We start from the raw sequence: 55,411 nt of genomic DNA, 5'->3' as shown, positions 1-55,411 counted from the left end.
TCGGCCGAGCGGTGGTTCGCGCCGGGCTCGATCGCCCGCGTGCCGGTGCTCAGCGGGCGGCTGCTCCACGCGCTGAGCGACGCCGACGACGAGAGCTACGCGCTGTGCTGCGAGGCCCTCGCGCAGTACGACGTCGCCGATCGCCTCGGCGAGATCGCGGTGCCCGTGCTCGCGGTCGCAGGCGCGCACGATCCCGTGTCGCCGCCCGCCCACGCCGAGGCGATCGCACAGGGGGTGCAGGACGGCCGCTCCGCCGTGATCCCCGACGCGAGCCACCTCGCGCCCGCCGAGCAGCCGGCGGCGGTCGCCGAGCAGCTCATCCGCCACTTCGAGGGGATCGCACGATGACCCGACCCGACGGCCAGGGGCTCACCGACGAGGAGCGCTACGACCAGGGGATGGCCGTGCGCCGCGCGGTGCTCTCCGACGCGCACGTCGATCGCGCGACGGCGAATCAGACGCCGTTGAGCGCGGACTTCCAGGACCTCATCACCCGCTACGCGTGGGGGGACATCTGGTCGCGCCCCGGCCTCGATCGCCGGTCGCGCTCGGTCGCCGTGCTCAGCTCGCTCATCGCGCACGGGCATCACGAGGAGCTCGCGATGCACCTGCGCGCGGCCCTCCGCAACGGCCTCACGGTCGACGAGATCCGCGAGGTCATCCTGCAGTCCGCGATCTACTCGGGCGTGCCCGCCGCGAACACGGCGTTCCGGATCGCGAACGAGGTCCTCTCCGACGACGCGTAGGCTCGCGGCGTGACCGGATCGCCGTACGCGCGGGCGCTCGGGGCGCGGATCGACGAGCTCCATCCGACCCTGCGGCGGTACTTCTCGACGATCCCCGAGGGGAGCGTCGGCGTCGGGGAGGGCGTGTTCGACACGGTGGGCACGCCGCGCCGCTGGCTGCATCCCCTGCTGCGCGTGCTCGAGGCGCGCGGCGTCGTGTGGGCCGGCTGGGCGCGCGACGTGCCGTTCCGGATCGTCAACCGGACGGCGGATGGCCGCGCGCTCGCCCGCAGGGAGCTGCGGCTCCCGGGCGGCGACTGGACGATGGTCGACGCCGTCGCGCTGGCCGAGACAGGACGCGTCGTCGATCGGCTCGGGGAGCCCCCGACGCTCGCGGCCGTGTTCGACGTGCGTGTGGACGACGGGGCGCTCGTGCTCGTGAGCCGGTCGGTCGGGCTGCGGTGGGGGCGCCTGCGGGTGCGCCTCCCGCGTCGCGTGGCGCCCGTCGTCCGCCTCCGGGAGAGCTGGGACGACGCGGTCGGCCGCCAGCGCGTCGAGCTGACGGTCGACGTGCCCGTCGTGGGCCGCGTGTACGCGTACCGGGGGACGTTCCGGTACCGGATCGAACCCGACGCCGGCGGGTAGTCTGGCGACACGATGAGGATCACGCGCCGCACCCTGCTCGTCGGCGCCGGCACGGGCGCCGTCGCGATGCTTCTCGCGTCGTGCACGGGCGATCCGCAGCCGGGGCCGTCGACGCCTGCGCCGTCGACGCCGGCCCCGATCCCGACGCCGTCGAACGGCGTGCCGGTGCCCTCCGCCTGGCTGCGCAGCACGTGGTCGGCCGACCCGTACGCCCGCGGAGCGCGCAGCTTCATCGCGGTCGGCGCGACGCCGCAGCACCGGGAGGCCCTCGCGCAGCCGGTCGGCGACCGGGTGTTCTTCGCGGGCGAGGCGACCGACGCCGAGCAGCCGGCGACGGTCATGGGCGCGCACCGCTCGGGCTCCCGGGTGGCCGACGAGGTGCTCGCGGTCGCGGGCCCGGGGGAGCGCCTCGCGGTCGTGGGAGCGGGCATCGCCGGCGCGGTCGCGGCGCGCGCGCTCGCCGACGCCGGTCACGACGTCACGGTGTTCGAGGCCCGCGACCGCGTGGGCGGGCGCCTCCACTCGGTACCCGACGACCCGTGGCCGATCCCGGCCCAGCTCGGCGCGTGGACCTTCGGCGACGACGACGAGGCGTTCCTCGGGCGCCTGCGGCTGCTCGGGATCCCCGACATCGACCTCGACACGGCCACCGGATGGTCGGAGCAGGGCGAGACGGCGACGCTCGCGTTCGACGCGGTGCGCGAGGCGGTCGAACGCGGCAGCGCGGGCGCCGCGGACGTGCCGCTCGAGGCCGCACTGCTCGCGACGGGCGCCGACCTCGACGATCCTGCGCTCGCCGCGTCGCTCGCCTGGCTCGCGGCGACGACGGGCGCGAGTGCGGCCGATGCGTCGTGCTGGTTCCCGCCGCCGCTGCCCGCCGACACGCTGCGCGCGGCGGCGGGCGATCTCGCCGGCCTCGTCGAGGGGCCGCTCGACGACATCCAGGTGACGCTCTCGTCGCCCGTCGTCCGCATCGCGCACGACGACCGCGGCGTGAGCCTGCGCCTCGCGACGGGCGAGGCCCTGTCGTACGACCGGGTCGTCGTCACGGTGCCGCTCGGCGTGCTCAAGCACCAGGGGATCGAGTTCTCGCCCGAGCTGCCGGCCGCTCAGCGGGGAGCCGTGGCGGCGCTCGGGATGGGCGCGATCGAGACCGTGTGGCTCCGCTTCGAGGAGCGGTTCTGGGAGACGGACGCCGCGATCTGGCACCTCGTCGGCGGGACGGGCGCCATCCGCACCTGGTTCAATCTCGCGCCCGCGACGGGCGAGCCCGTGCTCGTCGGCCTCGTGGGCGGCGACGAGGCCGAGGCGTTCGCGGCACTCGACGACGGCGACGCGCAGGCCGCGGCTCTCGAGTCGCTCGGGTTCTTCGCGCCGGCGTCGCCCACGCCCGAGCCGTCCCCGCCCGAGCCGACCCCGTCCGAGCCGACCCCGTCCGCGGGGTAGCGCGGTCTCAGAGCTCGGTGTGGCCGAGGTCGGGCTGCGCGACGAACCGCGCGACCGCCTCGCCCGCGTGCAGCTCGAGCACGGCGATCCGGTTGCCCGTCTCGCGCACGACCGGGCCGGGCACGTACATCGTGCGCTGCGGGCCCCTCGACCAGAACCGGCCGAGGCAGAACCCGTTCACCCACACGACGCCCTTGCCCCATCCGGATGTGTCGAGCAGCAGGTCGCGGCCCGCGGGCGCGTCGAACATCCCGAACGCGACGCCGGGGCCCGCGTGCGCGGCGGATCCGTGTGCGCTCGCGCGGTCGGCCAGCTCGTCGAGGCGCTCCCACGTGAGCGGTGCCGCCTCCCACGCGTCGATCGGCGCGCCGTCGAGCGTCGCGGGACCGATGAGCCCCGTGGGCTCGCCGAGGCGCGGGCCGTAGTTCACCCGCCCCTGGTCCTCGACGAGCAGCTCGAGCACGCCGCCGTGGGGCAGCGCGATGCGCCGCTCGCCGTGATCGCGGCTGAGGACCCCGACCGGCTTCCGGTCGAGGAAGACCTGGGCGCGATCGCGGACCTGGTCGAAAGCGAGCACGCCCGGCGCCTCGATCGGGCGCGTGGCGCGGTACAGCGTGAACCCGCCGAATTGGTCGAGCTCGTCGATCGTCGGCAGGTGGTCGACCGAGGTCTCCGCGCCGAGCAGCTCGAGACCATCCCACAGCGAGAGCGCGCGGTCGAGCGCGACGTCGAAGACGGGCGCGTCGGGCCGGACGGCCGCTGGCTCCTCGTCGGGGACCGGCGCGTACTTCGCGATGACGTCGCGGAACGCGCGGTACTTCGCGGTCGGGTGGCCCGTCTCGTCGAGCGGCGCGTCGTAGTCGTAGCTCGTGACGATGGGGATGTACCGCCCCTTGTCGTTCGCTCCGTTCGTGAATCCGAAGTTCGTGCCGCCGTGGAACATGTAGATGTTCACCGAGGCGCCCGCCGCGAGCAGGTCGTCGAGCTCGCGGGCCGAGTCCTCCGCCGAGGTCGTGTGGTGGTGCTCGCCCCAGCTGTCGAACCATCCGCACCAGAACTCCGAGCACATGAGCGGCCCCGTGGGCTGGTGACGGCGCAGCGTGGCGAGCCGCTCGGTCGCCCGCGAGCCGAACGAGCCGGTGCGGTGCAGGTCGGGCAGGCCGCCCGCGGCGAGCATCTCGTCGGTGGGCTGGTCGACGGTCGTGAGCGGCACGGTGATCCCGATCGCGCGCGTGAGGTCGGCGACCTCGCGCAGATAGGCCGCATCGTCGCCGAACGCGCCGTACTCGTTCTCGACCTGCATGAGGATGATCGGCCCGCCCGCGTCGATCTGCCGCGGCACGAGCACGGGCGCGATCTGCGCGTAGTACTCGCGCACGGCGTCGAGGTACCGGGGCTCGGAGCGGCGCACCCCGGCGCCGTCGCGGAAGAGCCAGGCCGGCAGGCCGCCGTTGTCCCACTCGGCGCAGATGTACGGCCCCGGCCGCACGATCGCGTGCATGCCCTCGGCCGCGACGTCGTCGAGGAAGCGGCCGAGGTCGAGGCCCCCGTCGAGGCGGAACTCACCGCGACGCGGCGCGTGCGCGTTCCACGCGATGTACGTCTCGATCGTGTTCAGCCCCATGGCCCGCGCCTTGCGGATGCGGTCGCGCCACTGATCGGGGTGCACGCGGAAGTAGTGCAGCGCGCCCGCGAGCACGCGGAACGGCTCTCCGTCGAGCAGGAAGTCGTGCTCCCCGATCGCGAACCGGCTCATCGGGGGTCCTCCTCGTCGATCGCGCCGCCGACATCCGTCATCGGGGGCGAACTCCGAGCGTATCGAGCGGATGGCCCTGCGCGCGTCAGGGGCGCCCGTCCGCGTCGCGGATGGTCGGCCGGATGCGGCTCAGCAGCACGAGCCCCGATGCCACGCCCGCGAAGATCGCGAGTGCGATCGCGCACGTGACCGCGAACTCCGCGAAGCCCGACACCTGCCGCAGGTCGAGGAAGTAGTACGGGAACCATCCGACGATCGCGCCGCGCCACATCGTGAAGCCGCCCCACACGAGCGGGTACACGAGCACGAACGGCACGACGCGCCAGGACGCCGCACGGCGGCCGGGCCCGAACAGCCACGCGAGGATGGTCCAGATCGGGAGCACGAAGTGCAGCACGACGTCCGACCAGGGCACGTCGATCCGGATGCCGCGCAGCCCCGCCTGCCAGACGATGAGCGCGAAGGCGAGACCGGCCGTGATCGTCCAGCTGAGGATGAGGGCGCGCGCCGTGGTCAGCCAGGGCGGGTCCTCGTCGTGTCGGAGGGCGATCACCCCGGCGATCGTCGCGAGCACCGTGAAGGCGATGTTCGACTGGATCGTGAGGTACGCGAGGAAGTTCTCACCGGCGATCGTCTGCGAGCTGAGGCCCCAGGCGAGCCGGTGGACGAGCGCGACCAGGCACAGGGCCGCCGCCGCCAGGCGAGACCAGCCGAAAGCCGTCCGTGCCGTCACCCTCGCGTCGTCCTCCCGCTGCGGCGCGGCGTGCGCGCGCCACGGCCCGAGTCTACGGAAGCCGCTTCGGGTCGGCGCGCGCGCCGAGCTCGTCGGCGGCGTCGACGAAGAGCTCGCGCATCCACTGGTGCTCGGGATCGCGGTCGTGCACGGGATGCCACCACATGGCGTTCAGCACGGGCGTCGCGTCGAACGGGAGCGCGAACGTGCGCACCGCCGCCGAGCGCTCCACGATCGGCGCGAGCGCCGACTGCACGATGCCGAGCCGGTCGGTGCCCTCGACGAAGTGGCCGAGGGCGAGGAAGCTCTCGACGACCGCCTCGACGCGGGGCTCGATGCCGAGCTGCTGCAGCTGGCGGCTCGCCGACGTGAACGCCTCGCGCGACTGGTAGGTGAACACCCACGGGCGCTCGGCGAGGTCCTTCATCGTGGCCTGCGAGCCGATGCGCGCGTCGTCGGCGCTCGCGATGCCGACCCAGTCGTCCTGCCACAGATCGGCGTACGGCAGGTCGGTGAGGAAGCCGTGCGGGATGAGCATGGCGTCGGCGGCGCGCAGGCGCGTGGCGGCGTCCTCGACGATGGTCTGGTTGTGGAGCATGAACCGGAAGCGCACGCCCGGCGCCCGCTCGCGGGCGATGCGGCTCACCGTCCGCCCGACCGTCGCGAAGCCGTAGTCCGAACCGAAGATCGCGAACTCGCGCGTGGACTGCTCGGGGTTCCACGCGGCCTGGCTCTCGAAGACCCGACGCGCGGCCTCGAGCGCCGTCGTCGTGTGCTCGGTCAGGCGCATCGCGAGCGGCGTGAGCTCGTACGCGTTGCCGCGCCGCGCCAGGATGGGGTCGTCGAAGTGCGCGCGGAGCCGCGAGAGCGACGCGCTCAGCGCGGGCTGGCTCAGGTGGAGGCGCTCGGCGGCGCGCGTCACGCTGCGCTCGGTGAGCAGCGCGTCGAGCGAGACGAGCAGGTTCAGGTCGAGTCGTGAGAGCAGCGGCTGATCGGGCACGGCGGCGTGGTCCTCGGGTCGGGTCCGCTCGGCGATGAGCGTACCCGGATCGTATCACCGCCGTCGATCACCGGCGCCATCACCATAGCGCCGGTCGATAACGCCTCGATCACGCCGTGAGCACGAGGGCGTCGCCCTGGCCTCCTCCACCGCACAGTGCGACCACGGCGGTCCCTCCGCCGCGGCGCGCGAGCTCGTGGGCGGCGTGCACGACGAGGCGGTTGCCGGAGGCGCCGATCGGGTGCCCGATCGCGATCCCGCCGCCGTGGATGTTCACGATGTCGGACGACAGGCCGAGCTCGCGTGCCGAGTGCGCGACGACGGCGCCGAACGCCTCGTTGATCTCCACGAGATCGAGGTCGGCGACGTCGATGCCCTGCTTCTCGAGGGCACGGCGGATGGCCGCGGCCGGCTGCGCCTGGAGGGAGTTGTCGGGGCCCGCGGTCTGACCCGATGCTCCGATCGTCGCGAGCGCGCGCCATCCCTCGCGCTCGGCCCGCTCGCGCGTCGTCACGACCACGGCCGACGCGCCGTCGGAGATCTGCGACGAGTTGCCGGCCGTGATGCTCCCGCCCTCGGCGAACGCGGGGCGCAGCCGCGCGAGGGTCTCGACCGTCGTGTCGGGGCGGATCCCCTCGTCCCGCGTCACGACGACGGGCTCGCCCCGACGCTGCGGGATCTCGACGGGCACGATCTCGTCGTCGAAGACCCCTGCCTCGGTCGCCGCGGCGGCACGCTGATGCGACAGCGCGGCGACCTCGTCCTGCGCCGCGCGCTCGACCCCGTAGCGCGGGTTGTGGTTCTCGGTCGAGAGCCCCATGCTCACGCCGTCGTACGCGTCGGTGAGTCCGTCGTGCGCCATGTGGTCGAGCACCTCGACCGAGCCGTAGGTCCAGCCCGTGCGCGACCCCATGAGCAGATGCGGGGCGCGCGACATCGACTCCATGCCGGCCGCGACGACGACCTCGGCGTCGCCGACGGCGATCATCCGCGCGGCGTCGATCACGGCCGTCAGCCCCGAGAGGCAGACCTTGTTCACGGAGTGCGACGGGACGTCCCAGCCGATGCCCGCGCCGACCGCGGCCTGGCGGGCGGCGTTCTGGCCCGATCCGGCCGCGAGCACCTGGCCCACGATGACGGCGTCGACCGCGCCGGGCGCGATGCCCCCGCGCTCGAGTGCGCCGCGGATGGCCGCGCTGCCGAGCTGCGGAGCGGTCAGCGACGAGAGCTGCCCGCTCAGCCGCCCCTGCGGGGTCCGGGCTGCGGCGACGATGACGATGTCCTGCGGGTTCATGCTGCCTCCTCCTCGAGGGCGACGATCAGGGCCGGCTGGGTGGCCGCGACGACCTCGTCGAGGGTCACGTCCGGCGCGAGCTCGCGGAGGACGAGCCCGTCCGCGGTCACGTCGATGACGGCGAGGTCGGTGATGATCCGGTCGACGACGCCCCGCCCCGTGAGCGGGAGCGAGCACGCGTCGACGATCTTGGGCGACCCGTCCTTGGCGACGTGCTCCATGAGGACGATGACGCGGCCGGCGCCGTGCACGAGATCCATCGCGCCGCCGGGGCCCTTGACCATCTTGCCGGGGATCATCCAGTTCGCGAGGTCGCCCGACGCCGACACCTGCATGGCGCCGAGGATGGCCGCGTCGATCTTGCCGCCGCGGATCATCCCGAAGCTCAGGCTCGAGTCGAAGAAGGCCGCGCCCGGGAGCGTCGTGACGGTCTCCTTGCCCGCGTTGATGAGATCGGGATCGACGGCGTCCTCGGCCGGGTAGGGCCCGACCCCCAGGATGCCGTTCTCGGACTGGAGCACGAGCGTCACGCCGTCGGGCACGAAGTTCGGGACGAGCGTGGGAAGACCGATGCCGAGGTTCACGTACTCGCCGTCGTGGAGCTCGCGTGCGGCGCGCGCGGCCATCTGGAAGCGGGTGAGTGCCATGTCAGTTCCCCTCGGTCGCGACGGTGCGCTTCTCGATGCGCTTCTCGATGTCGGTGCCCACCTCGACGACCCGGTGCACGAACACGCCGGGCAGGTGCACGGCGTCGGGGTCGAGGGCGCCGGGCTCGACGAGCTCCTCGACCTGCGCGATGCACACGCGGCCCGCCATCGCGGCGAGCGGGTTGAAGTTCCGGGCCGCCTTGCGGAAGACGAGGTTGCCGTGTCGGTCGCCCTTCCAGGCGTGGACGAGCGCGAAGTCGGTCGTGATGGCCTCCTCGAGCACGTACTCGCGCTCGCCGAAGGTGCGGACGTCCTTCGAGGGCGAGGCGACAGCGACCGAGCCGTCGGCGGCGTACCGGCGCGGCAGGCCGCCGTCGGCCACCTGCGTGCCCACGCCCGTCTGCGTGTAGAACGCCGCGATCCCCGCGCCGCCCGCCCGCAGCTTCTCCGCGAGCGTGCCCTGCGGAGTGAGCTCGAGCTCGAGCTCGCCGGAGAGGAACTGCCGCTCGAACTCCCTGTTCTCGCCGACGTACGACGACGTCATCTTGCGGATGCGGCGAGCGCCGAGGAGCACGCCGAGCCCCCAGTCGTCGACGCCGCAGTTGTTCGAGACGATCGAGAGGTCGGTGGTCCCCTGCGCGAGCAGGGCCTCGATGAGGGCGATGGGGTTGCCCGAGAGCCCGAAGCCGCCGACCGCGATGCTCGCGCCATCCGGGATGTCGGCGACCGCCTCGGCCGCCGTCGGGATCTGCTTGTCGATCACGTCGTGTCACTCCCTCGTCCACCGTCGCGCGCGGCGCCTTCGCCGCTGTCGTCCCTTCGAATCTAGCGCGCGGCGGGGGAGCGGGAGGGGGCGATATCAGCGATCCGAATGCCGGTCATCGGCCGCGCTGAAGAGCGCGCACGCGGCCCGTCGAGTCATAAATCAGAGTGATGCCGAGGATCGAAGAATTCGGGTTCCCTGATAGTCCCGATGGCCGGAGAGTGGATGCAGACCTACCCGAGAAGGGATCGAAGATGATCAAACTGCTTTCGCATCTGTCCTACGTCGCCATCACGACGCCCGACGTCGAGGCGTCGGTGAAGTTCTACGAGGAGCAGGTCGGCCTGCAGGTCGTCGACCGCATCGACGGCGCCGTCTACCTGCGCTGCTGGGGCGACTACTACCGCTACAGCGTCGTCGTCGTCCCGGGCGACGAGCCCGCGCTCGAGACCGCCGCATGGCGCACGACGAGCCCCGAGGCGCTCGAGGAGGCCGTCCGCCGGCTCGAGGCCGAGGGCGTCGAGGGCGAGTGGTTCGAGGGGCACGCGATCGGCCGCGCCTACCGCTTCGTCGGCCCGCAGGGGCACCGCATGACGCTGCACTGGGACGTCGAGCACTACGTCTCGGGCGCAGACCAGGCGTCGATCTACCCCGACCGCCCGGCGCGCCGCTCGTCTCACGCGGGCGCCCCGCGCCAGCTCGACCACGTCACGATCGCGGCGCGCGACGTCGACGCGTTCGTCGAGTGGTACGTCCGCGTCCTCGGCTTCCGCTTCATGGCGCGCACCGTGCTCGACGAGGCGCCCATCTCGGTGTTCAGCGTGCTGACGACCAACGAGAAGTCGCACGACCTCGGCGTCGTGCTCGACGGCTCCGACCGCGACGGCCGCATCAACCACTACGCCTTCTGGGTCGACACCCGCGAGGAGCTGCTCATCGCCGCCGACGTGCTCATGGAGAACGGCACGCCGATCGAGTACGGCCCCAACATCCACGGCATCGGCGAGCAGACGTTCCTCTACTACCGCGAGCCCTCGAGCCTGCGCATCGAGCTCAACACGGGCGGCTACCGCAACTACGTGCCGGACTGGGAGGCGAACACGTGGCGCCCCTCGCAGGGCTCGAACAACTTCTACCGCAACGGCGCGATGCCGATGTCGATGACGGAGTCGTTCCCGCCCGCGAACGGCCCGTCCGCCACCGAGGAGGGCGTGCCCGACGAGATCAAGGAAGCCGTGCTCAACCCCTACGCCGTCCAGGGCCGGGGCTGACGCCGACGGAACGCGGGTCGCGCACGCGACCCGCGTTCCCGCGTCCCCAGGGCCGGACTCCGGCCATCCGCTTCATGATGAGGAGATGACGATGACGTCGCACCCGCGGCTCGACAACCGCTTCGCGCTCGCGCGCTACCGTGACGGCGCGGAGGTGCGCCTCGGTCTCGTGGCCGGAGATCGCATCCGGCCCGTGGGGCCCGATGAGCTCGGCGCCCCCGACCTCAACGCGTTCCTCGCGGACGCCTTCGCCGGCTGGGAGCGGATGGCCGCGCTCGCCGAGACCGACGGCCCATGGCAGCCGCTGGACGAGGTCGTGCTCACGGCGCCGGTCGAGCCGCGCCAGGTGCTGCAGACGGGGGCGAACTACCGTCAGCACGTCATCGAGCTCGTCGCGGCGGGGCTCACGAACAACACCGACCGCACGCCCGCGGAGGCGCGCGCGTTCGCGGCCGACATGATGGACGAGCGCGCCGCGAGCGGCGAGCCGTACTTCTTCATCGGCCTGCCCGCGTGCGTCGTGGGCGACGACGTGCCGCTCGCGCTGCCGCCCTACAGCGAGGTGCACGACTGGGAGCTCGAGCTCGCCGTCGTCATCGGCCGCGAGGCGTTCCGCGTCTTGCGGGAAGACGCGATGGAGCACGTCGCGGGCTACACGATCGTCAACGACATCACGACACGCGACCTCGTGTTCCGCAAGGACATGAAGGAGATCGGCACCGACTGGTACCGGTCGAAGAACGCGCCCGGCTTCCTGCCGACCGGGCCGTTCCTCGTGCCGGCCGGCCTCGTCGACGAGAAGGACGCGCGCGTGCGCCTCGAGCTCAACGGGCAGACGATGCAGGACTCCTCGACGAGCGATCTCCTCTTCGACATCCCCGCGCTCGTCTCGGCGGCGAGCCAGACGATGCCGCTGCTCCCCGGCGACCTGCTCCTCACGGGCAGCCCCGCGGGCAACGGCCAGCACTGGAAGAGATTCCTGCGCGACGGGGACGTCATGACCGGGGCGATCTCGGGCCTGGGCGCCCAGGTCGTGCGCTGCGTCGCCGAGGGGACCGCGCGATGACGCCGACCGACGATCCGCAGGAGCTCGACCGCGCCGACCCCGCCGGCCACATCGCGGCGGCGGCCGAGGCGTACCGGAACTGGGGGCGCTGGGGCGAGGACGACGTCGTCGGCACGCTCAACTTCATCGACGACGCCAAGCGGCGGACGGCCGCCGGCCTCGTGCAGGACGGCCTCGTCGTCTCGCTCGCGCAGTCCTTCGACATGGACGGACCGCAGAAGGGATGGCGGCGCCGCACGAACCCCGTGCACACGATGCTCGACACCGGCACCGACGCCGAGCGCGGCGCCCAGGGCTTCCCGCACGGGATCGGGGGCGCCGACGACGTGATCGCGATGCCGCTGCAGTGCTCGACGCAGTGGGACGGCCTCGGCCACATCTTCGACCGCGGCTTCGCGTGGAACGGGCGCCGCGCGGGCGATGTCGTCACGAGCGACGGCGACCTCGTCACGGGCATCGAGCACACGGCCGACCGGCTCGTGAGCCGCGGGGTGCTGCTCGACCTGGGGGCGTTCCTGCGACCCGAGACGGGCGAGCTCGAGGACGGCTACGCGATCACGGCCGCCGAGCTCGACGCGTGCATCGCCGCGCAGGGCCCGACGAGCGGCGTGGGCCGCGGCGACATCGTGCTCGTGCGCACCGGCCGGCTCGCACGCGCGCGGCGCGAGGGCTGGGGCGACTACGCGGGCGGCCCCTCGGCCGGGCTGTCGTTCACGACGGCCGGATGGCTGCACCGCTCGGAGATCGCGGCGATCGCGACCGACACGTGGGGCTTCGAGGTGCGCCCGAACGAGTTCGACGCGGCCTTCCAGCCCCTGCACCAGGTCGTCATCCCCAACATGGGGCTCACGGTCGGCGAGATGTGGGATCTCGACCGGCTGGCCGACGCGTGCCGGGAACGGGGACGATGGGAGTTCCTGCTCACCGCGGCGACGATCCCGATCACGGGCGCGGTCGGGTCGCCGGTCAACCCGCTCGCGATCCTCTGACCATCCGACATCCGCGGGCCATCCGCATCAGACACATCCGAGAACGAGGAGGTTCTTCCATGACCGCAGTGACGAAGGTCGCGATCGCCGGGTGCGGCGCCGCCAGCATGGCCGCCGCGATCCCGCTCGCCGAGGCCGGCGTCTCCGTCGACGTGTACGAGCTCAAGCCCGAGCTGTCGGCGCTCGGCTCCGGGATCACGCTGCAGGGCAATGCGCTGCGCGCTCTCGGCCGCCTGGGGGTGTGGGAGCAGGCCGCAGCCCAGGGCTACCCGTTCGAGGGGCTCACTCTGCGCGCGCCGGGCCCGGACGCGCCCGTCATCGCCGAGCTTCCCGAGGTGAAGACCGGCGGCCCCGACTTCCCCGCCTGCATGGGCATGTACCGCCCCGACCTCGCGCGCATCCTCGTCGAGCGCGCCGAGTCGCTCGGCGTGCGCGTGCACTACGGCGCGAAGGTCACCGGCGTGCGCGAGACCGAGGGCGGGGTGCTCGTCGACGTCGGCGGCGCGCCCGTCGGCGAGTACGACCTGCTCATCGGGGCCGACGGCATCCACTCGACCGTGCGCGAGCTGATCGGCATCGAGACCCAGCCCGAGCACACGGGCATGGGCATCTGGCGCGCCTTCGTCCCGCGGCCGGCCGAGGTCACGCAGAGCCAGCTGTACTACGGCGGACCCGCGTACATCGCCGGCTACACGCCCACGGGCGAGGACACGATGTACGCGTTCCTCGTCGAGGACGCGCAGGATCGCTTCGGCGTCGCCCCGGCGGAGGCCGTGGAGATCATGAAGGGGCTCTCGGCGGCCTACGGCGGCCCGTGGAACGCCATCCGCGAGAGCCTGTCCGAGTCGAGCCGCATCAACTACACGTGGTTCACGGCGCACATCCTCGACGGCGCGTGGAACCGCGGCCGCACGGTCGTCATCGGCGACGCGGCGCACAGCTGCCCGCCCACGGTCGCCCAGGGCGCCGCGCAGGCGATGGAGGACGGCATCGTGCTCGCGGAGCTCCTCATCGCCGCCGACGCCGTGGACCAGGGCCTCTGGGACGCGTTCCACGCCCGCCGCGTGCCGCGTGCGACCGCGGTCGTCGAGGCGTCGGTGCAGCTCGGACGCTGGCAGCTCGAGCACAACCGCGACGCCGACGCGGCCGGCCTCATCTTCGGCGTCGCGCAGCAGATGGCGCAGCCCGCATGAGCGGCGCGATCGACGTCCACGCGCACCTCCTCCTGCCCGCACTGCAGGAGGAGGTCGCGCGTCGCGACCCCGATGGCTTCGCAACCGCGAACGCGCTCGACGCGCGCCGCAACGGGTCGGAGAGCCTGGCCGCATCCGGGCGCATGATCGGCGCGCGCATCCCTCTGCTCACCGACCCGGCCGCGCGCATCGCCGCCATGGACGAGCAGGGGGTCGCGCAGCAGTGGGTGAGCCCGTCGCCGAACCACTTCCATCCGTGGGCCGACGAGGAGCTCGGCGTGTGGATCGCGAAGGAGGCGAACCGGCAGATCGCGGCGCACATCGCGACTGCCCCCGACCGCCTCCGCGGGCTCGGCACCGTGCCGCTGCAGCACCCATCGCGTCTCGTCGAGTGCCTCGACGACGCGGTTCTCGCGCACGGGCTGCTCGGGGTCGAGATCTCCTCGTTCGCGGGAGACGTCGAGCTGTCGGACGAGCGGCTCGAGCCGTTCTGGGCCCGCGCCGCCGAGCTCGGCGCGATCGTGCTCCTGCACCCGTTCGGATGCTCGCTCGACGAGCGACTCGACCGGTTCTACCTCTCGAACACCGTGGGGCAACCGACCGAGAACGCCGTCGCGCTCTCGCACCTCATCTTCGCGGGCGTGCTCGACCGCCATCCGGAGCTGCGGATCGTGGCCGCGCACGGCGGGGGCTACCTGCCGACGGTGATCGGCCGCTCGGATCGCGCGTGGGCGGTGCGCCCCGAGGCGCGGGGCTGCGCCGAGCCGCCGTCGACGTACCTGCGCCGGCTCTGGTTCGACACGGTCGTGCACGACGAGCGCACGCTGCGCGCGCTCGTCGAGGTCGCGGGGGTCGACCGCGTCGTGCTCGGCAGCGACTTCCCGTTCGACATGGGGCTCGACGACCCCGTCGGCTTCGTGCAGGGGGCGGGGCTCGCGGATGCCGATGCCGTGATCTCCCGCACGGCGGACACGCTCGCCGCGGGCGTGCATAGGGCGGATGCCGCGAGCGCTCCGATCGCGGAGGCGCGGGCATGAGGATCGGGCGGTGGACGCGCGCCGGCCGCGAGGAGGACGGCTTCATCGAGGACGCGGGGGTCATCCCGTTCCCCGACGCGCTCACGGTGGGCGACGTGCTCGCCGCAGGGCTCGGGGCGCTCCCCGCGCTTCGCGAGCGCGCGGGCCATCCGGTCGCGCCCCTTGCCGACGTGACGCTGCGCGCGCCGCTGTCGCCGGCCTCCGTGCGGGACTTCGTCGCGTTCGAGGAGCACGTCGAGGGGGTCAGCGCGTCGGTCGACGGCAAGAGCGAGGTCGTGCCCGAGTGGTACCAGGCGCCGACCTTCTACTTCACGAACCCGCACACGATCGCCGGTCCCGGCGAGACGATCGCCCCGCCCGAGACGCAGCGCCTCGACTTCGAGCTCGAGGTCGCCGCGGTGCTCGGCGGCGCAGGTGCGAACCTCTCGCCGGCCGAGGCGGACGCCGTGATCTTCGGCTACACGATCATGAACGACTGGTCGGCCCGCGACCTGCAGTCGCGGGAGATGAAGGTGCGCCTCGGGCCGTGCAAGGGCAAGGACTTCGCCACGAGCCTCGGCCCGTGGATCGTCACGGCCGACGAGCTCGAGCGCTTCCGCGACGAGGACGGCTTCCTCGCCCTGCGCGCCGAGGTGTCCGTCAACGGCGAGCGGTACGGCGAGGATCTCGTGTCGAACATGGGATGGCCCTTCGCCGAGCTCGTCGCGTACGCCTCGCGCAATGCGCGCGTCGTCCCGGGGGATGTGCTCGGCTCGGGCACCGTCGGCAACGGCGGCTGCCTCGGCGAGCTCTGGGGGCGCGGCAGCACCCTGCCGCCGCTGCGCGAGGGCGACGAGGTGCGGATGACGGTCGAGGGCATCGGCGAGCTCGTGGGGCACGTCGGCGCCCCCGTCCCGGCCCCGCCGATCCCGCCCGCCCGTCCTCGGTCGCGAGCCCGGGCGCGCTGAGGGGCGCGGCCGGGCGCGTGTTCGCCGCGTTTCGCGGCGAACAAGGGCGTGATCGCCGCGAAACGGGGTGAGCCTCCTCGACCCTTGCCGCGTTTCGCGGCGATCCGGGCGCTGATCGCCGCGTTCTCCGGCGACCGAGGGGATCGGCGTCCCGGGTTCCGCCCGCGACCGTCGCCCTGGCGGCCGAGGGGCCGTCAGACCCGCTTCGCAGCGCGGCGCGCGCCCTCGCCGAGCGCCTCGAGCTTGGCCCACGCGATCTGCTCGTGGACGCGGCCGCCCAGGCCGCAGTCGGTCGCGGCGATCACACGGTCGGGGCCGACGATGCGCGCGAAGCGCTCGATGCGCTGCGCGACGAGGTCCGGATGCTCGACGAGGTTCGTCGAGTGACCCACGACGCCCGGCACGAGGACGAGGTCGTCGGGGATGAGATCCCTGTTCTCCTCCCACACCGCCCATTCGTGCTCGTGGCGCACGTTGGCCGCCTCGAACGAGATCTGGCCGACCTTCGCGCCGAGCACGGTGCGGAGGATGTGCTTGAGCTCAATGTCGGTCGTGTGAGGCCCATGCCAAGAACCCCAGCACAGGTGCAGGCGCACCTGCTCCCTGGGCAGTCCGGCGATGGCCTCGTTGATCGCGTCGATGCGGATCTGCGTGAACGCGAGGTAGTCCTCGACGCTCGGCTCGGGGTTGATCTGGTCCCAGTTCTCCGCGAGCGACGGATCGTCGAGCTGCAGGATGAGACCGGCGTCCGTGATTGCCCGGTACTCCTCCTTCAATGCGTCTGTCCACGCGCGGATGTGCTCGAGCTCGGTCGCGTAGTAGTCGTTGCGCACGCGTGCGGCGGAACCCGGCGCGATCGCCGTGAGGAATCCGGTCTCGCCTTCGCCGAGCGCGTCGGCGAGGTGGCGGACATCCGCCGCCGTCGCGGCCTGCCCGCGGTACGAGATCGGGCCGGTCGTCGTGGGGAACGCCGTGGCCGTCCGTCCGGTCTCGACGCCGTTCTCCGGGTCGTGGTACACCTCGGCGAAGGCCTGGCGGTCGCGGCGGTCGAGGAACGACGTGAGCACGATGTTCCCCGGCTCGGAGCGGCGGGGCGGCTCGTTGAACGCGTTCACCTCGGTGAGCGAGAGGCCGTCGACGCGCTGGAACGAATAGCCCCACCACGCTCCGTAGTCGACGGGGCTCGACATCGCCTTGCCGAACTCGCCGTCTCCCGGCTGCGTGATCCCGACCGCGCGCTGGCGCTCGACGACGTCGCGCACGGCCTCAGCGACGAGCGCCTCGTACTCGGGCGTCGACGTGAGCGTGAAGCCGTCCTCCTCGAACGTGCGCGCGGCGTTGGCCTCGATGAGGGCCTTCGTGCGCGGCAGGCTTCCGGCGGTCGTCGTCTCGATGGTCGTCATGCTGCTCCTCGCTCCTTCTGCGGGCGTGCCCGCCGTCGCGACGGTATCGCGAGCACGGTGCGACTTCCGCATCGCATGTCGAAGAGTGACGGATGCTCGGCGCCGGGCCGTGGGCCGCGGGCCGACTCCCAACCGCGACTCCGGGTCCCGCCCCCCGACCCCGTACGCGCAATCGGATGGCTGGGGCTCGTGTGCGCGTGTCGTCCCCGGCAGGCGACATCCGCACCACGGGTCCGACGCGGCGTGCGCCCGGGGCTCGCGCGGCGGACATCCGCTCGCTATACTGGCCGTATAGCGAACATGCGTTCGCAGAGCGAACCGATCGAGGAGGAACCGGTGATCGACAAGACCGTCGCGAGCGTCGAGGACGCCGTCGCGGGGATCGCGGACGGCGCGACCGTCATGATCGGCGGCTTCGGGCGCGCCGGACAGCCCGTCGAGCTCATCGACGCGCTCATCGCGCACGGAGCCCGCGACCTCACGATCGTGAACAACAACGCCGGCAACGGGGACACCGGCCTTGCAGCGCTCCTGGCGGCGGGACGCGTGCGCCGGATCGTCTGCTCCTTCCCTCGTCAGAGCGACTCCTGGGTCTTCGACGGTCTGTACCGTGCGGGCGAGATCGAGCTCGAGCTCGTGCCCCAGGGCAATCTCGCCGAGCGGATCCGCGCCGCCGGCGCGGGGATCGGCGCCTTCTTCTCGCCCACGGGCGTGGGCACGCAGCTGGCGGAGGGCAAGGAGCACCGCGACATCGACGGGCGCACGTACGTCCTGGAGTATCCGATCAGGGCCGACGTCGCGCTCATCAGCGCGCACCGCGCCGACCGCTGGGGCAACCTCGTCTACCGCGAGACCGCGCGCAACTTCGGGCCGATCATGGCGACGGCCGCCACGACGACGATCGTCCAGGTCGACGAGGTCGTCGAGCTCGGAGCGCTCGACCCCGAGATGGTCGTGACCCCGGGTCTCTTCGTGGACCGCGTCGTGGCGGTCGGCGAGCGCGCGTGGCTGCGCGACGGCGTCTTCGTCGGAGGCGTCGACATCGAGGGACGCCCGCTCGCCGAGGAGGCCGCACGATGACCACCCGCATCAGCCGCGACGACCTCGCGGCACGGATCGCCGCCGACATCCCCGAGGGCTCCTACGTGAACCTCGGAATCGGCGCGCCCACCCTCGTGGCGAACTTCCTGCCATCCGATCAGGAGATCATCCTGCACACGGAGAACGGCCTGCTCGGCATGGGCGAGGCCCCTGCCGCCGACCGCGTCGACCCCGACCTCATCAACGCGGGCAAGCAGCCCGTGACCGCACTGCCCGGGGCGGCCTACTTCCACCACGCCGACTCGTTCGCGATGATGCGCGGCGGGCACCTCGACATCTGCGTGCTCGGCGCGTTCCAGGTGTCGGAGCGCGGCGACCTCGCGAACTGGTCGACCGGCGCGCCCGGGGCCATCCCCGCCGTGGGCGGCGCGATGGACCTCGCGATCGGCGCGAAGCAGGTGTTCGTCATGACCGACCTGCTCACGAAGCAGGGCGCGTCGAAGCTCGTGGCCGCCTGCACGTATCCCCTCACGGGCGTCGGCTGCGTCACGCGGGTCTACACCGATCACGCGGTGTTCGATGTGACCGACGAGGGCTTCCGCGTGCGGGAGCTCTTCGGCGACAACACGATCGAGGGCCTCGAGTCCCTCACCGGGCTCTCTCTGCAGGAGGTGGCGGCATGACCGCGAGCTTCGTCTACGACGCCGTCCGCACCCCGTTCGGGCGCGCGGGTGGAGCGCTGTCGGGGGTGCGGCCCGACGACCTCGCCGCCGTCGTCATGAGGGCGACCGTGGACCGCACGGGTCTCGACCCCGCACGGATCGACGACGTCGTGTTCGGCGACGCGAATCAGGCCGGCGAGGACAACCGCAACGTCGCGCGCTTCGGTGCGCTGCTCGCGGGGTTCCCCGTGACGGTGCCCGGCGCGACGGTGAACCGGCTCTGCGGCTCGTCGGTCGAGGCGGTCATCCAGGGCTCGCGCGCGATCGAGGCCGGCGATGACCGGATCGTGCTCGCGGGCGGGGTCGAGTCGATGAGCCGCGCGCCGTTCGTCGTGGAGAAGTCGGCCAAGCCGTTCCCGGCGGTGGGAAACCAGACGATGTGGAACACGTCGATCGGATGGCGGATGGTCAACCCCGCTCTGCCGCGGGAATGGACGATCTCGAACGGCGAGAGCGCCGAGCTGCTGGTCGAGACCTACGGCATCTCGCGTGACGACCAGGATGCCTTCTCCGTGCGCAGCCACGAGCTCGCGGCCCGCGCGTGGGCCGAGGGTCGCTACGACGCGGAGATCGTGCAGGTCGACGGGCATGAGCTCGGCCGCGACGAGGGCATCCGCGACGGCTCGACCGTCGAGAAGCTCGGCGGCCTCAAGGCGCTGTTCAAGCAGGGCGGCACGGTCACCGCGGGCAACTCCTCGTCGATCAACGACGGGGCGTCGGCCGTGCTCCTCGGCGCCGAGGGGGCCATCGACGCCGAGCCGCTCGCGCGCATCGCCGGCCGAGGCGTCTTCGGAAACGAGCCGCACCTCTTCGGCGTCGCGCCGGTCGAGGCGGCGAACATCGCCCTCCGCCGAGCGGGGAAGACGTGGGCCGACGTCGACCTCGTCGAGCTCAACGAGGCGTTCGCCTCGCAGAGCCTCGCGTGTATCCGTCAGTGGGATATCGACCCCGAGCGCGTGAACATCCACGGCGGCGCGATCGCGATCGGGCATCCGCTCGGCGCCTCGGGCGGACGCATCATCGGGCACGCCGCGCATGAGCTCAAGCGCCGGGGCGGGGGAGTGGCGGTCGCCGCTCTCTGCATCGGCGTCGGGCAGGGGCTGGCCGTCGTCCTCGAGCGCTGAGCCGCAGCCGTGCGTGCGCGGGACCGGGGGTCGTGCATGTCTCGGTTGGCGTGGGAATGGAGCCCGGATGGCCGCACCGCGTGAGACACGGAAGCCCCGCCACCACCCCCATGTCTCATTCCACGCGGGTTTCCGGCCCGGATAGCCGCACCAGGTGAGACATGGAAGCCCCGGCACCACACGGAAGCTCCGCACACCACCCCCCTGTCTCATTCCACGAGGGTTTCGGGCCCGGATGGCCGCACCGGGTGAGACACGGGGTGGTCCGGAGGGCGATAGGGTCGCGGGGATGAGCACGAACGACGTCGAAGAGGCCCGCGGCGACTTCGTCCAGTCCTTCGCGCGCGGCCTCGCGGTCATCCGCTCGTTCGACGCGGAGCACCCGAGCCTCACCCTGAGCGAGGTCGCCGCCCGGACGGAGATGACCCGCGCAGCCGCCCGGCGGTTCCTGCTCACCCTCGAGACGCTCGGGTACGTCCGCAGCACGGGGAGGGAGTTCGCGCTCACCCCGCGCGTCCTCGAGCTCGGCTTCAGCTACCTCTCCGCACTGTCCCTGCCCGAGATCGTCCAGCCCCACCTCGAGCGGCTCTCGCGCGAGGTCGACGAGAGCGTCTCGGCGGCCGTCCTCGACGGCGGCGACATCGTCTACGTCGCGCGCGTTCCGACGCGTCGGATCATGAGCGTCGCGATCACGATCGGCACCCGCTTCCCGGCCTACGCCACGAGCTTGGGCCGTGTGCTGCTCGCGCACCTGCCGCAGGATGAGCGCGATGCCCTGCTCGCGGCATCCGCTCTCGAGCCCCTCACCGAGCGCACGATCACCGACCGATCGGCCCTCGCGCGCCGGCTCGACGAGGTTGCGGCCGCGGGATTCGCGATCACGGATGGCGAGCTCGAGTCGGGCGTGCGATCGGTCGCGGCTCCCGTGCGCGGCCGGGATGGCCGGGTCGTCGCCGCGGTGAACGTGTCCGCGAGCGCCGCGCGCGTTCCGATCGAGCGCCTCCGGGACGAGCACCTCCCGCGGCTGATCGCGGCGACGCAGGCGATCGAGGCCGATCTGCGTCTCGTGTGAGCCGTCACCTCATGCGCATGCGGGAGAAGCGAATGGCGCCGATCGCGCGGGAACGCGATGCTGGAGACGCCGCACTGCCGGCATGACTGCGAAGGAGCACCATGAAGCACGAGCGCATCGCCCTCCACGACGGACGCGACGACGTGACCCTCACGACGTACGTCCTCGACGACTCCCCGGAGCTGCTCGACGGGCGCGCCCGTCCCGCCGTGCTGATCCTGCCCGGGGGAGCGTACATGGGCTGCTCCGATCGCGAGGCCGAGCCGGTCGCCCTCGCGTTCGCTGCGCTCGGGTATCACGCGTTCGTGCTGCGCTACTCGGTGTACGGAGCGGGCGGGCCGCTCGACTGGAACGTCGATGCTCGCGCGATGGAGCCCCGCGCGCACAGCGTCTTCCCGAACCCGCTCATCGACGTCGCCCTCGCGATGAAGCACATCCGGTCGCGGGCGGCGGAGTGGCTCGTCGACGCCGACCGCATCGCGGTCGCGGGGTTCTCCGCCGGCGGCCACAACGCAGGCATGTACGGCACGCGGTGGCATGACGCCCTCGTCACCGAGGCGGTCGACGCGACGCCGGACGAGCTGCGGCCTGCCGCGCTCATCATGGGCTACGCGCTCAGCGACTACCGCTTCCAGCACGCCCGTCTGGATGCCATGCCGCCCGCGGAGCGCGCCGTCCGCGAGATGGCCGCCGTCGCGTACTTCGGCGAGATCGACCCGGCGCCCGAGCTGCTCGACGCGGCGAGCCCCGCGCTGCACGTGAGCGCGCAGACCCCGCCGACCTTCCTGTGGCACACGGTCGCCGACGCGCTCGTGCCCGTCGAGCACTCCCTCCGGTTCGCATCGGCATGCGCCGCGCACGGCGTGCCCTTCGAGCTCCACGCCTTCGAGGCGGGCCAGCACGGCCTCTCGCTCGCGACGCGCGCCACCGCGTCTGCCGAGCCGATGATCGACGACGATGCCGCGCACTGGGTGCCGCTCGCGGCCGCGTGGCTGGCCAAGCGCTTCTCCGTCGAGCTCCCCGCGGCGATGCCCTGGGAGTGAGCCGGACAGCCGTCAGCTCGGCAGCGACGGATGGGCTGAGGTCGGGTGGCGCGGGATGAAGAGCGAGAGCGCCACCGCGACCGCGGCCGCGATGATCGCGAGCCAGTAGCAGACGTCGAACGCCTCGCGCGTGGGGATGGTCGCGCCCCCGACCTCGACGCTCATGGCCGCGAGCACGCCGCCCATGACGGCGGAAGCGCTCGACGTCCCCACCGAGCGGAAGAGCGCGTTGAGGCCGTTCGACGCCCCGGTCTCGTCGGCGGGAACGGCGCGCATGATGATCATCGGCATGGCGGCGAACGTGAACCCGATCCCGACGCCGATGAGGAGGTTCGCCACGAAGATGTGCCAGATCTCGCTCGACCACAGCAGCACGAACACGTAGGCCAGGACGATGAACGACGCACCGCCCGTGAACAGCGGCCGCGGCCCGATCGTGCGCTCGAGCCATCCGGACAGCGGCGAGATCACCATCATCACGAGGCCCGCGGGCATGACGATGAGCGCGGCGCCGACCATGTCCATCCCGAAACCGGACCCGGTCTCCGTCGGCAGCTCGAGCATCTGCGGGAACGTCACGTTCGACGAGAAGAGCGCGAAGCCCATCCCGATCGCGGCGATGTTCGTGAACAGCACCGCCGGACGAGCCGCGACGCGCAGGTCGAGGAGCGGGTCGCGCGTGCGCAGCTGGTACGCGCCCCACACGCCGAGCACCACGAGCCCGCCGATGACACTGGTGAGCGCGGCGGGCGACGTCCATCCCCATTCCGCGCCGCGGGAGACGAACAGAAGCAGACCGGTGAGCCCGAGGGCGAGGCCGATCGCGCCCACCACGTCGAGGCGGCCCGGCGCTCGCAGGATGTCCTCCGGCACGTAGACCAGGACGAGCGCGAGCCCGACGACGCCGAGAGCGGCCGCGAGCCAGAACAGGGAGTGCCAGTCGGCGTTGAGCGCGAGGTACGCCGCGACCGGCATGCCGACGGCTCCGCCGACCCCCATCGTCGCGCTCATGAGCGCAACGGAGGTCCCGAGGCGGTCGGGAGGCAGAACATCGCGCATGATCGCGATGCCGAGCGGCACGACGCCGGTCACCGCTCCCTGCAGGGCACGGCCGATGATCACCCCGACGATCGAGCTCGAGAGGGCAGCGACGAGGGAGCCCACGATGAGCAGCGCGAGCAGGACGACGATCACCCGCCGCTTTCCGTACATGTCGCCGAGACGCCCCGAGATGGGCGTCGCGACGGCGGCGACGAGCAGGGTGATCGTGATGACCCACGACGTGTCCTCGCGCGACGCGTCGAGGAGCGTCGGCAGCTCGGCCTGGAGCGGCACGACGAGCGTGAACATGAACGCGGAGCACAGGCCCGCGAACGCGAGCACGGCGACCGTGAGCCAGCGCGGCGGGTGGGCGAGCCTGCTTCGGGGTCTGTCGTCGTCGCGCACCTTCTCCACCCTAGGCTCCGCTCCGGACACGGGCTCCGCCTAGGGTGAGGACATGATCACGCCCGACTGGATCCCGCACCGGCGCGCCTCGGACGGCGAGCTCGTGGGCTGGGTGCGTCCGGATGGCGACGGCTGGGTCGCCGTGTCGCTCTTCGGCGCCGATGTCACGAGCTCGGTCGACTGGCTCGAGGCGGAGGAGGCGCTCGAGCACCAGGGCCTGTCGTGGATGGCGGATGTGTGGATGCTGCGCCGGCCGGATGGCCGCGACGTGCGCGTCCGCCTGGTCGAGTTCTCTCCCGATCGGCTCGAGGGCGGTGTCGTCGCTCCCGGACGCATCGTCGTGAAGACCGACGACTTCGGCGCGATCGACGTGCCCTATGAGCTCATCGAGCTGCCGTGGCCGCCGCCGCGCGACCTCCGCCCGCTCACGACGGGCGAGGGCGGAAGTCCCTGGGGCTGACCTGCGCGGCTCAGCCCGGGAGCGCGTCGAGCAGGGGCCTCGGGTCGGGCGCCTCGTCCGTTCCCTGGAACGCGACGGCGTCGGCCCCGGCGTCGACGAGCTCGCCGATGCGGTCGGCGATGCGGTTCTCGAGCGCATCGGCCCGAGGGTCGATCTCCGTGTAGACGCGCACGCGGGCGCGGCCTCCGCGCCCTGAGGCCTCGCGTCCCTCGTCGATGATCCCCCGTGCGCGGCGGAGGCCTTCGACGTCGATCGAGGCGTCGAGCAGGACCGAGTCGCCGATCTCTCCGGCCAGGCGCAGGGTCTTCGGCCCGCTCCCTCCGATCGTGATCTCGGGCGCGGTGGCGGGCGGCCATCCGAGCGAGACGCCGTTGAGCTTCACGTACCGCCCGGCCACGTCGACGGTCTCCCCGTCGAGGAGCGAGCGCACGGCGCCGACGTACTCGCGCAGCAGCGTCAGGGGCGACGCGACCCTCGCGCCGACCTGGCCCATCCACGGGAGCACGCCGTGGCCGAAGCCGGCGATGAACCGGCCCGGCGCGAGTCGCTCGATCGTGGCGACCTCCATCGCCGCGAGCGCGGGGTTCCGCAGCGGCACGGGAAGCAGGCCGATGCCGACCTTCAGCCGCTCGGTCGCGACGAGCGCCGCCGTCGCGGTCGCGAGGCCGCCTTCGAGGAAGCAGTCCTCCCAGAGCCACAGCTCCGCGACCCCCGCGGCGTCGGCGGCACGCGCGACGGCGACGAGCTCCTCGGGCGGGGACTGGGGACGGAACACGATGCCGATCGGGGGAGAGGACGCCGCAGCCGCTGCCATGCCCCCATCGTGCCATCCGCCCCGGACATCGGCGCCCGCCATCCGCCCTCCATCGGCACCCGCCATCCGCATCCTCGCGTCGGTGTCGGCGCCGCGTGCCATCCTGTTCGCGTGAGCACTTCCCCCGAGCCCGGCACTCCGGGAGGGACCCCCGAGCGGCCCGCCGTGTTCTTCCGCGACGCCGCGGAGTTCCGCGCGTGGCTCGAGCGGAACCACGAGACCGCGACCGAGCTGTGGATGGGCCTGCGGCTCGCGCATGTGCCCGACCGCGGGCTCACGTGGGGCGATGCCGTGATCGAGGCGCTGTGCTTCGGATGGATCGACTCGGTCTCGCAGAGGATCGACGACGACTCGAGGCGGCAGCGCTGGACCCCGCGCAAGCGCGGGAGCACCTGGTCGCGCGTCAACATCGCGCACGTCGAGCGGCTGCTCGCGGAGGGGCGGATGCACCCCGCCGGGATCGCGGCGTTCGAGCGCCGCACCGAGGCGCGCACCGGAACGTACTCGCACGAGAATCCCGAGGCCGAGCTCACGGCCCCGCTACAGGCGATCGTCGACGCCTCGCCGGGCGCGGTCGCCTTCATCGCCGAGGCGACGCCGGGCTACCGCAAGGCCGTCCGCCACTGGATCATGTCGGCGAAGCAGGAGACCACGCGCGAGCGCCGGGCGCGTCAGCTCGTCGAGGACTGCGAGGCGGGGCGGCTCGTGCCGCCGCAGCGGCCCGGCGCGACGCCCGCGTGGCTCGCGCGCGCCGCGGCAGCGGCGCAGGCGGCCCGGTGACGCCTCCCGCCGTCAGCGGATGAGCGCTGCCCGCGGCACGCGACGGCGGGCCGGGGCGCCGAAGCGCGCGAGCACGAACGCGACCCACGCCGTCGCGGCGATGACGATCGCGGCGACGGCTGACCAGAGCACCACGGGGTCCGACACGGCGAGCGTGGGGATGAAGCGGCCGGGGACGAATGCCGCGAACGCGCCGGCGGCGAGCGCACCCAGCCAGGAGCCCACCATGTTGCCGATGTGCGAGCGCACATTTCCGCGGCGGATGGCGATCACGCCGAGGGTCGTGGTGGCGAACGTGAAGATCGCGAGCGCGTGGAAGACGGTGAAGCCGCCGATCGTGTAGATGAACATCCCCGAGACGCAGACGAGGTACATGGCGATGACCCACGTGCGGCCGAGGGCCTTGTGGGCGCGGTCCTTGCGACGACGGAGGATGTTGACCGGCGCGAGGAGGATGACGAGCGATGCCGCGATCGCGTGGATCGGGATGAGGAGCGCGTGCGGGTCCATGCTCACAAGATGGAGTCACTATCCAATGCGGCGCATCCTGGATAGCGCCGCGCCGCCGCGCTATCCGAGGAGGGGCATGAAGCTCCGCGAGCTGGCCGCGCGCACCCGCACATCGACCGCGACGCTCAAGTTCTGGATCCGGGAAGGGATCCTGCCGCCCGGCGAGCTCCGCAACCAGACCACCGCCGTCTACGGCGAGGGGCACGTCGAGCGGATCGCGCTCGTGCGCACGCTGCGGGAGGAGTTCGACCTGCCGATCGCGCGGATCCGGGCGCTCGTCGTGCGCATCGACGACCCCGGCGTCCCGCTCCTGGACATCATGGAGGAGTGCCAGCTCATCGCGACGGGGCTGCGCGCGGGCGACGCCGGGCAGGACGCGCGCGTGCCGAGGCTGATCGCCGATGTCGGATGGCCCGACGCGACGAGCGTCGCGCGCGACGCGCTCTCCGCGGCCCTGCGCGATGCGGAGGCGGTCGGCGTCACGTTCCGGCGGGAGACCCTCACCCGGTACGCGCGGATGCTCGCCGAGTTCGCCCGTGAGGACATCGCGTCCATCCGCACGGACGGCACCCGGGATGCCGTCGCGCGAGCGCTGCTGCAGGGCGCGGCGGCCCAGACGCGCGTCCTCGTCGCCCTGAACCAGCTCGCGCACACGTCTGCTGCGATCTCAGACGCGCTCGCCCGCGCGGAGGCGGGCGGCGCGGCGCCCGGCGCGGGTCCGGCGGAGGCCGACCCCGCCGGACCCGCGGACTAGGATTGAGGGGGTGCCCGGATCCCGTCGCGGAACCGCTCACGGCGCCCTCGCCCCCTTTCCGACCATTGGAGCCACCGTGGCCGAGCAGTCCCGCCTCGACAAAGTCATCGCCCTCGCCCGTCATCGCGGGTTCGTGTTCCAAGCGGGCGAGATCTACGGCGGTTCGAGGTCCGCGTGGGACTACGGCCCCCTCGGCACCGAGCTCAAGGAGAACATCCGCCGTCAGTGGTGGCAGACGTTCGTGCGCGGCCGCGGCGACATGGTCGGCCTCGACTCGTCGATCATCCTGCCGACGAAGGTCTGGCAGGCGTCCGGTCACGTCGCGACCTTCACCGACCCGCTCGTCGAGTGCCTGCAGTGCCACAAGCGCCACCGCGAGGACCACCTCATCGAGGCGTACGAGGCCAAGAAGGGTCGTGCCCCCGAGAACGGGATGGCCGACATCGTGTGCCCCGACTGCGGCACGCGCGGCCAGTGGACCGAGCCGCGCTCCTTCTCGGGCCTCATGAAGACGTACGTCGGCGTCGTCGACGACGAGTCGGGCCTGCACTACCTGCGGCCCGAGACGGCCCAGGGCATCTTCGTGAACTTCGCGAACGTCGTGACGGCCGCGCGCAAGAAGCCCCCGTTCGGCGTCGGCCAGGTCGGCAAGGCGTTCCGCAACGAGATCACGCCCGGCAACTTCATCTTCCGCACCCGCGAGTTCGAGCAGATGGAGATCGAGTTCTTCGTGCCCCCGGCGGAGGCCGGCGAGTGGTTCGAGCACTGGGTCGACGCGTGCTGGAACTGGTTCGTCGACCTCGGCATCGACCCGACGCACATGCGCAAGTTCGACGTCCCGGACGGCGAGCGCGCGCACTACTCCGACCGCACGATCGACGTCGAGTACGAGTTCGGCTTCGCGGGCAAGGGCTGGGGCGAGCTCATGGGCATCGCCAACCGCACCGACTTCGACCTGTCGAACCACATCGAGCACTCCGGCTCGAACCTCTCGTTCTTCGACCAGGCTTCGGGCGAGAAGTACGTGCCGTACGTCATCGAGCCGTCGTTCGGCCTCACCCGCTCGATGATGGCGTTCCTCGTCGACGCGTACCGCGAGGAGGAGGTGCCGAACGCGAAGGGCGGCACCGACACCCGCACCGTGCTGCGCCTCGACCCGCGCCTCGCCCCGGTCAAGGTCGCCGTCCTCCCGCTGTCGCGCAACGAGCGCCTCTCGCCGCTCGCCCGCGAGGTCGCCGATCAGCTGCGGGTCTCGTGGAACGTCGACTTCGACGACGCCGGTGCGATCGGCCGCCGCTACCGCCGTCAGGACGAGATCGGCACGCCGTTCTGCGTCACCGTCGACTTCGACTCGCTCGACGACCGCGCGGTCACGGTCCGCGACCGCGACACGATGGGCCAGGAGCGCATCCCGCTCGAGGGCCTGCACGCCTACCTCGCCGAGCGCCTCCGCGGCGCCTGATCGACGCAGAAGCGCCCCGTCCGGCCGAGCGGGTCATCCGGAGCCGGACGGGGCGCTTCTGCGTGTCCGCCTTCAGGCGCGGGCGCCGGGCCGGGGGATCTGCAGCACGGCGAGCACGGCCAGCACCGCGGCGCCGGCGTAGAGGTAGAACGCCCCGGGGTAGGCGGTTCCGGCCGCGACCATGAGCCCGGTCGCCCAGGGGCCCACGATCGCGCCGAAACGGCCGATGCCCGAGGTGAGCCCGATGCCGGTCGCGACGAGGGCGCGCGGATAGACGTGCCCCGCGAATGCGTACATGAGGGTCTGGGCGCTGAAGACGAAGACCCCCGTGACGAAGATCGCCGTCGTGAGCAGGAGCTGCGAGTCGAACGGGATCGACAGCACGACGAGGAGCACCGCTGCGGCGCCGAACCAGATCATGCCGACGCCCTTGATGCCGCAGGCGTCGGCCGCGAAGGCGCTGATGACGAGCCCGGCGATGGCCCCGAGGTTCAGCACGAACAGCATGATGAGCGAGTCGGCGACCGGGTAGCCCGCTGCGCCCATGATCTTCGGCAGCCACGCGTTCAGGCCGTACACGAGCACGAGGCCCATGAACGTCGCGACCCAGAGTCCGATCGACGAGCGCACGTAGCGCGGCTTCAGGACGTCGGCGATCGACGTGCGCTCGGCCTGCGCGCGCAGCTCGGCGGGGGCCGTCTCGGGCAGCCGCAGCCAGAGCACGGCGAAGAGGACGACGCCGAGCCCGCCGCCGAGGTAGTAGAGGAGCGACCACTCCGCGCCGGCGAACCGCCCCGCGAGTGAGGCGAGCACCGCCCCGAGGTGGTAGCCGATCAGGGGATGTTGTTCGCGAGCGCGCGCCGCCCCGTCGGAGCGACCTCCTGCATCATCGCGAGGGCCACGGGCATACAGCCGCCGAGCCCGAGGCCCGCGATGAGCCGGCTCGCGCCCATCCACAGCGCGTCGGGCATGAGCGGGAACGCGATCGTGAAGACGGAGAAGACGGCGACCGCGATGAGGAGCGGTGTGCGGCGGCCGAAGCGGTCTGCGATGCGCCCCATCATCGCCGCGCCGAGCCCGACTCCGACGAGCGAGACCGTGTTCACGAGGTTCATCTCGCCGACCGAGAAGCCCCCGATGGCGGGATCGGTCAGCACCGGGATCGTGGCGCCCAGGGCGACGATGTCGTACCCCTCGAACACCACGATGAGGAAGCAGAGGATGCCGATCCAGGTGCGGCTGCGGGTGCGCGCGGATGGCGCGGCGGTCTCGGTCATGACGTCGTCGTCTCCTCGGGTCGTCTCGTCGCGCCCCCGTGCGCGACGATGCACCGGGACATGCTGTCAGAGCCCCGCCGCGGAGCAGGGCCGTTCTCCCGGTGAGTGGGATTCAGCGCAGCCCGGTGAGCGCTCGCGCGCCGTCGTCGGGCCCCTCGGCGGTGCAGCCGTGTCGCGCGACGCCGTCCTCAGCTCGTGACTTCCAGGGCCATCCCCTCGCTTCCGCCCGCCGCGGCCCAGGCGAGCGAGCGCTCGAGAATGCCCCGGAGGATATCGAGATCGACGTCAGCCAGGCTCTTCAGATAGAGGCATCCCGCGCCGGTCGTGTGCGGTCCGAGCTGGGCGAGCGCCTCCGTGTGGGCCGCGATGCCGTCGAGCAGGTAGACGGTCGTCGCGGCCCGCCGCGGCGCGAACGCGAGCAGCGCGGTCTCGCCCTCCGTCCCCGTCGCATAGCGGTAGCGGCACGATCCGAATCCGATGATCGTGCCCCAGCGCACGGGCTCGCGGCCGGACACCTCGCGCATGAGGTCGACGAGCGTGTGGGCATCGTCTCGGCGGCGTGCGGGGATGACCGCGGCGAGGAGCTCCTCGACGTCGCCGCCGGTCGGCTGCATCAGGCCTTCGCCTTCGCGGCGGCCTTCATCGCCCGCTTGTGCTCGCGCACCTTGGCGAGCGACTCGGGGCTCGTGATGTCGGCGACCGAGCGGAACGAGCCCTCCTCTCCGTACGCGCCAGCGGCCTCGCGCCATCCGGAGCCGTCGAAGCCGCACTGCTTGCCGAGGAGCGCGAGGAAGATGCGCGCCTTCTGGTCGCCGAATCCGGGCAGGGCCTTCAGCCGCTTCAGGACCTCGGCGCCCGAGGGGTCACCGCGGGTCCAGAGCTGCGCGGCATCGCCATCCCAGTCCTCGACGATCGCGCGGCAGAGCTGCTGCACGCGCTCGGCCATCGAGCCCGGGTAGCGGTGCACGGCCGGCGTCTGGCGGAACGCCTCGACGAGCGCCTCGGGGTCATGCGACGCGATGGTCGCGGCGTCGACCGCGCCGATCCGCTCGCGGATCTTCTCGGGCCCCGCGAACGCCGTCTCCATCGCGACCTGCTGGTCGAGGAGCATGCCGATGAGGAGCGCGAGGGGGTTCTCGCTGAGGAGCGTGTCTGCGGCGTCGTCGCCCGTGATCGTGAGAGCCATGCTCCCTATGGTCTCAGGCCGGGCCGCTCACCGCGGAGACCGAAGCGCGGCGCGGGACAGAGCGCAGGAGAATCGAGCGGATGGCTGCAGCGCGTGCGCGGGATCGTGCGGATGGTCGACGGTGCGGCCCGCGGATCTCCTGCAATGTGTCCCGGGGGAGGGGTCAGGAAGTCTCGGAAGGGGTCAGGAGGCCTGCGCGTCGCCCGTGAACGGGCAGACCGGCGCCTCGGCCGCGGCCGCAGCGGGGCGCGCGTCGATGCCGAAGAGGGTCTCGAGCGCGTCGAAGACCTCGTCGGAGCGTCCCTCGGCCGCGAGCTGACCCGCACGCGCGGTCGGCGTGTGCAGCAGGACGCCCACGAGGTGGCGCAGCGCCTGCTCGACCTGCTCGCCGTCGCCGCGACGTCGGGCACGGTCGACCTCGGCCTGGGTGAGCTCGAACACGTGCTGGCGCAGCGCGACGATCGCGGGCTGCGCGCTCTGCTGGCGGCTCGCGAGGTGGAAGCGCGCCGCGGCGTCCTGCACGATCGCGCGCGCGGCTTCGGTCGCCTGGAGCTCCTCGAGCGGCGCGTGGAGGCGGATGGTCTCGAGGTCGAGCAGCGTGACGCCCGGCACGGTCGCGACATCGGGGGCGACGTTGCGCGGCATGCCGAGGTCGATGATCATCGCGGCGCCGTCGAACCCGGCGCCCTGCAGGAGGGCCGCGTCGATGACCGGCTCCTCGCGCGACGTGCAGGTGATGACGAGGTCGGACGACGCGGCCACCGCGGCGAACTCGTCGCTCGCGACGCTGAGCAGGCCGTGCTTCGCGGCGAAGCGCGCGCCCCGGCCGGAGGGCGAGTGGACCGTGATGTCGGTCACGCCGTGGTCGCGCAGGGCGGCGAGCGTCGCGGCGGCGTAGGAGCCGGTTCCGACGAGCAGCGTGCGCTGGGTGGTCCAGTCGGCGATGCGGCTGCCCGCGAGGTCGAGCGCCAGCCGCACGAGCGAGCGACCTGCTCGGCCGAGCGCCGTGCCGTTCTTGACGCCCTTCTGCGTCTCGGTCGCACGCTGGAAGAGGCGCTCGAGCTCGCTCGAGGTGGTGCCGTGCTCGCGCGCTTCGTCGAGGGCGCGGCGCACCTGGCCGCCGATCTCGCCCTCGCCGACGATGACCGACTCGAGTCCCGAGGCGACGGAGAAGAGGTGCTCGGCGACCTTCGTGCCCGCCGTCACCTCGCAGGCGCCCTCGAGGTCTTCGGGCGTGACGCCCGTGGCCGCGCGGATGGCCTCGTGCGCGGCGGCGAGGCCGGCCTCGCGCGCGGCGCCGGACGGCACGTCGAGGTCGATGTACGCCTCGAAGCGGTTGCACGTCGAGAGCACGACCGTGCCCTTGACGTCCTCGCTGTGGCCCGCGATGAGCGGGGCGACGGCGGTCGTGTGCGTGCTCAGGCGCTCGAGGAGATCGAACGGCGCGGTCTTGTGACTCGCAGACAGGCAGAACAGCACGACAGCCATTCTACCCCGCGTAAAAGTCTCTTCTGAATGATTCATGAAAAGGAAGGGTTGCCTAACCGGCGCTTTCCGCGACTCCGAAGGCGCGGATGGGAGGATGGGGGCATGCCTTCCCCCGATGCGCCGCTGCTGCGCGCCCTGCGCGGCGAGCGCCCCGACACCGCTCCGATCTGGTTCATGCGACAGGCGGGCCGCTCGCTTCCCGAGTACCGCGAGCTCCGCGTCGGCACGCGCATGCTCGACGCGTGCCTCACGCCCGACCTCGCGGCGGAGATCACGCTGCAGCCCGTGCGGCGGCACGGGGTCGACGCGGGCATCTTCTTCAGCGACATCGTCGTGCCGCTCCGGCTCGCCGGCATCGAGGTCGAGATCGTCCCCGGGCGCGGGCCCGTCTTCGCCGATCCCGTGCGCACGCGCGCCGACGTCGACCGCGTGACGGCCATCGACCCCGCAGAGGTCGCGGCGGCCGCCGAGCCCGTGCGCGCCGCGGTGCGCGCCGTCGTCTCGGAGCTCGACGGCGCCGGCACGCCGCTCATCGGCTTCGCGGGGGCGCCCTTCACGCTCGCGGCCTATCTCGTGGAGGGCGGGCCGTCGAAGGAGCACCTGCGCGCCCGCGCCCTGATGCACGCCGACCCCGGCGCGTGGCACGCGCTCGCCGGATGGCTCGCGCAGGTCTCGCGCGCGTTCCTCCAGGCGCAGATCGAGTCGGGCGCCGCGGCCGTGCAGCTGTTCGACTCGTGGGCGGGCTCGCTCGCGCCATCCGATCTGCGCGCATTCGTGCTCCCGCCCTCGACGGCCGCCGTCGAGGGCCTCGACGTGCCGGTCATCCACTTCGGCGTCGGCACGGGCCCCGTGCTCGCCGACATGTGCCTCGGGGGCATCGCGTCCGCGGTCGGCGTCGACTGGCGCGTGCCGCTCGACGAGGCCGCGCGCACCGTCGGCGGCGAGACGACCCTGCAGGGCAACATCGACCCCGCCCTGCTCGCCGCGCCCTGGGAGGTGCTCGAGGAGCACGTCCGCGACGTGCTCGAACGCGGGCGCGCTGCCCGTGCGCACATCGTCAACCTCGGCCACGGCGTCCCGCCGGAGACCGACCCGACGGTGCTGACGCGCATCGTCGAGCTCGTCCACTCGGTCTGATCGTCGGAGGAGGCACACCGTGACGGAGCAGCTCGACGAGCTCTACGCCCACGCTCATGAGAAGCACGTCGTCGTCGTGGGCGGCGGCGTCGCGGGCCTGATCGCCGCGTGGGAGTGCGCCAAGGTGGGCATGCGCGTGACCGTGCTCGAGGCCGGCGAGCGCCCGGGCGGCGTGCTGCGCTCGGCCGAGGTGGGCGGCGTCGTCCTCGATCTCGGAGCGGAGAGCTTCGCGACCCGCGGCGGGCACGTCCGCGCGCTGATCGACGAGCTCGGGCTGTCGGACGACGTCGTGGCGCCGGGCACGGGCGCAGGGGGCGCGTGGGTCGCCGGCGTGCCCGGCGTGGGGGCGGCCCCGCTGCCGAAGGGCGGCGTGCTCGGCATCCCCGCCAACCCCTTCGCGGACGACGTCCGACGGATCCTCGGCTGGGGCGGCGCCTGGCGCGCCTACCTCGACCGGCTGAAGCCCGTGCTCACGATCGGCCACGAGCACAGCCTGGGGCGCCTCGTGCGGTCGCGGCTCGGCGAGAAGGCCCTCGATCGGCTCGTCGCGCCCGTCACGACCGGGGTGTACTCGGCGCATCCCGACGACATCGACCCCGACGTCGCGGCGCCGGGGCTCAACGCGGCGCTCACCCGCACCGGATCGCTCACCGGCGCCGTCGCCGACCTCGCGGGCGCGCGCACGTCCGCTCCGGGAGGCGCCGTGCTCGGTCTGCGCGGCGGGATGGCGCGGCTCGCGGACGCGCTCGTCGAGCGTCTGGAGGTGCTCGGCGCCGAGGTCAGGACCCGCGCCGCCGTCGACGGGCTCGAGCGCGCGGGCGCGACCTGGGCCATCCGCCTCGCGGCGCGCGAGGAGCGCGACGAGGACGTGAGCGACGCCGCTGTCGACGACGGGCCGATCGAGGCGGACGTGGTCGTCGTCGCGATCGGCGAGGCAGGCGCACGTCGCCTCCTCGCGCCGCACGTGACCGGCCTGGCCGCCGAGCCGGCACGCCCCGGCCCGGTCGTCGAGATCGTCACGCTCGTCCTCGACGCCCCCGAGCTCGACGCGAAGCCGCGGGGGACGGGCGTGCTCACCGTCCCCGGATCGCACCGTGCGAAGGCCCTCACCCACGCGACCGCGAAATGGCAGTGGGTCGCGGAGGCCGCCGGCGCGCACCGTCACGTCGTCCGGGTCTCGTTCGGCACCCAGAACGAGGAGCCGGCGACCGCGGGCCTCGACGACGACGAGGCGGCGGCCCTCGCGCTGGAGGAGGCGAGCGCCCTGCTCGGCGTCGCCCTCGCACCGCATCAGCTCGCGGGCGCCCGGCGCGAGCGCTTCCTCCAGGCGCAGCCGGCCGCGACCGTCGGACTCAAGGCCGCGACCGCGCAGGCGCGCGCGGCCATCCAGACCGCTCCCGGCATCGGCGCCGTCGGCGCCTGGCTCGCCGGGACGGGACTCGCTCAGGTCGTGCCCGACGCGATCGCGGAGGCGGAGCGCGTGCGACGCCGCGCGCTCTTCTCGTGACCTGACCCGGGTACACCCGCGGGCGCTCTCGCGCAAGGCGGATGCCGAAAGCGGCATACACGGTTACTGTGGGACACCAGGGCAGCACCCGAAACGACGTGAGGAGAACCCGATGCGGGGGAAGCTGGGACTCGTGATCGGCCTCGGAGTGGGCTACGTGCTCGGCACGCGAGCCGGCCGCGAGCGCTACGAGCAGATCAAGGAGAAGGCGCAGGAGGTGTGGGAGCTCCCCATCGTCCAGGCGCAGGCCGAGAAGGCGACGAAGCTCGCCAAGTCGAGCGCGCTCGCGATCCCCCGCGCCGCCTGGAACGGCGCGATCAAGGTCGTCAAGGCGGCCACGACGCCCGGCACCCCGGGGCAGCGTCTCGATGCGGCGCTCGGCGAGGCGGAGGACGCCGCCGACGACGTCAAGCAGGAGGCGCAGCGGAAGGCTGCCGGCTGATGGCGCAGCTTCCGCCGTCGCCGGTGCGGGACCGCGCCGACGACAGTCTCTTCTCGCTGATCGGCGATCTGCCGGAGCTCGTCCGCAACCTCGTCGTCGCCGAGGTCAACGCGGCGAAGAAGTGGGCGATCGCCGCCGCGAAGGACGCGGGCTTCGGCACCGGCTGGATGATCGTCGCGCTGTTCTTCGTGTTCTGGGCGATCCCGGCCTTCCTCGCGTTCGTCATCGCGCTCCTGTCGCTGTGGCTGCCGGTGTGGGCGTCGGCCCTCATCGTGTTCGGCGTCGGCCTCGTGCTCGCCGCGGTGTTCGCGCTGCTCGGCCTGCTCCGGTTCAAGCACCTCGCGAAGAGCGAGAACCCCGCCCGCGCCGTGCAGACGGACGTCGCCATCGTCAAGGAGGTCGCAGATGAGTTCTGACCGTGCACGCGCCGAGGAGCGGCTCGCGAAGACGGTCGTGCCCAGCGGGATCTCCGACCCGGTCGAGCTCGCGCGGGCGGAGCTCAAGGCCGCGCTCGCCGCGATCGAGGTCAAGGGCAACCTGCCGCGTCGAGCGGCCGAGGCCAGCCAGCGCGGCGCGGTGAAGGCGCGGGCGTTCGCGCAGCGCAGCCCCGTGGCGGCAGCGGCCGCCGCGGCGGGCGTCGCCGCGGCCGTCGGGCTCGCGATCTGGGGCGTCGCGCGGATCATCGCGCGCTGATCGGTGGCGAGGCCCTCCGCTCCCGTCAAGGGGGAGGGCCTCGTTTTCGCCTTCTCGCGACGCGGGAGCATGATGGAGTCATGTCTGCAGCACCCGAGACGACCGGCGACAACTACAGCCTCTGGGCGGTGTGGCGGCGGAACCCCGACCGCCCCGTGACGGAGCCCGACGCGACCGAGCTCGAGGACATCGTCGCCCTGCTCGAGGGCGAGGGCGTGACGATCCGCGGCTTCTACGACGTCAGCGGCCTGCGCGCCGATGCCGACCTCATGGTCTGGCTGCACGGCGCCGTCGCCGAAGACCTGCAGCGGGCCGTGCGCCGACTGCGCCGCACCGAGCTGCTCAAGGACCTCCTGCCGACGTGGAACGCGATGGCCGTCCACCGCGACGCCGAGTTCAACAAGCGGCACATCCCGGGCTACCTCCGCGGCATCCCCGCGAAGGGCTGGCTCACGGTGTACCCGTTCGTGCGCAGCCACGAGTGGTACCTGCTGCCCGAGGACGAGCGCCGCACGATGCTCGCCGACCACGGCCGCAAGGGCGCCGCGTTCTCGGGAGTCGTCGCGAACACGATGGCGTCGTTCGCCCTGGGCGACTACGAGTGGATGCTCCCGATGGAGTCGGACGAGCTCAACGAGCTCGTCGACATGATGCGCGAGCTGCGCTACACCGAGGCCCGTCGCCACGTGCGCGAGGAGGTGCCGTTCTTCACGGGTCGACGCATCCCCGCGTCGGCCGTGCCCGAGGTGCTCCAGTGACCACGCCCATCCGTCTCGGCACGCGCCGGAGCGCTCTCGCGACGGCGCAGTCGTCGCAGATCGCCCGCGCTCTCGAGCAGCAGGCGGGGAGGCCCGTCGAGCTCGTGCCGATCGTCTCGGAGGGCGACACGTCGCGCGCGTCGCTGTCGCAGCTCGGCGGGACGGGCGTCTTCGCGACGCGCCTGCGCGAGGCGCTGCTGCGCGACGAGTGCGATCTCCTCGTGCACTCCCTGAAGGACCTCCCGACCGCCGACGCCCCCGGCCTCGTCATCGCGGCGACCCCCGCGCGTGCGGACGCGCGCGACGTCGTGCTCACGCGCGACGGCGTGCGGCTGGGCGACCTCGCCCCCGGTGCGCGGATCGGCACGGGCTCGCCTCGCCGCATCGCCCAGGTCCGGCGTGCGAACGCGGGTGTCGAGCTCCACGACATCCGCGGCAACGTCGACTCCCGCATGCAGCGCGTGCGCGACGGCGAACTCGACGCGATCGTGCTGGCCGCGGCGGGCCTGTCGCGCCTCGGAGCCGACATCGACCTCGCTCTCGAGCCGCAGGACCTGGGCGGATGGCCGACGGCCGCGGGGCAGGGAGCTCTCGCCGTCGAGACCCGCAGCGACATCGACGAGGAGCTCTTCGCGGCCATCCGCGCCCTCGACGACCCCGCGACCCGCTTCGCCGTGACGGTCGAGCGCGCGATCCTCGCGGGGGTCGAAGCCGGGTGCCATGCGCCCCTCGGGATCCACGCCGTCCTCCGGGGCGAGCAGCTCTCGGTCACCGCGGTCGCGTACGGCCGCGAGCCGGGCGAGGAGATCGCCGTCGAGCACGCCGAGGCCGTGGCGCAGGAGTATATTCGTCCTGAGGGCGGAAGCGACGGTGCGGACTCCGCCCGGCGCGTCGTCCCCCGACGAGCGAGCGAGATCGGCACCGCTGTCGCCGGTCGGCTTCTCGACCGAGGGGCGTCCGACCTCGTCTCCCCCTCGACCACACCATGACGAAGCCAGTGGAACACATGACCGGAAAGCCTCTCGCCGGATGGCGGGTGCTCGTGCCTCGCGGCGGCCCGTGGGGCGATGGCGTCGCGGCGCGTCTGCGTGCCGACGGCGCGACGCCGGTCATCGCGCCGCTCATCAACTTCGCCCCGACGGAGGACAAGGCCGCTCTCGAGCAGGCGCTGCGCGACCTCGCCGACGGCATGTTCGACTGGCTCACCGTGACGAGCGCGACGACCGTCGACGTCCTCTACTCCTACGGCGCGACCATCCCCGAGCGCACGAAGGTCGCGGCGGTCGGCGAGACGACCGCGACCGCGCTGCAGGCCGTCGGGTACGGCGTGGACCTCGTTCCCGACACCGACAACTCCGCAGCCGGACTCGCGCGGCAGCTCCTCGCCCGGGAGTCTGAGCCCCGCCGCATCCTGACCCTGCGCAGCGAGATCGCCAAGCCCGTTCTCACCGACGCCCTCATCGCCGCGGGGCACGACGTGCACAGCGTCGTCGCGTACCGCACGGTGGGCGTGCCCGCCCCGGAGCGCGCGCACCGCGACGTGCTCAACGGCCGCATCAACGCCATCCTCGTGACGAGCGGCTCGGTCGCCGAGCAGGTGCGCGAGCAGTTCCCCGACATCCCCGACCAGACGATCATCGCCGCGATCGGCCCGCGCACCGCGCGCGACGCCGACGCCGTGGGGTTGCCGATCCACCTCGTAGCACCGCGGCAGACCATCGAGTCGCTCATCGACTCCCTCGCGAAGATCCCGGTGCCCGAGCCGACCGAGGAGGCCAGGGCCATCCCGCCCACGACGCCGACCGACGTCGTCCGGATCCCCGGGATGAAGGCGCGCCGATGACCTTCCCCGTGCACCGGCCGCGGCGCCTCCGCCAGTCGCCGGCGGTCCGCCGGCTCATGCGCGAGACGCACCTCGCGCCATCCCAGCTCGTGCTGCCCGCCTTCGTGCGGGAGGGCATCGCCGAGCCCGTCGAGATCTCGTCGATGCCCGGCGTGCGCCAGCACACGCTCGACTCCCTCCGCCGGGCCGCCGTCGAGGCGGCGGAGTCCGGAGTCGGCGGCATCATGCTCTTCGGCGTGCCGGCCGTGCGCGACGCGGTGGGATCGGGAGCCGACGATCCCGAGGGCATCCTCAACGTCGCCGTGTCGGCGCTCGCATCGGAGGTCGGCGACGCCCTCGTCGTGCAGGCCGACCTGTGCCTCGACGAGTTCACGGACCACGGGCACTGCGGCGTGCTGACGCCCGAGGGCGGTGTCGACAACGACGCGACGCTCGAGCGGTACGCCGCGATGGCCCTCGCGCAGGCGCGCGCGGGTGCGACGCTGCTCGGGCTCTCGGGGATGATGGATGGCCAGGTCGCGGCCGTCCGCGAGGCGCTCGAGTCCGAGGGCTTCGTCGACACGATCGTGATGGCCTACTCGGCGAAGTACGCGGGCGCGTTCTACGGGCCGTTCCGCGAGGCGGTCGACTCGCAGCTGAAGGGCGACCGGCGCACCTACCAGATGGACCCCGGCAACGCGCGCGAGGGAGTCCGCGAGGCGGTGATCGACGTCGAGGAGGGCGCCGACATCGTCATGGTGAAGCCCGCGCTGCCGTACCTCGACGTGCTCGCCGACGTGCGTGCCGCCGTCGACGTGCCCGTCTGGGCGTACCAGGTGTCGGGCGAGTACGCGATGATCGAGGCCGCGAGCGCGAACGGCTGGATCGACCGCCACGGCGCGATCGAGGAGTCGCTCCTCGGCATCCGCCGCGCCGGCGCCGACGCCATCCTCACGTACTGGGCCGTCGAGGCCGCGCGCTGGCTCCGCTGATCTGGTAGGCGCGGCGTCGTCCGGGCGCCGCGGGTTCGCCGCGTTTCGGGGCGGACGGGGGCGGGTTCGCCGTGTTTCGGGGAAGCACGTCGTGAGCGCTGCCGCGAATCGCGTCCATTCGGCCCGGGTTCGCCGCGTTTCGCGGCGGAGGTCCTCGCACGCTTCGCCCATCCGCGGCGCGGGAGAATGGACGCATGACCGATCGCAACGACGTCCTGTTCGAGCACGCCCGCGAAGTGATCCCCGGCGGCGTGAACTCGCCCGTGCGGGCGTACGGCTCGGTCGGCGGGACGCCCCGGTTCCTCGCGTCGGCGCGCGGGGCATACGTGACGGATGCCGCTGGCCGCGAGTACGTCGACCTGGTCGCCTCGTGGGGCCCGGCTCTGCTCGGTCATGCACATCCCGAGGTCGTCGCCGCGGTGCAGGAGGCGGCGGCGCACGGTCTGTCGTTCGGCGCTCCGACCGAGGGCGAGGTCGAGCTGGCCGATCTCATCGTCGACCGGGTGCAGGCCGGCGGCCTCCGGCCGGTCGAGCAGGTGCGCCTCGTCTCGACGGGCACCGAGGCGACCATGACCGCCATCCGCCTCGCGCGCGGCGTCACCGGCCGCGACCTCGTGCTCAAGTTCGACGGCAACTACCACGGGCACTCCGACGGGCTCCTCGCGGCGGCGGGCTCCGGCGTCGCGACGCTCGCCCTCCCCGGCACGGCGGGGGTGCCCGCGCCGATCGCGGCGCAGACGCTCGTCGCCCCGTACGGCGACCTCGACGCGGTGCGCGAGATCTTCGCGGTCCGCGGTGACGAGATCGCCGCGATCATCGTGGAGGCCGCGCCCGCCAACATGGGGGTCGTGCGGCCGGCGCCCGGATACAACGCGGCGCTCGCGGAGATCGCGCACGACGCGGGAGCGCTGCTCATCCTCGACGAGGTGCTCACGGGCTTCCGCGTGCACCCGGCGGGGCATTGGGGCCTCCAGGTCGAGGCGGGCGAGGCCTTCGAACCCGACATCATCACGTTCGGCAAGGTCGTGGGCGGCGGCATGCCTCTCGCGGCGCTCGGCGGCAAGCGCGCCGTCATGGACCAGCTCGCTCCCGTCGGCCCCGTCTACCAGGCCGGCACGCTCTCGGGGAACCCGCTGTCCGTCGCCGCCGGCATCGCGACGCTGCGTCTGGCCACTCCCGAGGTCTACGCGGCCGTCGACGCCGCCGCGGCCACGGTCGCCGACGCGCTGGCCGCCGCGCTCTCGGCGGAGGGCGTCGTCCACGCGATCCCGCGCGCCGGCAACCTCTTCGGGCTCGCGTTCCTGCCCGAGGCGCCGGCCGACTACGCGACCGCCAAGACGCAGGAGGCGTTCCGATACACGCCGTTCTTCCACGCGATGCTCGAGGCGGGCGTCGCCCTGCCCCCGAGCGTGTTCGAGGCGTGGTTCCTCACGGCGGCGCACGACGACGAGGCGCTCGCTCGCATCGTCGACGCGCTGCCCGCAGCCGCGCGGGCTGCCGCGACCGCGACCGCCTGAGCCGCGACGCCCTCTGCACAGGCGGCTCGCGCCGGCGCGTCCTCCCCAGGCGAACCGCGTGCGAGCCGTCGACGGGGGTGGTCCCTCCGAGGATGTGACGCATCCGACCGAGGAGGAGACCATGACCGACGCCAAGCTCGACCTCATCGCGAAGCTGCTCGCGAAGGCCGAGAGCACGACGCCCGAGGAGGCCGAGGCGCTCACCGAGCACGCCGAGCGCCTCATGGTGAAGTACGGGATCGGGCAGGCGCTGCTCGATGAGAGACGTGCTCGACTGGGCGAGACGCAGGACCCTGTCGTCGAGGAGCAGATGCTCTTCACGGGCGCCTACGCGCGCGATCTCCGAGAGCTCGGCGGCGGGGTCGCGCGCGCCCTCGGCACGATCCGGCCGCTCATCGCCGACTCCGCTCGCGGATCGGTGCTGTATCTCGTCGGGTTCGCGTCCGATGTGCAGCAGGCGCGCGTTCTCATCGCGAGCCTGCGCGTCCAGGCGCTCGTCGCGATGCGCGCATGGTGGCTCATCGAGCGAGCCTCGTACGACTGGTGCACGGAGAGCGACCGCCGTCGCGCGCGCAGCGGGTTCGTCCGCGGATTCGGGGCCGGCGCCGCGGCGCGCATCGCCGAGAACCGCCGCGCGATCATCGAGGAGGCGGGGAGCGGAACCGACCTCGTCCTCGCGTCACGTCGAAGCCGGGTCGACGCCTACGTCGACGCGCTCTCCCCGAGGAGAGGGCGCCGGCGCCAGGGGGCCGACGCGGGCGCGTTCGCGTCGGGGCACCGCTCCGGCCGCCAGGCGAACACGGGCGAGGCCGCGATCGGCGCGAGAAGGGGCCTCCCGCGATGAGGCACCGCGGCGGCGCGACGCTGTTCAGCCCAGCAGCGTCGCGGTCCGCGAGCCGAGGCCGAGTGCGGCGGCGGCGCGCAGCTGCTCGACGGTGTCGACGTCGCGGCGCAGCGTCGATTCCTGCGCCACCCCGAGGTCGACGTGCCCCGCCGCCCGGTGCGCCGCGGCCGAGTCCGCTCCGAAGGCCGGCACGAGTGCGGTGCCCGCGCGCGCCGTGATGAGGGTGGATCCCGTGCCCTCGGCGTCCGCGACGAGCCCGAGCCGCGCCGCGCCGGCGAGCGCGAGCGCGGCATCGAGGTCTGCCGGTCGGAGCGCGGGCAGGTCGCCCAGGAGCACCGCCCGCGGGAGGACGCGGTCGATCGTCGCGAGCCCGCGGCGGATGGCGGCGTTCAGCCCCGCGGGCTCGGACTCGCGGACGATGCGGATGGGGGCGGATGGCCGTGCGCGCGCGGGTGTGCTGTCTGCGAGGCCCTCCGGCCATCCGGAGGCCGCCGTGACAACGACGACCTCGGCGACCCGCGAGGCGCGCGCGACCGCGTCGACCGTGTCACGCGCGATCGCGTCGGCGAGCGCCGCGCGATCGACGCCGGGCGCCTCGAGCCGCGACTTCCCCCGTGCGGGCGGCTTCACGGGGATGACGACGTGCCAGGCGAAGCCCGCGTCGCCGTTCACGCCCCGTACTCGGCGCGGAGCCGAGGCAGCACCTCCTCGCCGTAGAGGCGCAGGAAGGTCTCCTGGTCGTGACCGGGGTCGTGGAAGACGAGGTGCCGGAAGCCCAGGTCGATCCAGGTGCGGATCGCCGCGAGGTGCTCGTCGACGTCGTCCGACACGATGAATCGCGAGGCGGCGCGCTCGGTGGGCAGCTGCTCGGCGAGGCGCTGCATCTCGAGCGGGTCGTCCACGCCCATCTTCTCCTCGGGGCTCAGGGCCAGCGGGGCCCAGAAGCGCGTGTTCTCGAGCGCCTGGGCGCGGTCGTGGCGGAAGGAGACCTTGACCTCGAGAAGCGTGTCGACGTCGGACCGGTCGCGGCCCGCCTTGGCGAGCCCCTCGTCGAATGCCGGCAGGAGCTTCTCACGGTACAGCTCGGGAGCCTTGCCGCTCGTCGTGATGTAGCCGTCGGCGATCCGACCGGCGAGCCGCGTCGCCGCGGGGCCCGAGGCGCCGATGTAGATGGGCATGAGCTCGTCCGGGCGGTCGTAGATCGTGGCGTTGCGCACCGAGTAGTACGTGCCGTCGAAGGTCACGCGATCGTCGGTCCACAGCCGGCGGATGAGCGTGATCGCCTCCTTCATGCGCTGGAACCGCTCGGGCGACTCGGGCCAGTCGAGGCCGAGAGTGACCTCGTTGAGCGCCTCGCCGGTGCCCACGCCGAGGATCATCCGCCCGGGGTGCATGGCGCCGAGGGTGCCGAACGCCTGGGCCACGACGCCCGGGTGGTAGCGGAAGGTCGGCGTGAGCACCGACGTGCCGAGCAGCACGCGCGAGGTGCGCTCGGCCGCGGCGCCGAGCCAGGGCAGCGCGGCGGGAGCGTGCCCTCCCTCGTGCATCCACGGCTGAAGGTGGTCGCTGAGGAACACCGAGTCGAACCCGACCTCCTCGGCGAGGATCGCGTAGTCGAGCAGCTCGCGCGGCCCGAACTGCTCGGACGAGGCCTTGTAGCCGAACCGGAAGGGGATGGTCATGGCAGGGCTCCTTCGGAGGTGAGGACGGCGGATGGCTCGAGCAGGTCGCGCGCGACGCGCGCGAGACGCTCGCGGAAGGCGGCGACGGTCCCCGGCCAGAGGAGCGTGAGCCGGCCGCTGCGGGAGTCGACGTACCAGCTCTCGCAGCCGCCCGACACCCACGGGGTCCCGGTCGAGCGCTCGACGATCTCCCGCGTGTAGGCGGCCTCGTCCTGCGCGCTCACGCGCACGTCGAGTCCCCGGGCGACGAGAGCCGCGGCGAAGGCGGCCTGCTCCTCGAGGATGAGCACGGCCGAGTTGTGGCCGAGCGCCGCGTTCGGCCCGCCGAGGATGAAGAGGTTCGGGAAGCCGTGCACGAGGGTCGAGCCGACCGAGCGCATGCCGTCGGACCAGTGCGCATCGAGGGATCGACCGTGCTCTCCGGTCACGAGGGGCGCGTAGGGCTGGCGGGTGGAGGCGAAGCCCGTGGCGAGGACGACCGCGTCGGCCGCGTGCCGCGTACCGTCGGCCGCGACGAGCGCGCCGTTCTCCACGGCGGCCAGGGCAGATGGCACGAGACGCACGGCATCCGAGGCGACGGCCGGGTAGAACGCGTCGCTCAGGAGCACGCGCTTGCAGCCGAACGCGTAGTCCGGGGTGAGAGCGGCGCGCAGGGCCGGGTCGGCGACCTGCGACGCGAGGTGGGCGCGCGCGACGGCCTCGGCTTCGGCGGCGGCCGCGCGGTCGCCGGAGCGCGACGCGAAGCGCGCCTCGCCCTCGCGGAGCAGCTCGTCGCGCAGGTGCGCGGCGGCCGACGGCTCGCGCAGGGCGGCGCGCTCCTCGGGGCCGTACATCCGGTCGCCCTTGGGGACGATCCACGCGGGCGTGCGCTGGAAGAGCACGACCTCGGCGCCCGCATCGACGAGGGCGGGCACGAGCTGCACCGCGCTCGCCCCCGTGCCGACGACCGCGATCCGGCGCCCCGCGACGTCCTGGGTGTGGTCCCACCGTGCGGAGTGGAAGAGCGGGCCGGGGAAGGTCTCGAGCTCCACGACGTCCGGGATCCGCGGCTCGGTGAGCCGCCCGCACGCGAGGACGAGATGTCGCGCCCGGATCTCCTCGGGACACGACGCAGGATCCTCTCGGCCCGCCGCACCGGGAATCCGGTTCCCGCGCGCGGAGCCGCTCGGAGGTCCTGCGATGTGTCCCGGGCCGGTGCGCACGGCCCACTCGTCGCCATCCCACCGTGCATCGATCAGCGCGGTGCCGAAGCGGATCCGCGCGTCGAGCCCCTCATCGCGCGCGATCCGCTCGAGGTACTCCCGGATCTCCGCGCCGGGAGCGAACATGCGCGTCCAATCGGGCGACGGATGGCTCGCGAGCCCGTACAGGTGAGAGGGCACGTCGCACGCGACGCCGGGGTAGGTGTTGTCGCGCCACGTGCCGCCGACCCCGTCGGCGCGCTCGATGATCGCGAAGTCGTCGACGCCCTGCGCCCGGAGTGCGAGCGCGGCCGCGAGGCCTGCGAAGCCGGCGCCGACGATGAGCGTGCCGACGCGGATCATTCGCCGCTCCGCTGGATGTCTCCGTAGGTCGTCGTCCGCTGCCGGAACGGCCGGAACAGCCGCTTCGCGATGCCGCGCGCCGTGTCGAGCGGCAGCTCGATGCCGGCCTCGACCCCCGCGCGAGGCGCGACGCGTCCGTCGAGAAGCGTTCCGCCGAGGTCGTCGCCGCCCGCGCGCAGGAGGTCGGCCGACAGCTCGAGGCCGTGGCGCGTCCACGGGATCTGCACGTGCGCGATGGCGCCCGACAGCATGAGGCGAGACACCGCGACCATGGCACGGTGCTCATCACGCGGGCTGCGGGCGTCGACGAGCGGCCGACCCCAGCCCGGCATGGGGATCGGCACGAACTCGGAGAACCCTCCGGTCTCGCGCTGGATGGCCAGGATCCTGCGGAGGTGGGCGATGCGCTCCGCGGTGGTCTCGACGTGCCCGTAGAACAGGACGGATGTCGAGCGGAAGCCCGCGCGGTGGGCGGCCGTGATGGTCTCGATCCAGCGGTCGATCTCGAGGTCGCCGGGCGCGACCTCGGCGCGCACGCGCTCGCTCAGGATCTTGACGCCCGTTCCCGGCACCGTGTCGACTCCCGCCTCGCGCAGCGCGGCGAGAGCGCCGTCGACCCCGAGCCCCGCGCGGTCGGCGAGGTCGGCGACATCCTGCGGGCGGAAGGCGTGGAGATGGATGGCCGGGGCCGCGCGCTTCACGGCGCGAGCGATCTCGAGGTAGGCCTCTGGCTCCTCGCCCGGCGCGAGGAGGCCCTGCACGCAGATCTCCGTGAGACCGAGGTCGACCGCGTCGCGCGCGGCGTCCTCGAGGAGCGGGAGGTCGAACTCGTCATCCGCCCGGCCGCCTCGCGCGCGAAAGCCTGTCGAGGCGATGTTGCGGTTCGCGACGATGCTTACGGTCTCGCCGACGGTGTACCGGCGCACGTCGTCGGCCGTCTGCACGAGGGCCTCGAGCTCGTCGCCGGTCGCGGTGAGCAGGCGCTCCCACTCCGCGTCGTCGAGCGCTCCGGGGTCCTGCGCGGCACGCTCGATGACGGCGGCGATGAGGCCGCCGGGCGACCACAGTGCAGGAGTCTCGACCGCGCCCGCATCGGGGGAGCGGTCTCCCGGCTCCTGCGGGCGCGGAACTCCTGCGTCGTGTCCCGCTCGGGGCGAGCGCGCCTCGGGGCGCACGATGCCGCCATCCGCCGCGCGTCGCGCGAGCCCGCTCTCGTCGGCGAGGGCGCGCGTCGCACCGCGGATGGCCGCGTCGACCCAGGGGTCCGCGTGCACGTACTCGGGGTGGGCCGTGAGGCGCTCGCGCAGCGTGAAGCCGAGCTCGGCCGTGCGCGCCGCGAGATCGTCGAGGTGCGGCCACGGGCGCTCGGGGTTCACGTGGTCGGCGGTGAGCGGCGAGACGCCGCCCCAGTCGTCGGCGCCCGCGCGGAGGAGAAGCGCGAACTCCTGCGGGTCGGACAGGTTCGGCGGCACCTGCACGCGCATGCGCGGCCCCAGGACGAGCCGCGTCACAGCGACGGCCATCGCATGCTCGTGGAGGGCGGCGTCGGGCGCGTCCTGCATCGCGGTCCGCGGCTTCGCGCGGAAGTTCTGGACGATGACCTCCTGCACGTGCCCGTGTCGCTCGTGCACGTCGCGGAGGGCGATCATCGACTCCGCGCGGTCGCGGAGCGTCTCGCCGATCCCGACGAGGATGCCCGAGGTGAAGGGGATGCGGGCGCGGCCGGCGTTCTCGAGCAGCTCGAGCCGGACGAGGGGGTCCTTGTCGGGCGAGCCGTGGTGCACGCGCCCCGGCTCCGTGAAGAGCGCGCGCGAGGTCGTCTCGAGCATGACTCCCATCGAGGGGGCGAACGGGCGCAGCGCCGCGAGCTCGTCGGGGCTCATCACGCCCGGGTTCAGGTGGGGGAGGAGACCCGTCTCGTCGACGATCAGCTCGGCCATCGCGCCGACGTACTCGAGGGTCGACGCGTAGCCGTGCTCGTCGAGCCAGGCGCGCGCCTCGGGCCACCGGTCCTCGGGGCGATCGCCGAGCGTGAGCAGCGCCTCCTTGCAGCCGAGCGCCTGCCCCTGTCGGGCAACGGCGAGCACCTGCTCGGGCGACATGTACGCGGGCTTCGCCTTCTTGAGCAGCTGGCCGGGGGTGTCGACGAAGACGCAGTAGTGGCAGCGGTCGCGGCACAGCGTCGTGAGGGGGATGAACACCTTGCGCGAGTACGTCACGACACCGGGTCGGCCCGCGAGGGCGAGCCCCTCGTCGCGCGTGCGCGCGGCGAGATCGAACACGCACTCGGCATCGGGGCCCGTCGCCTCGAGGAGCGCGAGCGCGTCGTCGGCGTCGAGGCGCTCCCCGCGCTCGGCCTTTCGCAGAGCGGCGGCGAGAGCCGGAGCGTTCGCGCTGAGCAGGGTCACCGATCCAGTCTCGCACCGTGCGCGGCGACGGGCGCCGCCGCGGACAGCGCGGCCGCGGCGAAGCTGTGCGAACTCACCAGCCTCTCGGGAGGAGTCCGCTGGCAGGATGGATGCCATGGTCACCCTGCTCCTCGATCACGCGCAGCTCGAGATCTCGCTGTCGGCCACCGAGCGCGCCCTCGCGTTCCGCCGCACGAGCATCCGCGTCGAGCGCTCGTCGATCGTCAAGGTGCAGCTCACGGACGACCCGTGGACCTGGCTGCGCGGCGTGCGCGCCCGCGGCACGTTCCTGCCCGGCTTCACCGCGCTCGGCACGTGGCGGACGGAGACCGGAGACGACTTCGTCGCGGTGCGCGGGCGCCGTCTGCCCGGAGTCGTGATCGATCTGGATGGCGAGGGCGAGTTCGAGCGTCTCGTCATCTCGACACGTCACGGCCTCGCGTTCACGCGCGCGCTGCGCCTCAACCTCGACGAGGCCGCCGAGGCCGTCGAGCTCGGCGCGGAGCCTGCGAAGGAGCCGCAGCGCACACCGCGCCCCGCCCCGCGCCCCGCTCCCGCGATCTGAGCCGGCGGCGCCGTCGTCAGTCGGCGTCGTCCTCGGTGGGCTGCTCGGTGCCCTCGTAGGTCACCGGGTCGACGCCCGCTCCGCGCAGGATGTCGTCGAACGAGAAGCCCTCCTCGTTCTCGCCCTCGACGACGGCCGCGTCCTCCTCCTCGGTGGACTCCTCGGCGCCGATCATCGGCACGGCCACGGTCTCCGTCGAAAGGTGGTCGATCGTCGGGATGGCGATGGTCGGCTCGCCCGGCTCGTGCTCGTCGGCGTCATGGCCCAGGAACGCGGCCGCGCCGCCGACCGGCTCGTCCCCACCGGCCAGGAGGTTCGCCAGACGCGCCGACCCCGGCAGGCCGCCCGCGAACGGAGCCGCCTCGGCGTCCTCGGCGTCGTCGCCACCGTCGAACTCGACGACCGCATCGGGCTCCTCGAGCACGTCGGGGCTGTCGGCGTCGTCGCGAGGAGCATCCTGCTCGCCCTCGTGCCGGTCGTGGGGAGCCTCTGACGGATCGGAATCGGCGGCGAAGGCATCGGCCGGGGCGTCGGCGTCGTCGGCCTCGGGCGTCCAGTCCTCGTGGCTCTCGGCGACGTGCTCGGGAGCTGCGGGAGCCTCGTCGTCCCACGCGTGCGCGGCGCCGGGGTCGCCGTCCATGGCCGGAGCCTGGAGGAAAGCGTCGGCCTCGGCGACCTCGCGCTCGAAGTCGGCGTCGGTGGTCGGTGCAGGAGCGGCCGGGATGTGCCACGTGGGCACCGGCGCCGGCGCGTCGGCGACGAACGGCGCGTCCTCGATCGGCGCGTCCTCGGGGGCGGTGTGCTCGAGCGCTTCCGCTTCCGCTTCCGCTTCCGCTGCCGCGTCCTCGCCCTCGGCGTCGTCCTCCTCGCCGGCGGCCTCGTACTCCGTCGGCGCGTAGTCCTCGGTCTCGTCGGAGGCCGTCCCGTCGGAGGCCGTCCCGTCGGAGGCCGTCCCGTCGGAGGCCGTCTCGTTGGAGATCGTCTCGTCGGAGGCCGTCTCTCCCTCTGCGTCCGCGGCGCCCTGGGGTGCGGCGTCTTCGGCGTCCGCCTCGCCCTCCTCGGCGGCGTCCGCGTTCTCACCGGTGGCGTCGGCGCCCTGGCGAGCTTCGTCGGCGTCGGCAGTCTCCCCCGAGTCGGCGTCGGCCGGCTGCTCGTCGGTCGCGTCCGTCACGATGGCGTCCACGCCGACTCCGGCAGCGGCGCCCGAGGCCGCAGTCACGCCGACCTCGGCGGGGGAGAGACCCGCGTCCTCGGAGTTCGACTCCGCGTCCTCGCGGCGGTCGGCCTCGGCGTCCACGGTCGTCGCGTCCGCCTCATCTGAGACATCCGCAGCCGCGCCATCCGAGACATCCGCAGCTGCGACATCCGAGACATCCGCAGGCGCCGCGTCCGCGTCACCTGAGACATCCGCGTCCGCGTCCGCGTCACGCGAGACATCCGCGACCGCGCCGTCCGCGGCACCCGCCGTCGGCGGCAGCGCCGCGGTCATCGGCGGCACGTACTCGCCGCTCACGAGCTGGATGAAGACGTCCTCGAGGCTGGGGCTGCGCTGCTGCAGCGTGGTGAGCGCGACACCGGCCTGCGCGGCGAGCGCGCCGATCTCCGCGGCCGAGGCGCCCTGCACGTTGATGCCCGAGCGCAGCAGCTCGACCTCGTAGCCCGCGTCGCGCAGGGCGCGCGAGAGCGCGGCGCGGTCGAGCGAGTCGACCGCGACCGTCTGCGACGACGCGTCCTCGAGGTCCTCGATGGCACCCGCGAAGACGAGCGAGCCGTTCGAGATGACGAGGAGCCGATCCGCGACCTGCTGGATCTCGCTGAGCAGGTGCGATGACACGAGCACCGTGCGGCCCTCATCGGCGAGGCGGCGCATGAGGAGGCGCATCCACCGGATGCCCTCGGGGTCGAGTCCGTTCGCGGGCTCGTCGAGGACGAGCACGCCGGGGTCGCCGATCATCGCCTCCGCGACCGCGAGTCGCTGCGTCATGCCGAGGGAGTAGCCCGAGATGCGCATGTCGGCGACCTCGGAGAGGCCCACGAGCGCGAGCACCTCGGCCACGCGCGACGAGGGCACACCGGCCTGACGTGCGACCGTGCTCAGGTGCTTGACCGCCGTGCGGCGCGCTCGGAACGTCGGCGACTCCGACACCCAGCCCACGACGCGGCGCGGGCTGGAGAGCTGCGCGAACGTCTTGCCGCCGATCGTCGCGGTGCCCGCGTTGGCGCGCAGCTGCCCGAGGAGGATCCGCAGCGTCGTCGTCTTGCCCGCCCCGTTGGGGCCGAGGAACGCGGTCACGAAGCCGGGGTCCACGCGGGCGGTGAAGTCCGAGACAGCGGCGATCCCGTCGAAGGTCTTCGTGACGCCCGTGAACTCGAGCACCTTGCCGTCGGTCATGGTGACCCCTTCATCTGCATGCATGTTCCCCCTATCTTGTCGGAATCCCGCTGAGAACCGTGGCACATCGGCGCAAACCCCTGCGTGGGCACCCCGCGGCCGGGGCCGGGACGCGCGCCGGGTAACGTGGCACGCGTGATGGACACGACGCCTTCGGCCAGAGTCGCCGCGAAGATGCAGAGCGGGGTGGGGCGCATCACGCTCGACCGCCCCGAGGCCATCAACGCCCTCTCGCTCGAGATGCTCCAGGCCGTGGGCGAGATCCTGGACGGATGGCGGGATGAGCCGGATGTCGCGATCGTGCTGCTCGAGGGCGCCGGCGACCGCGGCTTCTCGGCGGGCGGCGACATCCGCGCCCTGTACGCGAGCATGCTCGACGGCGGCGAGCCGGCCGCCGAGCCGTTCTTCCGCGTCGAGTACCGCGTCGACGCCGAGGTCGCCGCGTATCCCAAGCCCATCGTCGCGATCGCCGACGGCGTCACGATGGGCGGCGGGATCGGGCTCGCCGGCAACGCGCACGTCCGCATCGTGACCGAGCGCTCGCGCCTCGCGATGCCCGAGACGCGCATCGGATTCTCGCCCGACGCCGGCGGATCGTGGCTCCTCGCGCACGCGCCAGGCCGTCTCGGCGAGTACCTCGCGCTCACGAGCGACACGATGGACGCCGCCGACGCCATCCACTGCGGCTTCGCCGACCACTACGTCCCGAGCGACCGCATCCCGTCGGTCGTCGACGCCCTCGAGATGCGCGCGGACCCGGCCACGCCGACCGAGCTCGTCATGCTCTTCGACGAGACGCCGGAGCCGAGCCGGATCCAGCGCGCGCAGCCGTGGATCGACCGCGCCTTCTCGGCCGACACGCTCCCCGAGATCCGTGAGCGGCTCGAGCAGCTGGTCGAGGAGGGCGTCGCCGCCGACGAGGACCCGTCGCCGGCCACGGCCCTCGCGGCCCTCGACGAGCGCTCGCCGACCGCGCTCGTCGTCACGCTCGGGGCCATCCGCTCGGCTCGCGCGCTGCCGTCGCAGCGCCACGCGCTCGAGCAGGAGTACCACCTCATGTGCTGGTACCTCGCGACGCAGCCCGACCTCGTCGAGGGGATCAGGGCGCAGGTGATCGACAAGGACCGGCAGCCGCGCTGGAACCCGGCTACGGTGGCGGATGTGCACCCCGACACGGTGGGCACGGCCTTCGCGCACCGCGCGGAGCGGATGCTGTTCCCCGACCTGGAGAGGTGAGCATGACCGACAAGGCGGAGTTCGGCTCCTACGGCGTGTGGCGCCCCGCGGCGCGCCTCGACGGCGCCTTCGCCCAGGGCGTCGAGCAGCTCGGATACGGAACGCTGTGGGTGGGCGGGTCGCCCGCGCAGGACCTCGTGATCGTCGAGGAGCTCCTCGACGCGACGACGTCGATCATCGTCGCGACCGGCATCGTCAACATCTGGCAGGCCGACGCCGAGAGCGTGGCCCGAGCGTTCCATCGGATCGAGGACGCGCATCCCGGTCGGCTCGTCCTCGGCATCGGCTCGGGGCACCGCGAGGCCACGCCGCACCGTGAGAAGCCGCTCGCCGCGCTCAACGCGTACCTCGACGTGCTCGACGCGGAGGGCGTCCGCCCCGATCAGCGCGTGCTCGCGGCGCTCGGCGACCGCACGCTCGCGCTCGCCGCGGAGCGCACGCTCGGCGCCCATCCGTACCTCACCGTCCCCGCGCACACCGCGCATGCGCGCGAGGTGCTCGGAGACGCGCTCCTCGCGCCGGAGATGAAGGTCGCGCTCGCCGACTCGGCCGAGACCGCACGCGCGACCGCCAGGGCCTACCTCGAGCGCTACTTCCGGCTGTCGAACTACGTCGACGCGCTCAAGCGCTTCGGCGCGAGAGACGAGGACTTCGCCGACGGCGGGTCAGACGAGCTCATCGACGCCGTCGCGGCGAACCCCGACCCCGAGGCCGCGGCCGCCGCACTGCGCACGCACCTCGGCGCGGGCGCCGACCACGTGGCGCTGCAGCCGCTCGGAGACGACCCGCTCGGGTCGCTCGAGCGGCTCGCGCCGGCGCTCGGCCTCGAGCCCCTGCGGCACTGACGCGACCGCGCTGCCGACGCGGAGCCGGCCGCGCTACGCCGGTGCGCCCGTCGACGCGCGCACGTTGAGCGCGGGGCTCAGCGTCACGCGATGCACGGGGCGCGACGGGTCGGCGATGCGCGCGAAGAGGAGCTCGAGCGCCGCCCGCCCGATCGCCGCACGAGGGGGAGCGACGCCCGTGAGGGCGGGCGTGAAGAGCTCGGCGAACTCGTCGTCGTAGGCGACGACGGAGAGGTCGCCCGGCACCGACAGGCCGCGCGAGAGCACGAGGTCGACGATCGCCATGGCCTCGCGGTCGGAGTGGACGAGCAGAGCCGTCACGCCGGCCTTCAGCACGCTGTCGAGCATCTCGTCGACGCCCTTCGAGAAGCCGGGGGCGCCCCGGTCGGGCAGGATCCGCTCCACGTGCTCCGCGGGGGTGAGCTCGAGCTCGCGGCACGCGGCCGTCCATCCGGCGATGATCTTGCGCGAGGTCGGCGAGTTGCGCGAGATGAGGAGGCCGACCTTTCGGTGGCCCAGCTGCGCGAGGTGACGCGCCGCGAGCACCGCGCCGAGCGCGTGGTCGGTCGTGACGGACTCGACCGGTGCCCCGTCGGGGCGCGACACCGCCTCGCGCTCGGCGAGCACGAACGGGATCCCCGACGAGGTGAGCCACGCGATGACGTCCTGCGCGTACTCGGTGTCGGTGTTGGGCGCGACGACCAGCCCGGCGAGATCGCCCGCCTCGACCATCCGCTCGAGGACCGGGCGCTCGTCCTGCATGTCGTACGAGGTGCCGCGCAGGAGGATCGACGCGCCGCGCTCGCGGGCGGCGCCCTCGAGCGAGCGCACGACCTGCGGCCAGTAGAAGTCGAGCGACGGCACGAGCACGCCGATGCTCGCGGCCGACGCGCGGTCGGGCGAGGGGCGCCGGGCGACGACGCCTCCGGGCGGCGGCACGGCGCCGCCGTGCACGCGCATGAGCAGGCCCTCCTCCTCGAGCTGCTGGAGGTCGCGGCGCAGCGTCACGGCAGCCACGCCCAGGTCCTCGGTGAGCTGCGACACGCGGACGGCGCCCGCGCGCGCCAGCGCGTCGAGGATGAGGTCGCGGCGCGAGGCCGCGAGCGGCGCGCTCTGATCGGTCATCGTCCCTCCTCGGTCGATCCATCCTGGCGCACGGTGACCGTGAGCTCGGCGAGGCCCGACACGTCGATGTCGATGCGGACGAGGCGCTCGCCCCACACATGGGTGAGCATGGGGTCGGTGAGCGGCTGCTCGACGAGCCGTGCCGGGGCCGCGGGGTCCCACGACAGCTCGACGGGCCGCGCCCCGTCGAGCGGGACGATCCGCGCGGCGCCCGCCGCGAGGCTGACGTCGCCGGCCGCGAGCAGGCGGATCTCGGTCGCGCCGTCCCCGGGCGCGAGACGCCACGCGTCGACGATCGCGATCGTGCGTCGCGCGCGGTCGAGGCGGATGGCGCGGCGCCAGCTCTCGAGCTCGGGCACGTCGTAGGCGTCCGCGAGCTCGAGGACGAGCTCGGCGTCGCCGACGTCGACGAGGCGCGCCGCGCGCTCGCGCCCCTCCGACTGCCCCCGCCCGCGGATGAACGGGACGCTGTGCCACGCGCTCTGCATGGGCCAGAGCTCGTACCGCGCGTCGCTGAACGTCCGCGCCTCGTACGTCGGCCGGCCCGCATCCACGAGGACGGGCACTCCGTCGGATGCGACGATGACGCTCCCGACGTCGTCGTGGTTGTGGCTCTCGGCGTTGTGCCCTCCCTTGCCGACCACGGTCAGGCCGCGCGGCACGCCCTCGCGCTCGCGGACGACGAGCATCTCGGTCGAGGGGAGCCACACGCGCGCGGGCAGCGGATCGGAGCCCGGGCCGGCCGCGAGCCACGCGGGATCGGTCAGCCCGCGGAGCACCCGGCCGAGGCCCTCCGGCTCGGCGACGGCGGGGCGCGACGGATCGCGGTGGAGCGCGGCGAAGGCGGCCGCCGCGTCGTCGCCGACGCGACGCGCCGCGCGGTGGAGCGCGTGCCACGGCTGCGGCCCGGTCTGACGCGCCTGCCCGTCGGCGGCGTTCACGAACCACGGCCCGCCGAGGTGCATGCGATGCGGGAAGGCGATCGTCTCGCGCAGCGACGGGATGTCGCCGGTCACGTCGAGGCCGGTCGCGTGCGCGAGCACGTCGAGCGCCTCGAGCAGGCGGCACGCGCCGTTCCACCAGTAGGCGTAGCCCTCGTCGATCGCGCCGTCGAGGGGCAGCGCGGCGACGTAGCGGTCGAGGCCCTCGACGACGAGGGCGACGACGCGCGCCCGCTCGTCGCGCTGCTCGGGGGCGTCGAGCAGCCGCAGCGCGGCGACGAGCACGTTGCCGTGGATCCAGGGGTTCCAGTTGTGGACGTGTCCGTCGAGGCCGATCCACCGCCAGTCGCGGCGGCGGAGGAACGGCTCGAAGATCCGCACGTGCGCCTCGTGCCGCATGCGCGCCCGGATGCCGGGGAAGCGGGCCTCGAGCCGCTCGCCGACCGCGTGGTCGAGCCAGGCGAGCTGCGACACGACCTCGCCCGCGCCGAGATCGACATACGGATCGGTCACGGTCGCCAGGACGGCGCCGTGCCGATCGCGCGTGTCATCGTGCGCGGGCCAGCACCACGAGCTCTGCTCGCAGAGCATCACGACGCCGTCGAGCGTCTCGTCGAGCCACGTCTCCTCGCCCCCGGCGCCCGCGAGGACCGCGACGCGCGTGAGGCGCTCCTGGCGGGCGAAGGCGGGCGCCTCCCAGGCGACGCGGTCGCCGTCGCCGTGGAATCGGGCCGCGTCGTGCGCGCGCGGCTGCGGCCAGGGCTCCGGCAGCTCGCGCTCGGCCCGCGCGCGGAAGGCGGCGATGGCAGCGGGGTCTGCGTGCCGCAGATCGGCGGGCGGAAGAGCGGCGTCGGGCTCGGCGAGTCG

General features: G+C 73.1%; 55 protein-coding genes (2 of these 55 only partly in view). 33 read left to right on the top strand and 22 right to left on the bottom strand.

The window, feature by feature from the left end; genetic code table 11:
- The 4 genes in view from ACWXWW_RS06445 to ACWXWW_RS06430 are tightly spaced (at most 12 nt apart) and all read left to right on the top strand, a layout consistent with a single transcriptional unit that may run on beyond the window.
- Positions 1-348 carry the 3' portion of an alpha/beta fold hydrolase gene (locus ACWXWW_RS06445; protein ID WP_455969362.1) on the top strand. 408 nt of this gene lie to the left of the window's left edge, so 348 of the gene's 756 nt are visible here — the last part of the coding sequence; the start codon falls outside the window, past its left edge; its stop codon occupies positions 346-348.
- Positions 345-746, top strand: a complete 402-nt coding sequence (gene pcaC, locus ACWXWW_RS06440) for a 4-carboxymuconolactone decarboxylase (RefSeq protein ID WP_271172969.1) — start codon at positions 345-347, stop codon at positions 744-746. Before ACWXWW_RS06445 ends, pcaC begins: the two co-directional genes overlap by 4 nt.
- Before the next feature lie 9 nt (positions 747-755).
- Positions 756-1,370 (top strand): DUF4166 domain-containing protein, encoded by a 615-nt coding sequence (locus ACWXWW_RS06435; RefSeq protein ID WP_282978803.1) that lies wholly within the window; start codon positions 756-758, stop codon positions 1,368-1,370.
- Between the two features lie 12 nt (positions 1,371-1,382).
- Positions 1,383-2,816 carry an FAD-dependent oxidoreductase gene (locus ACWXWW_RS06430; protein WP_455969361.1) on the top strand — a complete coding sequence of 478 codons (1,434 nt, stop codon included), beginning with the start codon at positions 1,383-1,385 and terminating at the stop codon, positions 2,814-2,816.
- A gap of 7 nt (positions 2,817-2,823) precedes the next feature.
- On the opposite strand, the gene ACWXWW_RS06425 is transcribed toward ACWXWW_RS06430, so the two are convergent.
- The 6 genes from ACWXWW_RS06425 to ACWXWW_RS06400 all read right to left on the bottom strand — a co-directional run bounded on the left by ACWXWW_RS06425 (position 2,824) and on the right by ACWXWW_RS06400 (position 9,009).
- Complete coding sequence (locus tag ACWXWW_RS06425) at positions 2,824-4,572, bottom strand: glycoside hydrolase family 35 protein (protein ID WP_455969360.1); 1,749 nt, start codon at positions 4,570-4,572, stop codon at positions 2,824-2,826.
- An 85-nt stretch (positions 4,573-4,657) separates the two neighbouring features.
- Positions 4,658-5,305, bottom strand: coding sequence for a Pr6Pr family membrane protein (locus ACWXWW_RS06420; protein ID WP_271172965.1), 648 nt, complete (start codon positions 5,303-5,305; stop codon positions 4,658-4,660).
- A gap of 52 nt (positions 5,306-5,357) precedes the next feature.
- Complete coding sequence (locus tag ACWXWW_RS06415) at positions 5,358-6,305, bottom strand: LysR family transcriptional regulator (RefSeq protein ID WP_455969359.1); 948 nt, start codon at positions 6,303-6,305, stop codon at positions 5,358-5,360.
- A 109-nt stretch (positions 6,306-6,414) separates the two neighbouring features.
- Positions 6,415-7,599, bottom strand: coding sequence for an acetyl-CoA C-acetyltransferase (locus tag ACWXWW_RS06410; protein WP_324013710.1), 1,185 nt, complete (start codon positions 7,597-7,599; stop codon positions 6,415-6,417).
- Entirely contained in the window at positions 7,596-8,246 is a 651-nt protein-coding gene (locus tag ACWXWW_RS06405) for a CoA transferase subunit B (protein ID WP_271172962.1), read from the bottom strand. Before ACWXWW_RS06405 ends, ACWXWW_RS06410 begins: the two co-directional genes overlap by 4 nt.
- Position 8,247: 1 nt before the next feature.
- Positions 8,248-9,009, bottom strand: coding sequence for a CoA transferase subunit A (locus tag ACWXWW_RS06400; RefSeq protein WP_455969358.1), 762 nt, complete (start codon positions 9,007-9,009; stop codon positions 8,248-8,250).
- Positions 9,010-9,263: 254 nt separating this feature from the next.
- Here ACWXWW_RS06400 and ACWXWW_RS06395 point away from each other — a divergent pair, with 254 nt between their 5' ends.
- From ACWXWW_RS06395 to ACWXWW_RS06370, 6 genes are all read left to right on the top strand, one after another.
- Positions 9,264-10,280 (top strand): VOC family protein, encoded by a 1,017-nt coding sequence (locus tag ACWXWW_RS06395; RefSeq protein ID WP_455969357.1) that lies wholly within the window; start codon positions 9,264-9,266, stop codon positions 10,278-10,280.
- An 85-nt stretch (positions 10,281-10,365) separates the two neighbouring features.
- The gene (locus ACWXWW_RS06390) at positions 10,366-11,346 is read left to right on the top strand and encodes a fumarylacetoacetate hydrolase family protein (protein ID WP_455969356.1); all 981 of its coding nucleotides are present in this window, start codon (positions 10,366-10,368) and stop codon (positions 11,344-11,346) included.
- On the top strand, positions 11,343-12,335 hold the full coding sequence (locus tag ACWXWW_RS06385) for a cyclase family protein (RefSeq protein WP_455969355.1): 993 nt from the start codon (positions 11,343-11,345) through the stop codon (positions 12,333-12,335). The genes ACWXWW_RS06390 and ACWXWW_RS06385 overlap by 4 nt, the downstream gene beginning before the upstream one ends.
- A 59-nt stretch (positions 12,336-12,394) precedes the next feature.
- Positions 12,395-13,528 (top strand): FAD-dependent monooxygenase, encoded by a 1,134-nt coding sequence (locus ACWXWW_RS06380; RefSeq protein ID WP_271172957.1) that lies wholly within the window; start codon positions 12,395-12,397, stop codon positions 13,526-13,528.
- Positions 13,525-14,565 carry an amidohydrolase family protein gene (locus ACWXWW_RS06375; protein WP_455969354.1) on the top strand — a complete coding sequence of 347 codons (1,041 nt, stop codon included), beginning with the start codon at positions 13,525-13,527 and terminating at the stop codon, positions 14,563-14,565. The genes ACWXWW_RS06380 and ACWXWW_RS06375 overlap by 4 nt, the downstream gene beginning before the upstream one ends.
- A complete protein-coding gene (locus ACWXWW_RS06370; protein WP_271172955.1) occupies positions 14,562-15,512 on the top strand; it encodes a fumarylacetoacetate hydrolase family protein in 951 nt (316 codons plus the stop codon). The genes ACWXWW_RS06375 and ACWXWW_RS06370 overlap by 4 nt, the downstream gene beginning before the upstream one ends.
- Positions 15,513-15,706: 194 nt before the next feature.
- Here the strand turns inward: ACWXWW_RS06370 and ACWXWW_RS06365 are convergent, their stop codons facing one another.
- Positions 15,707-16,915, bottom strand: a complete 1,209-nt coding sequence (locus ACWXWW_RS06365) for a cobalamin-independent methionine synthase II family protein (RefSeq protein WP_271172954.1) — start codon at positions 16,913-16,915, stop codon at positions 15,707-15,709.
- A gap of 336 nt (positions 16,916-17,251) precedes the next feature.
- Between ACWXWW_RS06365 and ACWXWW_RS06360 the strand changes: the two genes are divergently transcribed.
- The 5 genes from ACWXWW_RS06360 (at position 17,252) to ACWXWW_RS06340 (ending at position 21,917) form a co-directional block, all read left to right on the top strand.
- Entirely contained in the window at positions 17,252-17,995 is a 744-nt protein-coding gene (locus ACWXWW_RS06360; protein ID WP_455969353.1) for a 3-oxoacid CoA-transferase subunit A, read from the top strand.
- Positions 17,992-18,639 carry a 3-oxoacid CoA-transferase subunit B gene (locus ACWXWW_RS06355; RefSeq protein WP_455969352.1) on the top strand — a complete coding sequence of 216 codons (648 nt, stop codon included), beginning with the start codon at positions 17,992-17,994 and terminating at the stop codon, positions 18,637-18,639. Before ACWXWW_RS06360 ends, ACWXWW_RS06355 begins: the two co-directional genes overlap by 4 nt.
- Positions 18,636-19,802, top strand: a complete 1,167-nt coding sequence (locus tag ACWXWW_RS06350; protein ID WP_455969351.1) for a thiolase family protein — start codon at positions 18,636-18,638, stop codon at positions 19,800-19,802. The genes ACWXWW_RS06355 and ACWXWW_RS06350 overlap by 4 nt, the downstream gene beginning before the upstream one ends.
- A gap of 289 nt (positions 19,803-20,091) precedes the next feature.
- Positions 20,092-20,874 carry an IclR family transcriptional regulator domain-containing protein gene (locus tag ACWXWW_RS06345; RefSeq protein ID WP_455969350.1) on the top strand — a complete coding sequence of 261 codons (783 nt, stop codon included), beginning with the start codon at positions 20,092-20,094 and terminating at the stop codon, positions 20,872-20,874.
- 101 nt (positions 20,875-20,975) lie between these two features.
- Positions 20,976-21,917 carry an alpha/beta hydrolase gene (locus ACWXWW_RS06340; protein ID WP_282978783.1) on the top strand — a complete coding sequence of 314 codons (942 nt, stop codon included), beginning with the start codon at positions 20,976-20,978 and terminating at the stop codon, positions 21,915-21,917.
- 12 nt (positions 21,918-21,929) lie between these two features.
- Here the strand turns inward: ACWXWW_RS06340 and ACWXWW_RS06335 are convergent, their stop codons facing one another.
- Positions 21,930-23,363, bottom strand: coding sequence for an MFS transporter (locus ACWXWW_RS06335; protein ID WP_271172948.1), 1,434 nt, complete (start codon positions 23,361-23,363; stop codon positions 21,930-21,932).
- 52 nt (positions 23,364-23,415) lie between these two features.
- Between ACWXWW_RS06335 and ACWXWW_RS06330 the strand changes: the two genes are divergently transcribed.
- Positions 23,416-23,823 carry a hypothetical protein gene (locus tag ACWXWW_RS06330; RefSeq protein ID WP_455969349.1) on the top strand — a complete coding sequence of 136 codons (408 nt, stop codon included), beginning with the start codon at positions 23,416-23,418 and terminating at the stop codon, positions 23,821-23,823.
- 10 nt (positions 23,824-23,833) lie between these two features.
- Here the strand turns inward: ACWXWW_RS06330 and ACWXWW_RS06325 are convergent, their stop codons facing one another.
- A complete protein-coding gene (locus tag ACWXWW_RS06325; protein ID WP_455969348.1) occupies positions 23,834-24,637 on the bottom strand; it encodes an LLM class flavin-dependent oxidoreductase in 804 nt (267 codons plus the stop codon).
- 111 nt (positions 24,638-24,748) lie between these two features.
- Between ACWXWW_RS06325 and ACWXWW_RS06320 the strand changes: the two genes are divergently transcribed.
- Positions 24,749-25,417 carry a YdeI/OmpD-associated family protein gene (locus ACWXWW_RS06320; protein WP_455969347.1) on the top strand — a complete coding sequence of 223 codons (669 nt, stop codon included), beginning with the start codon at positions 24,749-24,751 and terminating at the stop codon, positions 25,415-25,417.
- A 12-nt stretch (positions 25,418-25,429) separates the two neighbouring features.
- Here the strand turns inward: ACWXWW_RS06320 and ACWXWW_RS06315 are convergent, their stop codons facing one another.
- Positions 25,430-25,927, bottom strand: coding sequence for a DUF2306 domain-containing protein (locus tag ACWXWW_RS06315; protein WP_455969346.1), 498 nt, complete (start codon positions 25,925-25,927; stop codon positions 25,430-25,432).
- Positions 25,928-26,003: 76 nt separating this feature from the next.
- Between ACWXWW_RS06315 and ACWXWW_RS06310 the strand changes: the two genes are divergently transcribed.
- Positions 26,004-26,681, top strand: a complete 678-nt coding sequence (locus ACWXWW_RS06310; protein ID WP_455969345.1) for a MerR family transcriptional regulator — start codon at positions 26,004-26,006, stop codon at positions 26,679-26,681.
- Positions 26,682-26,757: 76 nt separating this feature from the next.
- Positions 26,758-28,143, top strand: a complete 1,386-nt coding sequence (locus ACWXWW_RS06305) for a glycine--tRNA ligase (RefSeq protein WP_455969344.1) — start codon at positions 26,758-26,760, stop codon at positions 28,141-28,143.
- A gap of 72 nt (positions 28,144-28,215) precedes the next feature.
- On the opposite strand, the gene ACWXWW_RS06300 is transcribed toward ACWXWW_RS06305, so the two are convergent.
- The 5 genes from ACWXWW_RS06300 to ACWXWW_RS06280 all read right to left on the bottom strand — a co-directional run bounded on the left by ACWXWW_RS06300 (position 28,216) and on the right by ACWXWW_RS06280 (position 32,085).
- Positions 28,216-28,956, bottom strand: coding sequence for a hypothetical protein (locus tag ACWXWW_RS06300; protein WP_455969343.1), 741 nt, complete (start codon positions 28,954-28,956; stop codon positions 28,216-28,218).
- Between the two features lie 20 nt (positions 28,957-28,976).
- A complete protein-coding gene (locus ACWXWW_RS06295) occupies positions 28,977-29,420 on the bottom strand; it encodes an MFS transporter (protein WP_455969342.1) in 444 nt (147 codons plus the stop codon).
- A 188-nt stretch (positions 29,421-29,608) separates the two neighbouring features.
- Positions 29,609-30,034, bottom strand: coding sequence for a DUF1801 domain-containing protein (locus tag ACWXWW_RS06290; protein ID WP_455969341.1), 426 nt, complete (start codon positions 30,032-30,034; stop codon positions 29,609-29,611).
- Positions 30,034-30,606: an HhH-GPD-type base excision DNA repair protein gene (locus ACWXWW_RS06285; protein WP_271172936.1), complete on the bottom strand. Its 573-nt coding sequence runs from the start codon at positions 30,604-30,606 to the stop codon at positions 30,034-30,036. The genes ACWXWW_RS06290 and ACWXWW_RS06285 overlap by 1 nt, the downstream gene beginning before the upstream one ends.
- A gap of 183 nt (positions 30,607-30,789) precedes the next feature.
- On the bottom strand, positions 30,790-32,085 hold the full coding sequence (locus ACWXWW_RS06280) for a glutamyl-tRNA reductase (protein ID WP_455969379.1): 1,296 nt from the start codon (positions 32,083-32,085) through the stop codon (positions 30,790-30,792).
- A gap of 111 nt (positions 32,086-32,196) precedes the next feature.
- On the opposite strand from ACWXWW_RS06280, the gene hemE reads away from it, so the two are divergent.
- From hemE to ACWXWW_RS06225, 11 genes are all read left to right on the top strand, one after another.
- A complete protein-coding gene (hemE, locus tag ACWXWW_RS06275) occupies positions 32,197-33,231 on the top strand; it encodes a uroporphyrinogen decarboxylase (RefSeq protein WP_455969340.1) in 1,035 nt (344 codons plus the stop codon).
- 19 nt (positions 33,232-33,250) lie between these two features.
- Complete coding sequence (locus ACWXWW_RS06270; RefSeq protein WP_455969339.1) at positions 33,251-34,738, top strand: protoporphyrinogen/coproporphyrinogen oxidase; 1,488 nt, start codon at positions 33,251-33,253, stop codon at positions 34,736-34,738.
- A 112-nt stretch (positions 34,739-34,850) separates the two neighbouring features.
- The gene (locus ACWXWW_RS06265) at positions 34,851-35,180 is read left to right on the top strand and encodes a hypothetical protein (RefSeq protein WP_271172932.1); all 330 of its coding nucleotides are present in this window, start codon (positions 34,851-34,853) and stop codon (positions 35,178-35,180) included.
- Positions 35,180-35,596, top strand: coding sequence for a phage holin family protein (locus ACWXWW_RS06260; RefSeq protein WP_271172931.1), 417 nt, complete (start codon positions 35,180-35,182; stop codon positions 35,594-35,596). The genes ACWXWW_RS06265 and ACWXWW_RS06260 overlap by 1 nt, the downstream gene beginning before the upstream one ends.
- Positions 35,586-35,873 (top strand): hypothetical protein, encoded by a 288-nt coding sequence (locus ACWXWW_RS06255; protein WP_271172930.1) that lies wholly within the window; start codon positions 35,586-35,588, stop codon positions 35,871-35,873. The genes ACWXWW_RS06260 and ACWXWW_RS06255 overlap by 11 nt, the downstream gene beginning before the upstream one ends.
- An 80-nt stretch (positions 35,874-35,953) precedes the next feature.
- On the top strand, positions 35,954-36,631 hold the full coding sequence (gene hemQ / locus ACWXWW_RS06250; RefSeq protein WP_271172929.1) for a hydrogen peroxide-dependent heme synthase: 678 nt from the start codon (positions 35,954-35,956) through the stop codon (positions 36,629-36,631).
- Positions 36,628-37,620, top strand: a complete 993-nt coding sequence (gene hemC / locus ACWXWW_RS06245) for a hydroxymethylbilane synthase (protein WP_282978765.1) — start codon at positions 36,628-36,630, stop codon at positions 37,618-37,620. The genes hemQ and hemC overlap by 4 nt, the downstream gene beginning before the upstream one ends.
- Before the next feature lie 17 nt (positions 37,621-37,637).
- A complete protein-coding gene (locus tag ACWXWW_RS06240) occupies positions 37,638-38,474 on the top strand; it encodes a uroporphyrinogen-III synthase (RefSeq protein WP_455969338.1) in 837 nt (278 codons plus the stop codon).
- Positions 38,471-39,445 (top strand): porphobilinogen synthase, encoded by a 975-nt coding sequence (gene hemB, locus ACWXWW_RS06235; protein ID WP_455969337.1) that lies wholly within the window; start codon positions 38,471-38,473, stop codon positions 39,443-39,445. The genes ACWXWW_RS06240 and hemB overlap by 4 nt, the downstream gene beginning before the upstream one ends.
- A gap of 194 nt (positions 39,446-39,639) precedes the next feature.
- Complete coding sequence (gene hemL / locus ACWXWW_RS06230; RefSeq protein WP_455969336.1) at positions 39,640-40,962, top strand: glutamate-1-semialdehyde 2,1-aminomutase; 1,323 nt, start codon at positions 39,640-39,642, stop codon at positions 40,960-40,962.
- A gap of 121 nt (positions 40,963-41,083) precedes the next feature.
- On the top strand, positions 41,084-41,806 hold the full coding sequence (locus ACWXWW_RS06225) for a DUF2786 domain-containing protein (protein ID WP_324013766.1): 723 nt from the start codon (positions 41,084-41,086) through the stop codon (positions 41,804-41,806).
- 24 nt (positions 41,807-41,830) lie between these two features.
- Here ACWXWW_RS06225 and cofC read toward each other — a convergent pair whose 3' ends face one another.
- Genes cofC through cofG form a run of 4 tightly spaced genes read right to left on the bottom strand, consistent with a single transcriptional unit; the run spans position 41,831 to position 47,440 of the window.
- Positions 41,831-42,478 (bottom strand): 2-phospho-L-lactate guanylyltransferase, encoded by a 648-nt coding sequence (gene cofC / locus ACWXWW_RS06220; protein WP_455969335.1) that lies wholly within the window; start codon positions 42,476-42,478, stop codon positions 41,831-41,833.
- Positions 42,475-43,488, bottom strand: a complete 1,014-nt coding sequence (fgd, locus tag ACWXWW_RS06215; protein ID WP_455969334.1) for a glucose-6-phosphate dehydrogenase (coenzyme-F420) — start codon at positions 43,486-43,488, stop codon at positions 42,475-42,477. The genes cofC and fgd overlap by 4 nt, the downstream gene beginning before the upstream one ends.
- The gene (locus tag ACWXWW_RS06210) at positions 43,485-45,032 is read right to left on the bottom strand and encodes a flavin-containing monooxygenase (protein ID WP_455969333.1); all 1,548 of its coding nucleotides are present in this window, start codon (positions 45,030-45,032) and stop codon (positions 43,485-43,487) included. Before ACWXWW_RS06210 ends, fgd begins: the two co-directional genes overlap by 4 nt.
- A complete protein-coding gene (gene cofG / locus ACWXWW_RS06205; RefSeq protein ID WP_455969332.1) occupies positions 45,029-47,440 on the bottom strand; it encodes a 7,8-didemethyl-8-hydroxy-5-deazariboflavin synthase CofG in 2,412 nt (803 codons plus the stop codon). Before cofG ends, ACWXWW_RS06210 begins: the two co-directional genes overlap by 4 nt.
- 115 nt (positions 47,441-47,555) lie before the next feature.
- Here cofG and ACWXWW_RS06200 point away from each other — a divergent pair, with 115 nt between their 5' ends.
- Positions 47,556-48,005 (top strand): hypothetical protein, encoded by a 450-nt coding sequence (locus ACWXWW_RS06200; RefSeq protein WP_455969331.1) that lies wholly within the window; start codon positions 47,556-47,558, stop codon positions 48,003-48,005.
- Between the two features lie 16 nt (positions 48,006-48,021).
- Here ACWXWW_RS06200 and ACWXWW_RS06195 read toward each other — a convergent pair whose 3' ends face one another.
- Positions 48,022-50,397 (bottom strand): ATP-binding cassette domain-containing protein, encoded by a 2,376-nt coding sequence (locus ACWXWW_RS06195; protein ID WP_455969330.1) that lies wholly within the window; start codon positions 50,395-50,397, stop codon positions 48,022-48,024.
- A gap of 138 nt (positions 50,398-50,535) precedes the next feature.
- Between ACWXWW_RS06195 and ACWXWW_RS06190 the strand changes: the two genes are divergently transcribed.
- Positions 50,536-51,633, top strand: a complete 1,098-nt coding sequence (locus ACWXWW_RS06190) for an enoyl-CoA hydratase/isomerase family protein (protein WP_455969378.1) — start codon at positions 50,536-50,538, stop codon at positions 51,631-51,633.
- 2 nt (positions 51,634-51,635) lie between these two features.
- A complete protein-coding gene (locus ACWXWW_RS06185; RefSeq protein WP_455969329.1) occupies positions 51,636-52,478 on the top strand; it encodes a TIGR03620 family F420-dependent LLM class oxidoreductase in 843 nt (280 codons plus the stop codon).
- A 33-nt stretch (positions 52,479-52,511) separates the two neighbouring features.
- Here the strand turns inward: ACWXWW_RS06185 and ACWXWW_RS06180 are convergent, their stop codons facing one another.
- Positions 52,512-53,603, bottom strand: coding sequence for a substrate-binding domain-containing protein (locus tag ACWXWW_RS06180; protein ID WP_455969328.1), 1,092 nt, complete (start codon positions 53,601-53,603; stop codon positions 52,512-52,514).
- On the bottom strand, positions 53,600-55,411 hold the 3' portion of the coding sequence (locus ACWXWW_RS06175; RefSeq protein ID WP_455969327.1) for a heparinase II/III domain-containing protein. It continues 87 nt past the right edge of the window; the window shows 1,812 of its 1,899 coding nt (coding positions 88-1,899); the start codon falls outside the window, past its right edge; it ends in the stop codon at positions 53,600-53,602. Before ACWXWW_RS06175 ends, ACWXWW_RS06180 begins: the two co-directional genes overlap by 4 nt.

Source organism: Microbacterium sp. KNMS (assembly GCF_053851835.1).
This window is presented reverse-complemented; position numbering and strand designations above follow the sequence as displayed.

Coding starts and splice junctions, on each gene's coding strand:
- pcaC (WP_271172969.1), top strand. CDS start 345: ATGACCCGACCCGACGGCCAGGGGCTCACCGACGAGGAGCGCTACGAC.
- ACWXWW_RS06430 (WP_455969361.1), top strand. CDS start 1,383: ATGAGGATCACGCGCCGCACCCTGCTCGTCGGCGCCGGCACGGGCGCC.
- ACWXWW_RS06425 (WP_455969360.1), bottom strand. CDS start 4,572: ATGAGCCGGTTCGCGATCGGGGAGCACGACTTCCTGCTCGACGGAGAG.
- ACWXWW_RS06410 (WP_324013710.1), bottom strand. CDS start 7,599: ATGAACCCGCAGGACATCGTCATCGTCGCCGCAGCCCGGACCCCGCAG.
- ACWXWW_RS06405 (WP_271172962.1), bottom strand. CDS start 8,246: ATGGCACTCACCCGCTTCCAGATGGCCGCGCGCGCCGCACGCGAGCTC.
- ACWXWW_RS06395 (WP_455969357.1), top strand. CDS start 9,264: ATGATCAAACTGCTTTCGCATCTGTCCTACGTCGCCATCACGACGCCC.
- ACWXWW_RS06390 (WP_455969356.1), top strand. CDS start 10,366: ATGACGATGACGTCGCACCCGCGGCTCGACAACCGCTTCGCGCTCGCG.
- ACWXWW_RS06385 (WP_455969355.1), top strand. CDS start 11,343: ATGACGCCGACCGACGATCCGCAGGAGCTCGACCGCGCCGACCCCGCC.
- ACWXWW_RS06380 (WP_271172957.1), top strand. CDS start 12,395: ATGACCGCAGTGACGAAGGTCGCGATCGCCGGGTGCGGCGCCGCCAGC.
- ACWXWW_RS06375 (WP_455969354.1), top strand. CDS start 13,525: ATGAGCGGCGCGATCGACGTCCACGCGCACCTCCTCCTGCCCGCACTG.
- ACWXWW_RS06370 (WP_271172955.1), top strand. CDS start 14,562: ATGAGGATCGGGCGGTGGACGCGCGCCGGCCGCGAGGAGGACGGCTTC.
- ACWXWW_RS06365 (WP_271172954.1), bottom strand. CDS start 16,915: ATGACGACCATCGAGACGACGACCGCCGGAAGCCTGCCGCGCACGAAG.
- ACWXWW_RS06355 (WP_455969352.1), top strand. CDS start 17,992: ATGACCACCCGCATCAGCCGCGACGACCTCGCGGCACGGATCGCCGCC.
- ACWXWW_RS06350 (WP_455969351.1), top strand. CDS start 18,636: ATGACCGCGAGCTTCGTCTACGACGCCGTCCGCACCCCGTTCGGGCGC.
- ACWXWW_RS06345 (WP_455969350.1), top strand. CDS start 20,092: ATGAGCACGAACGACGTCGAAGAGGCCCGCGGCGACTTCGTCCAGTCC.
- ACWXWW_RS06340 (WP_282978783.1), top strand. CDS start 20,976: ATGAAGCACGAGCGCATCGCCCTCCACGACGGACGCGACGACGTGACC.
- ACWXWW_RS06330 (WP_455969349.1), top strand. CDS start 23,416: ATGATCACGCCCGACTGGATCCCGCACCGGCGCGCCTCGGACGGCGAG.
- ACWXWW_RS06325 (WP_455969348.1), bottom strand. CDS start 24,637: ATGGCAGCGGCTGCGGCGTCCTCTCCCCCGATCGGCATCGTGTTCCGT.
- ACWXWW_RS06315 (WP_455969346.1), bottom strand. CDS start 25,927: ATGGACCCGCACGCGCTCCTCATCCCGATCCACGCGATCGCGGCATCG.
- ACWXWW_RS06310 (WP_455969345.1), top strand. CDS start 26,004: ATGAAGCTCCGCGAGCTGGCCGCGCGCACCCGCACATCGACCGCGACG.
- ACWXWW_RS06295 (WP_455969342.1), bottom strand. CDS start 29,420: ATGACCGAGACCGCCGCGCCATCCGCGCGCACCCGCAGCCGCACCTGG.
- ACWXWW_RS06290 (WP_455969341.1), bottom strand. CDS start 30,034: ATGCAGCCGACCGGCGGCGACGTCGAGGAGCTCCTCGCCGCGGTCATC.
- ACWXWW_RS06285 (WP_271172936.1), bottom strand. CDS start 30,606: ATGGCTCTCACGATCACGGGCGACGACGCCGCAGACACGCTCCTCAGC.
- hemE (WP_455969340.1), top strand. CDS start 32,197: ATGCCTTCCCCCGATGCGCCGCTGCTGCGCGCCCTGCGCGGCGAGCGC.
- ACWXWW_RS06265 (WP_271172932.1), top strand. CDS start 34,851: ATGCGGGGGAAGCTGGGACTCGTGATCGGCCTCGGAGTGGGCTACGTG.
- ACWXWW_RS06260 (WP_271172931.1), top strand. CDS start 35,180: ATGGCGCAGCTTCCGCCGTCGCCGGTGCGGGACCGCGCCGACGACAGT.
- ACWXWW_RS06255 (WP_271172930.1), top strand. CDS start 35,586: ATGAGTTCTGACCGTGCACGCGCCGAGGAGCGGCTCGCGAAGACGGTC.
- hemQ (WP_271172929.1), top strand. CDS start 35,954: ATGTCTGCAGCACCCGAGACGACCGGCGACAACTACAGCCTCTGGGCG.
- ACWXWW_RS06240 (WP_455969338.1), top strand. CDS start 37,638: ATGACCGGAAAGCCTCTCGCCGGATGGCGGGTGCTCGTGCCTCGCGGC.
- hemB (WP_455969337.1), top strand. CDS start 38,471: ATGACCTTCCCCGTGCACCGGCCGCGGCGCCTCCGCCAGTCGCCGGCG.
- hemL (WP_455969336.1), top strand. CDS start 39,640: ATGACCGATCGCAACGACGTCCTGTTCGAGCACGCCCGCGAAGTGATC.
- ACWXWW_RS06225 (WP_324013766.1), top strand. CDS start 41,084: ATGACCGACGCCAAGCTCGACCTCATCGCGAAGCTGCTCGCGAAGGCC.
- fgd (WP_455969334.1), bottom strand. CDS start 43,488: ATGACCATCCCCTTCCGGTTCGGCTACAAGGCCTCGTCCGAGCAGTTC.
- ACWXWW_RS06210 (WP_455969333.1), bottom strand. CDS start 45,032: ATGATCCGCGTCGGCACGCTCATCGTCGGCGCCGGCTTCGCAGGCCTC.
- ACWXWW_RS06200 (WP_455969331.1), top strand. CDS start 47,556: ATGGTCACCCTGCTCCTCGATCACGCGCAGCTCGAGATCTCGCTGTCG.
- ACWXWW_RS06195 (WP_455969330.1), bottom strand. CDS start 50,397: ATGACCGACGGCAAGGTGCTCGAGTTCACGGGCGTCACGAAGACCTTC.
- ACWXWW_RS06190 (WP_455969378.1), top strand. CDS start 50,536: ATGGACACGACGCCTTCGGCCAGAGTCGCCGCGAAGATGCAGAGCGGG.
- ACWXWW_RS06185 (WP_455969329.1), top strand. CDS start 51,636: ATGACCGACAAGGCGGAGTTCGGCTCCTACGGCGTGTGGCGCCCCGCG.
- ACWXWW_RS06180 (WP_455969328.1), bottom strand. CDS start 53,603: ATGACCGATCAGAGCGCGCCGCTCGCGGCCTCGCGCCGCGACCTCATC.